Annotated in this window: 41 protein-coding genes, 1 tRNA gene and 1 pseudogene; 24 read left to right on the top strand and 19 right to left on the bottom strand. The window is 65.0% G+C overall.

Going from position 1 to position 41,972, the window contains the following annotated elements:
- The 8 genes and pseudogenes from GSQ79_RS07230 to cyoA all read right to left on the bottom strand — a co-directional run.
- A pseudogene (locus GSQ79_RS07230) lies at positions 1-641 on the bottom strand (ice nucleation-like protein); the annotation flags it as partial.
- Between the two features lie 363 nt (positions 642-1,004).
- Complete coding sequence (locus tag GSQ79_RS07235; RefSeq protein WP_158808055.1) at positions 1,005-1,538, bottom strand: response regulator transcription factor; 534 nt, start codon at positions 1,536-1,538, stop codon at positions 1,005-1,007.
- A complete protein-coding gene (locus GSQ79_RS07240) occupies positions 1,528-2,832 on the bottom strand; it encodes an ATP-binding protein (RefSeq protein WP_246725156.1) in 1,305 nt (434 codons plus the stop codon). Before GSQ79_RS07240 ends, GSQ79_RS07235 begins: the two co-directional genes overlap by 11 nt.
- Positions 2,829-3,572: an SURF1 family protein gene (locus GSQ79_RS07245; protein WP_246725167.1), complete on the bottom strand. Its 744-nt coding sequence runs from the start codon at positions 3,570-3,572 to the stop codon at positions 2,829-2,831. Before GSQ79_RS07245 ends, GSQ79_RS07240 begins: the two co-directional genes overlap by 4 nt.
- 64 nt (positions 3,573-3,636) lie before the next feature.
- Positions 3,637-4,047: a cytochrome o ubiquinol oxidase subunit IV gene (gene cyoD, locus GSQ79_RS07250; RefSeq protein ID WP_158808056.1), complete on the bottom strand. Its 411-nt coding sequence runs from the start codon at positions 4,045-4,047 to the stop codon at positions 3,637-3,639.
- Entirely contained in the window at positions 4,044-4,670 is a 627-nt protein-coding gene (gene cyoC / locus GSQ79_RS07255; protein WP_158808057.1) for a cytochrome o ubiquinol oxidase subunit III, read from the bottom strand. The genes cyoD and cyoC overlap by 4 nt, the downstream gene beginning before the upstream one ends.
- Positions 4,671-4,680: 10 nt before the next feature.
- Positions 4,681-6,684 carry a cytochrome o ubiquinol oxidase subunit I gene (gene cyoB, locus GSQ79_RS07260; RefSeq protein WP_158808058.1) on the bottom strand — a complete coding sequence of 668 codons (2,004 nt, stop codon included), beginning with the start codon at positions 6,682-6,684 and terminating at the stop codon, positions 4,681-4,683.
- 45 nt (positions 6,685-6,729) lie between these two features.
- Positions 6,730-7,914, bottom strand: coding sequence for a ubiquinol oxidase subunit II (cyoA, locus tag GSQ79_RS07265; RefSeq protein WP_246725158.1), 1,185 nt, complete (start codon positions 7,912-7,914; stop codon positions 6,730-6,732).
- 171 nt (positions 7,915-8,085) lie between these two features.
- Between cyoA and GSQ79_RS07270 the strand changes: the two genes are divergently transcribed.
- Together GSQ79_RS07270 and GSQ79_RS07275 are read left to right on the top strand one after the other, a co-directional pair.
- Complete coding sequence (locus GSQ79_RS07270) at positions 8,086-9,450, top strand: MFS transporter (protein ID WP_158808059.1); 1,365 nt, start codon at positions 8,086-8,088, stop codon at positions 9,448-9,450.
- A 165-nt stretch (positions 9,451-9,615) separates the two neighbouring features.
- Complete coding sequence (locus tag GSQ79_RS07275) at positions 9,616-10,902, top strand: alpha-hydroxy acid oxidase (RefSeq protein ID WP_158808060.1); 1,287 nt, start codon at positions 9,616-9,618, stop codon at positions 10,900-10,902.
- Here the strand turns inward: GSQ79_RS07275 and GSQ79_RS07280 are convergent.
- On the bottom strand, positions 10,889-11,728 hold the full coding sequence (locus tag GSQ79_RS07280) for a helix-turn-helix transcriptional regulator (protein WP_158808061.1): 840 nt from the start codon (positions 11,726-11,728) through the stop codon (positions 10,889-10,891). The genes GSQ79_RS07275 and GSQ79_RS07280 overlap by 14 nt on opposite strands.
- A 98-nt stretch (positions 11,729-11,826) precedes the next feature.
- Here GSQ79_RS07280 and GSQ79_RS07285 point away from each other — a divergent pair, with 98 nt between their 5' ends.
- Complete coding sequence (locus GSQ79_RS07285; protein WP_158808062.1) at positions 11,827-12,717, top strand: SDR family oxidoreductase; 891 nt, start codon at positions 11,827-11,829, stop codon at positions 12,715-12,717.
- Positions 12,718-12,883: 166 nt separating this feature from the next.
- On the opposite strand, the gene GSQ79_RS07290 is transcribed toward GSQ79_RS07285, so the two are convergent.
- Positions 12,884-14,197, bottom strand: coding sequence for a cytosine permease (locus GSQ79_RS07290; protein ID WP_158808063.1), 1,314 nt, complete (start codon positions 14,195-14,197; stop codon positions 12,884-12,886).
- Between the two features lie 386 nt (positions 14,198-14,583).
- Between GSQ79_RS07290 and GSQ79_RS07295 the strand changes: the two genes are divergently transcribed.
- The 12 genes from GSQ79_RS07295 (at position 14,584) to GSQ79_RS07345 (ending at position 29,601) form a co-directional block, all read left to right on the top strand.
- Complete coding sequence (locus GSQ79_RS07295; RefSeq protein WP_158808064.1) at positions 14,584-15,591, top strand: alpha/beta fold hydrolase; 1,008 nt, start codon at positions 14,584-14,586, stop codon at positions 15,589-15,591.
- 625 nt (positions 15,592-16,216) lie between these two features.
- Positions 16,217-16,966, top strand: coding sequence for an ABC transporter ATP-binding protein (locus GSQ79_RS07300; protein WP_246725159.1), 750 nt, complete (start codon positions 16,217-16,219; stop codon positions 16,964-16,966).
- Complete coding sequence (locus tag GSQ79_RS07305) at positions 16,963-18,492, top strand: permease (RefSeq protein ID WP_158808065.1); 1,530 nt, start codon at positions 16,963-16,965, stop codon at positions 18,490-18,492. The genes GSQ79_RS07300 and GSQ79_RS07305 overlap by 4 nt, the downstream gene beginning before the upstream one ends.
- A 355-nt stretch (positions 18,493-18,847) precedes the next feature.
- Entirely contained in the window at positions 18,848-20,962 is a 2,115-nt protein-coding gene (locus GSQ79_RS07310; protein WP_158808066.1) for an S-layer family protein, read from the top strand.
- Between the two features lie 264 nt (positions 20,963-21,226).
- The gene (locus GSQ79_RS07315; RefSeq protein WP_158808067.1) at positions 21,227-21,481 is read left to right on the top strand and encodes a hypothetical protein; all 255 of its coding nucleotides are present in this window, start codon (positions 21,227-21,229) and stop codon (positions 21,479-21,481) included.
- A gap of 341 nt (positions 21,482-21,822) precedes the next feature.
- The gene (locus GSQ79_RS30040; protein WP_256378994.1) at positions 21,823-21,945 is read left to right on the top strand and encodes a hypothetical protein; all 123 of its coding nucleotides are present in this window, start codon (positions 21,823-21,825) and stop codon (positions 21,943-21,945) included.
- Between the two features lie 36 nt (positions 21,946-21,981).
- Positions 21,982-23,196: an SWIM zinc finger family protein gene (locus GSQ79_RS07320; RefSeq protein ID WP_246725160.1), complete on the top strand. Its 1,215-nt coding sequence runs from the start codon at positions 21,982-21,984 to the stop codon at positions 23,194-23,196.
- A complete protein-coding gene (locus GSQ79_RS07325) occupies positions 23,189-24,619 on the top strand; it encodes a DUF5691 domain-containing protein (RefSeq protein WP_158808068.1) in 1,431 nt (476 codons plus the stop codon). The genes GSQ79_RS07320 and GSQ79_RS07325 overlap by 8 nt, the downstream gene beginning before the upstream one ends.
- Positions 24,613-25,692, top strand: a complete 1,080-nt coding sequence (locus tag GSQ79_RS07330; protein ID WP_158808132.1) for an AAA family ATPase — start codon at positions 24,613-24,615, stop codon at positions 25,690-25,692. The genes GSQ79_RS07325 and GSQ79_RS07330 overlap by 7 nt, the downstream gene beginning before the upstream one ends.
- A gap of 6 nt (positions 25,693-25,698) precedes the next feature.
- Positions 25,699-28,416 (top strand): DUF5682 family protein, encoded by a 2,718-nt coding sequence (locus tag GSQ79_RS07335; RefSeq protein ID WP_210253033.1) that lies wholly within the window; start codon positions 25,699-25,701, stop codon positions 28,414-28,416.
- 143 nt (positions 28,417-28,559) lie between these two features.
- Positions 28,560-28,877 carry a hypothetical protein gene (locus GSQ79_RS07340; RefSeq protein WP_158808069.1) on the top strand — a complete coding sequence of 106 codons (318 nt, stop codon included), beginning with the start codon at positions 28,560-28,562 and terminating at the stop codon, positions 28,875-28,877.
- 181 nt (positions 28,878-29,058) lie between these two features.
- The gene (locus GSQ79_RS07345; RefSeq protein ID WP_158808070.1) at positions 29,059-29,601 is read left to right on the top strand and encodes a hypothetical protein; all 543 of its coding nucleotides are present in this window, start codon (positions 29,059-29,061) and stop codon (positions 29,599-29,601) included.
- On the opposite strand, the gene GSQ79_RS07350 is transcribed toward GSQ79_RS07345, so the two are convergent.
- Positions 29,598-29,906 (bottom strand): AlpA family transcriptional regulator, encoded by a 309-nt coding sequence (locus tag GSQ79_RS07350; protein WP_158808071.1) that lies wholly within the window; start codon positions 29,904-29,906, stop codon positions 29,598-29,600. The genes GSQ79_RS07345 and GSQ79_RS07350 overlap by 4 nt on opposite strands.
- Before the next feature lie 31 nt (positions 29,907-29,937).
- On the opposite strand from GSQ79_RS07350, the gene GSQ79_RS07355 reads away from it, so the two are divergent.
- Together GSQ79_RS07355 and GSQ79_RS07360 are read left to right on the top strand one after the other, a co-directional pair.
- Positions 29,938-30,894, top strand: coding sequence for a helix-turn-helix domain-containing protein (locus GSQ79_RS07355; RefSeq protein ID WP_158808072.1), 957 nt, complete (start codon positions 29,938-29,940; stop codon positions 30,892-30,894).
- A 451-nt stretch (positions 30,895-31,345) separates the two neighbouring features.
- On the top strand, positions 31,346-31,600 hold the full coding sequence (locus tag GSQ79_RS07360; protein WP_158808073.1) for a hypothetical protein: 255 nt from the start codon (positions 31,346-31,348) through the stop codon (positions 31,598-31,600).
- Between the two features lie 22 nt (positions 31,601-31,622).
- Here the strand turns inward: GSQ79_RS07360 and GSQ79_RS07365 are convergent, their stop codons facing one another.
- Together GSQ79_RS07365 and GSQ79_RS07370 are read right to left on the bottom strand one after the other, a co-directional pair.
- Positions 31,623-31,862, bottom strand: a complete 240-nt coding sequence (locus GSQ79_RS07365) for a hypothetical protein (protein WP_158808074.1) — start codon at positions 31,860-31,862, stop codon at positions 31,623-31,625.
- A 61-nt stretch (positions 31,863-31,923) separates the two neighbouring features.
- A tRNA-Glu gene (locus GSQ79_RS07370) sits at positions 31,924-31,999 on the bottom strand.
- Positions 32,000-32,150: 151 nt separating this feature from the next.
- Here GSQ79_RS07370 and GSQ79_RS07375 point away from each other — a divergent pair.
- Together GSQ79_RS07375 and bfr are read left to right on the top strand one after the other, a co-directional pair.
- Complete coding sequence (locus GSQ79_RS07375; RefSeq protein WP_174243169.1) at positions 32,151-33,551, top strand: cytochrome P450; 1,401 nt, start codon at positions 32,151-32,153, stop codon at positions 33,549-33,551.
- 95 nt (positions 33,552-33,646) lie between these two features.
- Positions 33,647-34,141, top strand: a complete 495-nt coding sequence (gene bfr, locus GSQ79_RS07380; protein ID WP_158808075.1) for a bacterioferritin — start codon at positions 33,647-33,649, stop codon at positions 34,139-34,141.
- A 79-nt stretch (positions 34,142-34,220) separates the two neighbouring features.
- On the opposite strand, the gene GSQ79_RS07385 is transcribed toward bfr, so the two are convergent.
- From GSQ79_RS07385 to cysQ, 4 genes are all read right to left on the bottom strand, one after another.
- Complete coding sequence (locus tag GSQ79_RS07385) at positions 34,221-34,511, bottom strand: bacterioferritin-associated ferredoxin (protein ID WP_158808076.1); 291 nt, start codon at positions 34,509-34,511, stop codon at positions 34,221-34,223.
- Positions 34,512-34,714: 203 nt separating this feature from the next.
- Positions 34,715-35,851: a hypothetical protein gene (locus tag GSQ79_RS07390; RefSeq protein WP_158808077.1), complete on the bottom strand. Its 1,137-nt coding sequence runs from the start codon at positions 35,849-35,851 to the stop codon at positions 34,715-34,717.
- 106 nt (positions 35,852-35,957) lie between these two features.
- Positions 35,958-36,572, bottom strand: a complete 615-nt coding sequence (locus GSQ79_RS07395) for a DUF1134 domain-containing protein (protein WP_246725162.1) — start codon at positions 36,570-36,572, stop codon at positions 35,958-35,960.
- A gap of 98 nt (positions 36,573-36,670) precedes the next feature.
- Positions 36,671-37,537, bottom strand: a complete 867-nt coding sequence (gene cysQ, locus GSQ79_RS07400) for a 3'(2'),5'-bisphosphate nucleotidase CysQ (RefSeq protein ID WP_158808078.1) — start codon at positions 37,535-37,537, stop codon at positions 36,671-36,673.
- Between the two features lie 180 nt (positions 37,538-37,717).
- Between cysQ and GSQ79_RS07405 the strand changes: the two genes are divergently transcribed.
- Together GSQ79_RS07405 and GSQ79_RS07410 are read left to right on the top strand one after the other, a co-directional pair.
- Positions 37,718-38,452 carry an SDR family NAD(P)-dependent oxidoreductase gene (locus tag GSQ79_RS07405; RefSeq protein ID WP_368669927.1) on the top strand — a complete coding sequence of 245 codons (735 nt, stop codon included), beginning with the start codon at positions 37,718-37,720 and terminating at the stop codon, positions 38,450-38,452.
- Positions 38,453-38,488: 36 nt separating this feature from the next.
- Positions 38,489-38,692 carry a hypothetical protein gene (locus GSQ79_RS07410; RefSeq protein ID WP_158808079.1) on the top strand — a complete coding sequence of 68 codons (204 nt, stop codon included), beginning with the start codon at positions 38,489-38,491 and terminating at the stop codon, positions 38,690-38,692.
- On the opposite strand, the gene GSQ79_RS07415 is transcribed toward GSQ79_RS07410, so the two are convergent.
- Positions 38,689-39,267: a TetR/AcrR family transcriptional regulator gene (locus GSQ79_RS07415; RefSeq protein WP_246725163.1), complete on the bottom strand. Its 579-nt coding sequence runs from the start codon at positions 39,265-39,267 to the stop codon at positions 38,689-38,691. The two genes, GSQ79_RS07410 and GSQ79_RS07415, sit on opposite strands and share 4 nt — an antisense overlap.
- A gap of 47 nt (positions 39,268-39,314) precedes the next feature.
- On the opposite strand from GSQ79_RS07415, the gene GSQ79_RS07420 reads away from it, so the two are divergent.
- The 3 genes from GSQ79_RS07420 to GSQ79_RS07430 all read left to right on the top strand — a co-directional run bounded on the left by GSQ79_RS07420 (position 39,315) and on the right by GSQ79_RS07430 (position 40,553).
- Positions 39,315-39,767 (top strand): DUF4188 domain-containing protein, encoded by a 453-nt coding sequence (locus GSQ79_RS07420; protein ID WP_158808081.1) that lies wholly within the window; start codon positions 39,315-39,317, stop codon positions 39,765-39,767.
- Positions 39,768-39,869: 102 nt separating this feature from the next.
- Entirely contained in the window at positions 39,870-40,139 is a 270-nt protein-coding gene (locus GSQ79_RS07425; RefSeq protein ID WP_158808082.1) for a hypothetical protein, read from the top strand.
- A 177-nt stretch (positions 40,140-40,316) separates the two neighbouring features.
- Entirely contained in the window at positions 40,317-40,553 is a 237-nt protein-coding gene (locus tag GSQ79_RS07430; protein WP_158808083.1) for a hypothetical protein, read from the top strand.
- On the opposite strand, the gene GSQ79_RS07435 is transcribed toward GSQ79_RS07430, so the two are convergent.
- A partial coding sequence (locus GSQ79_RS07435; RefSeq protein ID WP_210253034.1) for a S8 family serine peptidase occupies positions 40,537-41,972 on the bottom strand: 1,436 nt, incomplete at its 5' end. The two genes, GSQ79_RS07430 and GSQ79_RS07435, sit on opposite strands and share 17 nt — an antisense overlap.

A 41,972-nucleotide genomic window follows, 5' to 3' on the forward strand; every position in this document is an offset into this window, starting at 1 on the left:
CCCTTCAGCTGCGTCGAGCTGAGGCTCTGCACTTCCGTCGAGGACAGGGTGGACAGGGTGGCGGTGCTGAGGCTGGCGACCTGCGTCGAGGTGAGGCCGGCGACCTGCGTCGTCGTCAGGGCCTGCAGGTTGTCCGAGCTCAGGCCGTTCAGGGCGGCGGCGGAAAGGCTGCCCACCTGCGTCGAGGTCAGAGCCTGAAGGTTTGTCGTGCCGAGATTGCCCAGCATCGTCGCGGTCAGCGCCGACACGATCGCCGCGCTCAGCGCCCCGACCTGTGTCGTGGTCAGGTTGTCCAGGGCGTCCGACGTCAGGCCATTCAGCTGCGCGGCGTTGAGGCTGTTGAGCTGCGTGGATGTAAAGGCGCTGCCGACGCTGCCGCTGTCTTCGGTGTTGCCGGCGGCGGCGAGGGTCGAGAGGGCCGACGCGGTCATGCCGCTGATCGCACTCGCCGTGAAGGCGGCGATCTGCTGCGTATGAAGGACCTGCAGTTCGGCCGTGGTCAATGCAGACAGCTGGGTCGCGCTAAGAGCGGCGACCTGCGTGGAGGTCAGAGCTGCGACATCGTCCGTCCCCAAACCAGCAATCTGGGCCGTGGACATCGCAGCGATCAGGGTAGGCGAAAGCGATGAAATTGACGTCATGTGTCTGGTCTCCGCCTCGGGCAAGGCTGTTCCAAATGAAGCTGAATGAAGCGGGGCATGGCAGCGGGGACTGTCGAGCTGCACAATTGCAGTCCTCGACGAGATGCTGATGCCTGAATCACGGCACTTGACACCGTTGCGCCGTGCTAACCTTCCGGCTCGAAGTAAAGCTTCAAGCGGGCGGGCCAGAGGGGGACAGCTCATCTATCCCTATGCGGCACAATCATAACCCCAAACCTTTGGCCGGGCTTATGGTGGGAACAATCACACAGATGTGTTAAGGAAACATAAGCTTCCGTGCCAACGCGCCGCTAATCGGTTGAAATTTTTGGCTTAAGAAAGCGCCCGCTCCGACGCCCATCATCACCTGACCTGCCGCTTCTCCAGCTTCCGGGCGAGCGTGCGCCGGTGCATCCCGAGCCGGCGTGCGGTTTCGGAGATGTTGAAGCCGGTCTCGGCGAGAACCTCGTGGATATGTTCCCATTCGAGCGTCTTGATCGAGGTCGTCCGCTCGGTCAGCGGCACCGCGGCGTTGCCGGCCGCCTTGCTGAACGCCGCCTCGATGTCGTCGGTGTTGGAAGGCTTGGCCAGATAATGGCTGGCGCCGAGCTTGATGGACTCGACGGCCGTCGCGATGCTGGCGAAGCCGGTCAGCACGACGATGAGCATGAGCGGATCGTGGGCATGAAGCGCTTCGACACAGGCGAGGCCCGACGCCCCGGCGAGTTTCAGATCGACCACGGCAAAGCCCGGCGCCTGCGACTGCAACAGCAGCTGCAGGTCGGCGAAGGTCGCGGCGAACAGCACCCTGTAGCCGCGGCGCTCGAACGACCGCTTCAGCGTCTTGGCAAAGGCGTCGTCGTCGTCGACGATGACCAGCAGCCGTTCATCCGCCATGGCGTGCCTCGATGCGGAGTGCCGCCAGCGGCAGCTCCAGGATGACGACCGCGCCGCCGGTCTGGCGATTGCGCGCGACGACCCGGCCGCCAAGCTTGCGCACGACGTTGACGACGAGAAACAGACCGAGGCCGCCGCCCGGGCGGCCCTTGCTCGATTGATAGGGCTTGCCGATCTGCGCCAGAATGTCGGGGACAAAGCCGGGACCGACGTCGCGGATGGTGAGCACCAGCATGTCGCCGTTCCGCACCACCGAGAATCCGACCCATCGCGGCGACGCCTCGAAGGCATTGTCCAGCAGGTTGAACATGACCTGCCGCAGCGCCGACTCCGAGACGATCGGCAGATCCTCCCCGAACGCATTGTTGTAGCGCAGGTTGGTCGCCGACCGCGCCGAGCGCCAGTCCTCGACGAGATCGTCGAAGAAGGTATGGAGCGTCGTCACGCCCGCCGACTCGCCGCGCGCCTGGCCGGCGGAGAGAAGAATGCCGGTCACGATCGTCTTGCAGCGCTGCACCTCGGCCTGCATCTGCGCAATCTCCTGCCCCAGCTCGGGATCGGCGGTGAGGGCCGGCATGCGCCGCCAGTCGCCGAGGATCACCGAGAGCGTGGCGAGCGGTGTCCCGAGCTCATGCGCGGCGCCCGAGGCGAGAAGGCCCATACGCACGATATGGTCCTCCTCCGCGGCCTGCTGCCGAAAACCGGCGAGACGGGCGTCGCGCTCGCGGAGGTTCCGATTGATGCGCGTGACGAAGACGACGAGCAAGGTCGCGTCGAGGGCGAAGCAGATTGCCGTCCCGTAGATGTGCAGGCTGAACAGCTCGGCGGCATCGTGGGTGACGAGGTCCATCGGCCGGTAGATCGAGGTCAGGCCGGCGAAGCACAGGCCGGTGAGGCCGACCAGCGCCCATGTCGACCAGGCGTTGAGCAGCACGGCGCCGAGCGTCACCTGCAGAAGAAACAGAAAGGTGAAGGGGTTGGTGGCACCGCCGCTGAAGTAAAGCTGTGTCGTCAGGGCGGCGACGTCGAAGGCGAGGGCCGCGAACAGCTCCGCGTTGCTGACCGGCGTCTGTTTCCACAGGCGCGACAGGCTGAAGATGTTGAGGGCGACGAGCGCGGCGAGGACGCCGGCCATCGGCTGCAACGGAATATCGAGCCCGAATGCCAGATGGGCGACGGTCATCATCACCATCTGCCCGAACACCGCGATCCAGCGGAGCTGGATCAGGATCAGCAGGTTCTGGCGCTCGACCACGCCCTGGCTGTCAGGCCGCGCCGTGTCGTCCAGCGTCACGACACCGGCCTCGCGGCCGACGCCGGCGCGACCCCTGCCCCGACGGAGGCGCGGCGAGCCCGGACCTCGTCGCGCACCACCCAGCACGCGACGCCGGCGAGCATCAGCGCCAGCGCGTACCAGGTCAGGGCGTAGACGAGGTGCGAATTCGGGAAGACGATGACGGTGAGGCCGCCGGCCGGCCAGTTCCCCGCGTTCGGGGTCGCGTCGGCATCGATGAAGTATGGCGCGACGTTGCCGAGGCCGCGCGCGGCGGCGATGGCCGCGACGTCGCGGGAATACCAGCGGTTCGCCGCGGGATCGTTGCTGCGGAGGAAGCCGCCCTTCGGCTCGGTGATCCGCAGCAGCCCGACCACCCGCGTCGGGCCCGCGATCTGCCCGGCCGCCCGGGTCGCGGGGTCACGATGGTCCGACGGGACGAAGCCGCGATTGATGAGAACGTCGCCTTCGGCGGTGCGCAGCGGGGTCATCACCCAGAAGCCCGGCCCGAGATCGGTGACCGCCTGGACCAGGGCTTCGCGGTCGTTGAGGAAGCTGCCGCTCACCGCGACATGGCGATACTCGTCAGCCGCGGCGGTGACCGCTTGGCCGGGCCCCGGGGGCGCGGCTGGCGGCGCATGGACCCGCTGGTCGACGCGCGCGATGAGATCGAGCTTCCAGGACAGGCGATGCACCTGCCAGGTTCCGAGCGCCAGGAGAACCGCAACCAAAAACAGGGTTGCGGCCCCAAGTGCCACCAGAGCCGCGGGCGAGCGCCGCGACCTGATCGTATCGTCCGAGTCGTCCGTTTCGGCCTCCCGAGCCCTACGGCATCTCGCGCATGTCGTGCTGCGTCATCGGCATCATGTTGGTGTTGAGGTGGCTCATCACCCAGATCGACCCGGCCAGCGTGATGACCACGATGATCATCGTGAAGATCAGCGCCAGCATCGTCCAGCCGCCCTCCGACTTCGTGTTCATATGGAGGAAGTAGACCATGTGAACCACGATCTGCACGGCGGCGAGGACCATGACGAAGACGGCTGTCAGATGGGTGTCCGAGAACACATGCCCCATCACCAGCCAGAACGGGATCGCGGTGAGGACGACGGAGAGAAGAAACCCCGTCATATAGCCCTTCATCGTGCCATGGCTGGCGGCGTGATCGTTGCCGCCATGCGTGCTGTGATGGGTTTCTTCGCTGGCAGCGCCGTGAGCGGCGGGTGTGGCACTCATTGAAGGACACTCACGAGATAGACGAAGGAAAAGACGCCGATCCAGACGACGTCGAGGAAATGCCAGAACATGCTGAGGCACATCAGCCGGCGCTTGTTGGCCGGGTTGAGGCCGTAGAGCCCGAGCTGCACCATCAGGGTGACGATCCAGATCAGGCCGACCGAGACGTGCAGCCCGTGGGTGCCGACGAGCGTGAAGAAGGACGACAGGAAGGCGCTGCGCTGCGGCGTTGCGCCGTCATGGATGAGATGCGCGAACTCGTTGAGCTCGAGCCCGACGAAGGCCATGCCGAACAGGCCGGTAATCGCCATCCACACGAGCGTCGTGCGCAGCTTCTCCTTCTCCATGGCGAGCATGGCGAAGCCGAAGGTGATCGACGAGAGCAGAAGCATCGCGGTGTTGAGCGCGACCGTCGGCAGTTCGAACAGTTCGGCGGCCGAGGGGCCGGCCGCATAATTGCGGCCGAGCACGCCGAAGGTGGCGAACAGGACCGCAAAGATGAGGCAATCGCTCATCAGATAGATCCAGAAGCCCAGCATGGTGCTGCCTTCCGCGTGGGCGTCCTCGGCGACGTAGAAGGCGAGCGCCTCGCCGTCTGCGGTGGGGGTCGATGGATGCGTCATCTCTACGACCTCACGCGTGTTCTGCGAGGAGCTGCGAACGACGGCCTTCCGTCGCCACCACTTCCTCGGCCGGGATGTAGAAATCGCGGCGGTAGTTGAAGGTATGGCCGATCGCCGTGACCAGGATCGCGAAGAGCGCGAGCGCGGCGAGCCACCAGATGTACCAGATCATCGCGAAGCCGAAGATCGTGGCGAAGGCCGACAGGATCGCCCCGGCGCCGGTGTTCTTCGGCATGTGGATCGGCTTGTAACCTTCCAACGGCCGGACGTAGCCGCGCTTCTTCATGTCGGCCCAGGTGTCGAGATCGTGCACCATCGGCGTGAAGGCGAAGTTGTAGTCCGGCGGCGGCGACGCCGTCGACCATTCCAGCGTGCGGCCATGCCACGGATCGCCGGTGAGATCGGCGAGCGCCTCGCGGTTGCGGAAGCTGACGACGATCTGGATGATGAACGACGCGATCCCGACGGCGATCAGCAGAGCGCCGAAGGCTGCGATGACGAACCAGATCTGCAGCGACGGATCGTCGAAGTGGCTCAACCGGCGCGTCACGCCCATGAAGCCCAGGACGTAGAGCGGCATGAAGGCGAAGTAGAAGCCGACGACCCAGAACCAGAACGACATGTGGCCCCAGAACTCGTTGAGGCGGAAACCAAAGGCCTTCGGGAACCAATAGGAGACACCCGCCATCAGGCCGAACACCACGCCGCCGATGATGACGTTGTGGAAATGGGCGATGAGGAACAGGCCGTTATGCAGCATGAAGTCGGCCGGCGGCACGGCGAGCATGACGCCGGTCATGCCGCCGATGACGAAGGTGATGATGAAGGCGACGGTCCACATCATCGGCAGTTCGTAGCGGATGCGGCCGCGATACATCGTGAACAGCCAGTTGAAGATCTTGGCGCCCGTCGGGATCGAGATGATCATCGTCGTGATGCCGAAGAACGAGTTCACGCTGGCGCCCGAGCCCATCGTGAAGAAGTGGTGGAGCCAAACCAGGTACGACAGGATGGTGATGACCACCGTGGCGTAGACCATCGAGGCGTAGCCGAACAGGCGCTTGCCGGAGAACGTCGAGGTGACTTCCGAGAAGATGCCGAAGGCCGGCAGGATGAGGATGTAGACCTCCGGATGGCCCCAGATCCAGATGAGGTTGATGTACATCATCGGGTTGCCGCCGAGGTCGTTCGAAAAGAAGTGCGTGCCGACGTAACGGTCGAGCGACAGCAGCACCAGAACGGCGGTCAGGATCGGGAAGGCGGCGACGATCAGCACGTTGGTGCAGAGCGAGGTCCAGACGAAGATGGGCATCTTCATCATGGTCATGCCCGGCGCGCGCATCTTCACGATGGTAGCAATCAGGTTGATGCCGGACAATGTCGTGCCGATACCGGCGATCTGCAGCGCCCAGATGTAATAGTCGACGCCGACGCCGGGACTGAAGGTGCCTTCCGACAGCGGGGGATAGGCGAGCCAGCCGGTGCGCGCGAACTCGCCGACGAACAGCGAGAGCATGATGGTGATCGCGCCGCCGACCGTCATCCAGAAGCTGAAGTTGTTGAGGAAGGGGAAGGCAACGTCGCGCGCGCCGATCTGCAGCGGCACGACGAAGTTCATCAGGCCGGTGACGAAGGGCATCGCCATGAAGAAGATCATGATCACGCCGTGGGCGGTGAACACCTGATCATAGTGATGCGGCGGCAGATAACCCTGGTTGTCGCCAAACGAGATGGCTTGCTGCGCGCGCATCAAGAGCGCGTCGGAGAAGCCGCGCACCAGCATGACGATGGCCAGCACGACATACATGATGCCGATCTTCTTGTGGTCGACGCTGGTGAACCAGTCCGTCCACAGATAGGCCCAGGCCTTGTAGTAGGTGATGACGCCGAGAAGCGCGCCGCCGCCGATCGCAACCATGGCGAAGGTGATGAGAAGAATCGGCTCGTGATACGGAATGGCTTCGAGCGTCAAACGACCGAAGACAAGCTTCTGGAGATCCAGATTGGAGAACATTGGGTTCTGCTCGTTCAGTTGTAGCGTAAACGGTTATGCGTTCGATCAGTTGTTCAACTGAGCCGGCGCCGGAGAGTCTTTCTTCATGCCCGGCATCCCTGGCATGGCATCGCCCTGCTTGGTCCCCGGTTCGGTCTTCTGCGCGTTGGCTTCCCCCGCATTCGGGCGCGCCTTCATGCCCTGAGGCTGTTCGTCGCCGTGCGCGGCGCGCCCGGACGCCGGGAAGGTGGCGCCCGGCGACTCGTTGCCTTCGCGGACCTTGTGCTTGTCGCTCTGCAGCCGCTCGAGGTTGGCTTCGCTTTCCTTGCCGCCACCGCCATTAGCATCGATGTGCATCATTTCGGTTGCGCACATTGCCCCAGGTTCCGCGCACATGTTCAGGATCGAGTCGTAGAGGCCCGGGGACACCGACTTGTAGTAATGGACCGGTTCGGCCTCGGTCGGCTTTTCCAGCTCGTGGAAGCCGGCCTGATCGAGCGGCTTGCCGTCCTTCTTGGCCTTGGCGACCCAGGTGTCGAAGTCCTGCTGGGTCAGGCCATGAAACTTGAAGTTCATGTGCGAGAAGCCGGCGCCGCTGTAGTTCGCGGAAAAACCATCATAGTCGCCGGTCTTGTTGATGACGGCGCTGAGCTTGGTTTCCATACCGGCCATCGCGTAGATCTGGCCGGCGAGCGCGGGCACGAAGAACGAGTTCATCACCGTGCCGGAGGTGATCTTGAACTGGATCGGCACGTCGACCGGCGCGGCCAGCTCGTTGACCGTCGCGATGCCGAGGTCGGGATAGAAGAACAGCCACTTCCAGTCGAGCGCCACGACTTCGACGGTCAGCGGCTTGACGCCGGCGGCAACCGGGCGACCGGGTCCGACGCGTTCGATCGCGCGAAACGGGTCGAGCACATGGGTGCTGATCCAGGTCAAGGCGCCGAGCGCGATGATGATCAGCAGCGGCGCCGTCCAGATCAGCACTTCCAGCTGAGTCGAATGATGCCACTCGGGATCGTAGGGCGCGGTCGTATTCGACGCGCGGTAGCGCCAAGCGAAGACCACCGTGGTGATCAAAACCGGGATGACGATGAGCAGCATCAGCGCCGTCGAGGCGAGGATCAGGTCGCGCTGCTGGAGCGCAACATCACCCGAAGGGCTCAGCAACACCGCATTGCAGCCGCCAAGCAGGCCGAAAACCGGTACCATCAGGAGGATGCGGGGAAATCTCACGTGGGGTAAAACCATGTTTTGATGCGAAGCCATGTCTCTACGAAGTGCTCGTCATGTTTGGGATTGGACGTTTTGTCCACCCGAGTCTATTTGACGGTCACTGCGCGTCCGCTCTATTCCATACGGCACGGCTTGTCCGCATCGAAATGCGGGGAGCTGATCTGAATTCATCAAGGGGGATGTGGCATGGCCACGGTTAATCCACAGGCGGCCTCGTCGGCACCGCTCGAGCACGACGCACGGCTGATCTCGGCGGATCATGCCCCCGTATCGTCGGCGGAGATTGCCATCGCCGTGGTCATCGGCCGCACATCGGAAGCTTTTGACTTTTTCGTGTTCGGCATCGCCTCGGTCCTGGTGTTCCCGGCTCTCGTCTTTCCCTTCGCGGATCCGCTCACCGCGACGTTGTATTCGTTCGCGATCTTCGGCCTCGCCTTCGTCGCCCGCCCGATCGGATCGGTGCTGTTCATGGCCGTCGACCGGCGTCACGGCCGCGGCGTCAAGCTGACCATCGCCCTGTTCCTCCTCGGCACCTCGACGGTCGCGATCAGCTTCCTGCCCGCTTACAGCGAGGTCGGATCGGCCTCGATCATCATGCTAATGGTGTGCCGCGTCGGCCAGGGGCTGGCACTCGGCGGCGCCTGGGATGGCCTCGCGTCTCTCCTCGCCCTCAACGCTCCGCAGAATCGGCGCGGCTGGTATGCGATGATCCCGCAGCTCGGCCACCCCTTCGGGTTCATCGTCGCGAGCGGGCTTTTCGCCTTCTTCCTGCTGAACCTGAACTCGGACGACTTTTTGAGCTGGGGCTGGCGCTATCCGTTCTTCGTCGCCTTCACCATCAACGTGGTGGCGCTGTTCGCGCGGCTGCGCATGGTGGCGACGGAAGAATTCGCCGCGCTCTTGGAAACCCGCGACCTGAAGCCGGCCTACGTGTCCGAGATCGTGAAGAAGCAGGGCATCAATCTCCTGCTTGGCGCCTTCGTGCCGCTGGCGAGCTTCGCGCTGTTCCATCTCGTCACGATCTTCCCGCTGTCCTACATCGGCCTGTTCACCGACCGGACGCCGGGCGAATTCCTGCTGGTGCAGCTCGAGGGTGCCGTCATCGGCGCCGTCGCGATCACGCTGTCGGGCCTGATCGCCGACCGCATCGGCCGGCGCAACCTGCTCGGGCTCGGCGCCGGTTCGATCGCGATCTTCAGCCTGTTCACGCCGATGCTGCTCGGCGGCGGTGCGCTTGGCCAGACGACGTTCGTCTTCATCGGCTTCGCCCTGCTCGGCCTGTCCTTCGGGCAGGCGGCCGGCGCCGTGGCTTCGAATTTTTCCAGCCAGAATCGCTACACCGGCTCCGCCCTCACCAACGATCTGGCCTGGCTGGTCGGCGCCGGCTTCGCGCCTCTGGTGGCGCTCGCCTTCTACGACCGCTTCGGCCTCTGGGCCGTCGGCGCCTACCTGCTCTCGGGCGCCATCTGCACCCTCGCGGCGCTGGCGATCAACAAGCGGCTCGAGGCGCAGCACAGCCAGCATAGCGCCGTCGGCGACGACGCGCTGTAAGGCGCCCGCGTCTTACGCTGATCCCACCAACCCCGCCGGGTGTTCGCCCGGCGGGGTTTTTTTGTGGGCCGCGCCAAGGCCGGCCTACGCACCCATCCGCGCTTGCAAAAACAACATTTGTTATGGAAATTGCCGGGCATTGATCCTCTGCCGGACGAGAGTGCCATGCCGAGCGAGCTACCTGTTCCTGCCGACAGCGAGGGCGACGCCTTCAACCGTCGCCGATTGCTGGCCTATCTCGCGGCCAGTCCGCTGTTCGCTCAGGGCGGTGTCATGGCCGGCCTCGCCGCGCGGGCGACGCCAGACGCGCTGGCGCAGAGCTACGACGTGCTCCGCCAGGCGCCGGGCAAGATCGGCGACGTCATCGATCAGCCGAGCCAGGCGCTCAACGTCTTCGACTTCGAGCCCGCGGCGAAAAAAGCGCTGCCGCCGGCGCACTACGGCTATCTCGCCAGCGGCGTCGACAGCGATCTGACGTTGAAGGCCAACCGCGACGGATTCGACCTGATCCGCATCCGCGCCCGCCGCCTGATCGACGTGCGCAAGATCGACACGACGGTCAAAATCTTCGGCGAAACCTGGGCGAGCCCCATCGTTCTCGCGCCGGTCAGCAGCCAGGGCGCCTTCAACCCGGAGGCGGAGGGCGCCGTCGCTCGCGCCGCGAAGGTCAAGGGCCACCAGATGGTCCTCTCGACGGTGGGCAGCACGTCGATCGAGGACGTCAACGCGGCGCGCGGCGCGCCGGTCTGGTACATGCTCTACCCGACCGACGACTGGGCCGTCACCGAAGCGTTGGTGAAGCGCGCCGAAAAGGCCGGGGCGCCGGCGATCGTGCTGACGGTGGACCGCCAGGGCGGACGCAACACGGAAACGCTGTTCCGCGACCGCCGTCAGGACACCCGCACCTGTTCCGACTGCCATACGCCGGGCTTCAAGAACGAGGTCAGCCGCAAGCCGATGTTCGACGACCTCGACGTCTCCAAGGTCACCAACCTCTACGGCACCGGCATGACCTGGGACTACGTGAAGCGGCTGCGCGGCATCGTGAAGGGCAAGCTGGTGCTCAAGGGCATCATGACCCATGAGGACGCCAAGCAGGCGCTGGACTACGGCATCGACGCGCTGATCGTGTCGAACCACGGCGGCCGCGCGGAAGAAAGCCTGCAGTCGACGATCGGCGCCCTGCCCGAAGTGGTCGCCGCGGTGAACGGCCGCGTGCCCGTCCTGGTCGACGGGGGCTTCCGGCGCGGCACCGACGTGCTGAAGGCGCTCGCCAGCGGCGCTACCGCGATCTGCATCGGGCGCCCCTACTGCTGGGGCCTCGCCGCCTTCGGCCAGCCCGGCGTCGAGATGGTGCTGACCATCCTGCAGCGCGAGTTCGAGACGATCATGCGCCAGGCCGGCGCCACCCGGCTCGCCGAGATCACCGGCGCCAGCATCAGCCGGACGTAAGAGGCGGTGCCTTGGCGAGCGCGCGGATTTTTTCGGCGTCGGCCGGCATGACGGCGTTGTAGACGAGCATGCCGAGGTCCGGCCGGCCGTCGACGGCGAAGGCGGAAAACTCGAAGGCGATCGGGCCGAGGACCGGGTGGCGCAGCCGCTTCACGCCTTCGCCGTGCGCGCGCACGTCGTTGTCGCGCCACAGCGCCGCGAACTCGGGGCTCGCCTTGGAGAGTTCGTCCACGAGGTCGCCGACCTCGCCCGCCGCGCCGGCGCGCGCGGCATCCGCCCGGAAGGCGCCGACGACGAAGCGGGCCGTGCCTTGCCAATCCTCATTGGCTTCGCGAACGCGCGGATTGCAGAACATCATGCGCAGGATGTTGCGCTCGCCGGGCGGCAGCGTCGCATAATCGGTCATCACCACGGCAGCGGCGCGGTTCCAGGCGACGACGTCCCAGGTCGCCGTCTTGATGATCGCCGGGCTGACCTCCATCGCATCGAGCAGGCGTTGCAGGCGCGGCGAGACGCCCGTGGCCGGCTGATAGCGAACCTCGGGCGGGCGCCCCAGCCCCAGCATGAAGAGATGCTCGCGCTCCGGCTCGGTCAGCATCAGGCCGCCGGCGATCCGGTTCAGCACGTCCGCCGAGGGGGCGCCGCCCCTGCCCTGCTCGAGCCAAGTATACCAGGTCGGGCTGATGTTGGCGCGTTGCGCCACCTCCTCGCGGCGCAGCCCCGGCGTCCGGCGGCGCGTGACGGGAAAGCCGAGCGCGGCCGGGTCGAGCCGGACGCGGCGGTCCTTCAGATAGGTGCCGAGCAGATTATCGGTGTCGTGCGACATGGCCGATCCTGGTGAAGATTATACCACGATAAGGTCACTACTTTAACAGGATCCTTCCAGCCCCGATACTCGTCTCCACCACCAACCTGGAGACTCCCATGCGCATCTTCCTCACCGGCGCGACCGGTTTCGTCGGCTCGGCCATCGTGCCCGAGCTCATCGAGGCCGGGCATCAGGTTCTCGGCCTGACGCGGTCGGACGCCGGCGCTGCGGCGCTCGTCGCCGCCGGCGCCGCCGTGCATCGCGGCACGCTCGAAGATCCTGCCAGCCTCGCGGCCGGCGCGGCCGAGGCGGACGGCGTGATCCACTGCGCCTTCGACCACGACTTTTCCAATTTCGTCGCCAACTGCGAAAAAGACCGCCGCGCCATCGAGGCGCTCGGCGCGGCGCTTGCTAAATCCGACCGACCGCTGGTCATCACCTCCGGCCTCGGCCTGGGAATTGCCGGGCATGGGCAGCCCGCGACCGAGGACGTGTTCAACGCGAACCACCCCAATCCCCGCGTCGCCTCGGAACTGGCCGGCGCGGCGCTGCTGGCGTCGGGCGTCAACGTCTCGGTGGTGCGCCTGCCTCAGGTGCACGACACGACGAGGCAGGGACTCATCACCATTTTCGTCGCGATCGCCCGCGAGAAAGGCGTCTCGGCCTATCAAGGCGACGGTCTCAACCGCCTGTCCGCCGCGCATGTCTCCGACGTGGCGCGGCTCTACAGGCTGGTGGTGGAAAAGCGCGAGCCGGGCGCGCGTTATCACGCGGTGGCCGAAGAGGGAATCGCGGTCAAGGACATCGCCGCGGTGCTCGGCCGCGGCCTGAACGTGCCGGTGGTATCTTTGACGCCTGAGGAGGCCCCCGGGCACTTCGGCTGGATGTCCGCCTTCGCCGGCATGGATCTTTCGGCATCGAGCGCGCTGACGCGGGCGGCGCTAAACTGGCATCCGACGGGTCCGGGGCTGATCAGCGATCTCGAGGCGATGAATTACGCGGTGTGATGGTTTGCGTTGATCCGTATTGATTGCGGATCTTGACGCCGTCATTGCGAGCGAAGCGAAGCAACCCAGGGCAATCTGCTGCTAGTCGGAGTAGCGGCCCCTGGGTTGCTTCGCCTTCGACTTGCAATGACGGCGAAGGCGCCTCCGGGCCAAGGATCGTTTGGGCTCAATCCAGCGCCGCCACCGGCACCTGCGCCGTGCTGCGCGTGGCCAGTACGCCGTAGGCGGCGCCGGCAACGACCAGGGCGACAAGCGCCTCGCCGTATTGCGGCATCCAGATATGGAAGATCACCGCGACGCCGGAGCCGAGCGCCCAGGCGACGAACGCCGGGGTGCGGTAGGCCATCGACCCGCGCAGGCTGGTGGCCTTGCCGAGCACCAGCTGGTCCATGATGATGATCGCGCCGATCGGCGGGACGAAGATGCCGAGCAGGCTGAGCCAGTACGGGAACAACGTCCAGATGCCGGCCGCCGCCGCGAGGCCCCCGAGGATGCCGAGGATCAGCGTCAGAATGCGCATCCGGCTCTTGAACAGATGGCTGTAGCCGACCGCGCCGTTGTAGAGGCAATGCGCGCAGACCGAACCGAGATTGACGAAGACGAAGAGCACGGCGAGCGTCGACAGGAGCGGCCCGTGGCCGGTCAGCAGCGGCATGAAGTCGCCGCCGTTGTGGATCGGATCGACCGCACTGCCCGCGGCGACGATGACGCCGCCGAACAGGAAGGCGATGGCGTTGGCGATCGGGAAGGCGGTGAAGGAGGCCAGCGCCGCCTCCTTGCCGTTGCGCGACCAGCGGGTGAAATCCGCAGTCATCGTGCCGGCATCGGCGAAGCCGGCGATCACTAGGCTGACCGCGCCGCCGAAGGTCATGTCCTTCGCGGTGCCGGCATAGCTCCAGATGTTGTCGATGCCATGCGTCTCGGCGGCGATGACCAACGAGATGATGCCCATGACGATGAAGAACGGCGCCGCGATGAGGCCGACGATCGACAGCGCGCGGATGCCCAGAAACGTCGTGCCCATGAACAAAAGCGTCGCGATCAGGATGACAAGCGTCGCGTTCCAGCCGAAGGCGGTGTGCATGGTCTGGCCGGTGAGGCCGATCTGGAACGCGTACCAGCCGACCACCAGCGTCGACAACAGCGCGCAGGCGACGACGTAGCCGCTGGTGCCGAACGTCTTCTTGCCCTGCATCGCGAAGTTCAGGCCGGTCGACCCTGCGATGTAGCTCAGGCCGCCGACATAGGCGCAGAGGATGAGGTTGCCGACGATGATCGCCGTGGACCCCGCGATGAAGCCGAGGTTGAGGACGATGATGCCGCCGAACACGGCCTGGGTGAGCACCATCGGGAAGCCGAACCACACGGCGGCGACGGACGCCAGCGAGCGGCGTCGTGCCATCGGAACCGGTTCGTGCTCGAACTCTTCCCCGAGCGCGCCGTCGACCAATTCGCCTTCATGCTCAACAAGACTGCTCATCGCATCCTCCGCAACCGGATTTCTGACCTTTGTTCCTAACGAAGAAGTTGCGGTTTGACTTGTCTCGACGCGCCCTTTGACTTGTCGATTCTGTATATCGTTCTTGGGAATGATTGAATTTGCGGCGTCATGCTTATAATGTGAAAGCAAACTGCATCGATGCCGCGCTGTTTGATGAACAACTAGCCCGCGCCGGCGGCGGTAACGCGGTTGTGATATTTGCCGGACTTTGCATCATGAAGCAAAGGCATTCAGGTCGCGCGCGACACTGGCGCCATGTGGGCGCGACAAACACATCGAGGCTTGGCGATCGCATCCCGCGTGGTCTAAGCGTCGGCGCGGCAGGTCTGAGCTGCCAATGCCACCCATTTGAAGGACAGCCGACCATGGATGATTTCGCGGTATTCGAGGCCAGGAATTTCGCGCTCCAGAGCGGCGGCCAGCTGCCGGTGGCAAAACTCGCCTATGCGACGCAGGGCACGCTGTCGCCGGCCGGCGACAATGTCGTGCTGATCCCGTCCTGGTATTCCGGCACGCACCGCGAATCCGCGCTGTGTCTGGTCGGCGACGGCCGGGCGATCGACCCTGCCAAGCATTTCGTCGTGACGACCAACCTGTTGAGCAACGGCGTCTCGTCGTCGCCGAGCAACACGCCAGCGCCCTTCGAGGCGACGCGCTTCCCGCGCACCACGCTCCACGACAACGTGCGGCTGCAGCACATGATGCTGACGGAGGTGTTGGGCGTCGAACGGATCAAGCTCGTTGCCGGCTGGTCGATGGGCGGCTGCCAGGCCTATCAGTGGGGCGTGCAATATCCCGACATGATGCAGGCGATCGCCCCGCTCAACTGCTCGGCGCGCACCGGCAACTACAACAAGGTGTTTTTGCTGGCGCTGCGTCGCGCGCTGGAGCTCGACCCCGTGTTCAATGATGGCTTCTACACCCGGCCGCCGCTGCGCGGTCTTCACGCCTTCGCCGCGATCTACGCAGGCTGGGGCTTTTCCGAACCGTTCTTCCGCACCGAGGCCTACCGCCAGTTCGGCGCCGACAGCAGCGAAAGCTTCATCGAACGGTTTTGGGAGCCGGCCTTTCAGCATCACGACGCCAACGATCTGCTGGCGCTGCTGCAGACCTGGTTCGAGGGCGACATCAGCGCCAATGCCGTCCACAACGGCGACTATGCAAAAGCGTTGAGCTCGATCAAGGCGCGGGCGATGGTGATGCCCGGCGAACACGACCGCTACTTTCCGCCCGTCGACAGCTTTGCCGAAGTCAGCCACATGCCAAACGCCGTGTGCCGCCCGATCCCGTCGATCTGGGGCCACATGACGGTTTGGAACGACGAGGACCGGCAGTTCATCGATGCCGGCTTGCGCGAGGTTATGGCGGGGTAGGAATTGCATAGCAAGCGACGCTTGCGAGCGCGGTTGGGCGCCCCCTCGGTTGCTTCGCTTCATTTGCAATGACGAACGGGGTCGCGTCCGTCGACGGGTGCGCGCCGGCCGTTTGTCCCCATACGAATGGCAACGATCTGCCGAGCGTCGCGAAGGCGGCGCTCAAACGATACGGTCGCGTCGTCGAAGACATGCGCGCGGCCGTCGCGCGCCGATCACGAGCAGAAGCGGTCGCGAGGGCCGGCCCCGCCGCGAACCGGACGCCAAGGCCGCGATCGGGCCCCCATGTCCGATCGCCCCGATCCCGGACGCGGCCGGCCTTGGTCTCCCGGTGCACGGGGTTTATGATCGTCGTGGCGTCCAGGCTCGCATCGAGCGGGCCCGGAGGCCGAGCGAGGGCCGATGCGCTGTCATCGTCCGGCGACTTCGGCTCCAGTCTGCGTCGCCGCCCGCCGACTTCGGGCCGTTTCCACGTCAGCGACCGGCGACTCGAAACCGCGCGGATGTCGCCGAGCGGCGTCTTGGCCATTGCCGACAAAACCCGGCATCCGGTTCACCTCGCGTCAATCTCGCGCGCGCATGATGGCTGTGGAGCGCCGCGGGTCGGCGGCGGAGCTGTCTTTCGTTGAACGCACTCACCATCCAGGGCCTGACCAAAAGCTTCGGCCGGCCCGCGGTGCGCGGCCTCGATCTGAGCCTGCGCGCCGGCGAGTTCTACGCCTTGCTCGGCCCCAACGGCGCCGGCAAGACAACCTCGCTGCGCATGACGGCGGGCCTGATGCAGCCCGACTCCGGATCGATTTCCATTTTTGGAATCAATGCCTTGGCCAATCCCGTCGAAGCCAAGCGGATCACCGCCTGGGTCTCCGACGAGCCGATGATCTACGACAAGCTGACGCCGGTCGAATACCTCGCCTTCGTCGCCGGGCTCTGGCAGATCGCTCCCGCGGCGGGGCAGCGCAATACCGAAGCGCTGATCGATCTGCTGGGTCTCGCCCCCCACGCCCACGAGCGTTGCGAGGGGTTTTCCAAGGGCATGCGGCAGAAGGTGGCGCTCGCCGGGGCGCTGGTGCACGATCCAAAACTCATCATCCTCGACGAGCCGCTGACCGGGCTCGACGCCGGCTCGTCGCGCCAGGTCAAGAACGTGCTACTGGAGCGGGTTGCGGCCGGCTGCACCGTGCTGATGACGACCCACATCCTCGAGGTGGCGGAGCGGATGGCGCAGCGCATCGGCATCATCGCCGAGGGTCGGCTGATCGCCGAGGGCACGCTCGACGAGCTGCGCGCCCAGGCCGGCCCCGGCCATGACGGACAGACCAGCCTCGAGGACGTGTTCATTCAGATGGTCGCGGACTCGGCGGCCGCCGCTTGAGCGCGCCCGGCACGCTGCTTTGGTTCATCCGCCACGAGGTCCGCCTCGCCTGGCGCGATGCCTTGATGATGCTGCAGGGCGGCCGCCGCCGCCGGGCGTGGTGGGCGGCGCTCGCGGTGGCGATCTTCGTCACCATCATGCATGCCATCGCCTACCGGGTGCTGGCGCCTTCGATGGACCTGCTGCTGCAGCCGGACAAGGCGTTTCTCGTCGCCGTCACCGGGTCGATGGGGCTGGTGTGGCTGCTGCTGCTGTCGCAGGGCATGGAGACGGCGACGCGCGGGTTTTACGCCCGCGCCGATCTCGATCTGATCCTGTCGTCGCCGGCCTCGTCGCGCCGGCTCTTCGCGGTGCGCATCGGCGCCATCGCCGCGACGACCGCCGCGATGGCGCTGCTGCTGGCCGGCTCGGTCATCGACGTCATGGCCTATCTCGGCGGCCCGCGCTTCCTGATGGCCTATGGCGTTCTCGCGGCGATGGGAATTACCGCCGCCGCGACCGCCGTGGTCGCGACCGCCCTGTTGTTTCGCATCGTCGGGGCCAAGCGCACCCGCCTGCTCGCCCAGATCGTCGCGGCGGTGGTCGGGGCCGGGTTCGTCGTGGGCATCCAGGCCGTCGCGATCCTGTCGAACGGCAGCATGTCGCGGCTTGTCGTGTTTCAGTCGCCGGCGTGGATCGCCGCGGCGCCCGATCTCGACAGCGCCGCCTGGTGGCCGCTGCGCGCGGCAATGGGCGACGTCCGCCTGCTTGCCTTCCTGCTCGCGGGCGCCGTGACCCTGCTCGGCCTGACCATGGTATTCGCCGCCGGCGCCTTCGCCCGCAACGCCCTGCTCGTCGCCAGCCTGCCGCAAGGCAAGACCGCCGTGGATCGCAAAACCACATCGTTTCGCCCCCGCTCCCAGGCCGCGACGCTGCGGCGCAAGGAGTGGACGCTGCTGCGCCGCGACCCCTGGCTGGTGTCGCAGAGCCTGATGCAGGTGCTCTACCTGCTGCCGCCGGCGCTGATGCTCTGGCACATCTACGGATCGGACGGCAGCAAGGTGGTGACGCTGGTCCCGGTCCTGGTAATGGCCGCGGGCCAGCTCGCGGGCGGCCTCGCCTGGCTGGCAATCTCGGGCGAAGACGCCCCCGACCTCGTGGCGACCGCACCCGTCAAGCCGCGCGCGATTTTACGCGCGAAGATCGAAGCCGTGCTGCTCGCCGTCGCCCTGCCCCTGGCGCCGCTGGTGCTGGGCCTCGCCTGCGTGTCGCTTTTCGTGGCCGGCATGACGATTTTGGGCGCGGCACTCGCAGCCGCGGGCGCCAGTGTCGTGCAGCTGATCTTCAAGACGCAGGGCAAACGCTCGAATTTCCGCCGCCGCCAGACCGCATCGCGTATCGCCACCTTTGCCGAAGCCTTCGTCTCGATTTCGATCGCCGCAGGCGCCGGTCTCGCCGCCGCCGGCCTGTGGCTTGCCGTGGTGCCGATCGCCGCGGCGGCGGGGATCTTATTGGCGTCGCACGCGATAGCCCGCCCGGGCCGGTAGCATGGGCGGCCGCAAAGGCCGGCGCGTTGTGCCTGTGCTGCGCAGGCCGCACGCCCTTGCAGCCGACCAGCGGCATGCTGGGTTCGGCCGCCGGATACGATTGCCGCCAACGGCCGGGAAACCAACGCGCCCCGACCGCACCTCGGCATAAGACAATAGTTTCCAGATTATCAAAACAACTCGAATAATACTTGCCTGCGATCAATTTGGATACTGCGATCATACTCATCTATTGAATATGCATATAACAGTATAATTATCGTCCTATGCAGTTGTCTGTAAAAAATTAATCTGATTAAAACGCTTCGCGATCTAAATGCCGGCAGACGCTCCGCTAGCTCGTGAAAGTCCCCCAATGGCCAACGAAACTGTTTTTACCTTCACCAGCGTGCCACTCAATACACTCGGCTTGCTTCCGCTTTCCAATTATTCAGGCGCTGTCCTGGTGAACTACAACACCGGAACGGTGACGGGCAGCATCACGGTTGCGCCCATTTTGAACCTTGGTCTGACGACCTATACGAGCTTTACGATTACGCAGGGCCTCGGCGGATCGTTCACGATCACCGGCACCGGACTGACTGCTTCACTCGTCTCGAGTACGATCACCATCCAATACACCGGCGCGGTCCCCACGACCGTCAACACGCAGTACAATGTCCTCGGTGTGGAGACGGGCACAGGCACGGGTGGCGCGATCACGACCGCCGCCGCGCTCGAACCGAGCGTCGTGCCCGAGACCGCCTCGGTGATCGCCGGTGCGACCGTGACGGCCACCGCGGCCAATGGGGCGCTGCAAGGCGATAGCGATCCCAACGGCGGCACGCTCAGCGTCACGTCCGTGACCTCCGGCGGCACGACGGACCCGATCACGGCAGGCGGCAGCGCGACGATCGCCGGGACCGACGGGACGCTGACGCTCAATTCCGACGGCAGCTACAGCTATGTGGCCAGCAACGGTCTCGCCATCGTGTCGGCGGCCGACGGGTCGCCGATCACGGATACGTTTTCCTACGTCGTCAACGCCAGCGGCGGCGCATCCTCCAACTCGTCCGCGGCCTTTACCGTGGGGCTCGGAGCTGCCGGCATCGAGGCGGTAGCGAACCTGTCCGATGCCACCGCACCGGCTCGCTTTCTCAATCTCGGCGCCACGCGCATGAACGTGACGCAGACCACGGCCGGCACCTATTCCGGCGTGATCCGGGACGGGTCGAGCGGCAACGTCGGTGGCATCCTGTCGGTCTCGGGCACGGCCGCCCTCACGTTGACGGGCGTCAGCACCTACACTGGAAAAACAGCCGTCTTCGGCATCCTCAACCTCGGCTCCGGAAGCTCGATCGCGGCCAGCCGCGACGTGAAGATGAATTTCGGCGGAGTCTTCGACATTTCGGGCGATGACCAGCTCAATGGCGTGACGATCGGCAAGCTCAAGGGTCCCGGTGGCACCGTCGAACTCGGAAGCCGGATTCTGATCGTCAATCCGACAACCGCGGGCGAGTTCGACGGTGTCATCACCGATGGCGGTGCCAGCGGCGGCGTCGGCGGCGCGCTGAAAATCGACGGGACGGCGCCGTTGCTGCTGACCGGCGTCAGCACCTATACCGGCAAGACCGCCCTGTTCGGCACCCTGGAGCTTGGCGCCGGAAGCTCGATCGCGGCCAGCAAGAACGTGAAGATGAATGCCGGCGGCGTCTTCGACATCTCGGCCGATACCGGCGGTGCCACGATCAAGAAGCTCAAAGGCCTCGGCGGGACGGTCGAACTCGGTGCCCAGACCCTGACGGTCAACACCCCGACGAACGGCGAGTTCGACGGCACGATCACCGATGGCGGCATCGCCGGCGGCACGGGCGGCGTCTTGAACCTGGCCGGCGTCGCTGGCATGCTGCTCACCGGCAGCAGCAGCTACAGCGGCGGCACCATTCTCAACGGTGGCACCTCGTTGGAACTCGATGCGGCTAATGCTGCGGGCACCGGGGCCATCACCTTCAACGGCGCGGCCACCCTGAAACTCGATGCGCCGGCTTTGACGCCGGTGTCGGGTTCGGTGTCGAATTTCGGCAATGTGATCGCAGGCATGGGCACCGGCGATGCGGTCGATCTCGCCAGCCTGGCGTTTTCGCCCGGCAGCACGGCGACGTACAGCAACGGCGTTCTCACCACGACGGCGGGCGGCAACAGCGTGACCCTGCACCTCACCGGGGTCAACGCGGGAACACAGTTCGCGGCAGCGGCCGACGGGACCGGCGGGACCGTGATCACGCAGACGGCGGTCACACCCGGGGCCTTCGTGTTCACGCAGGCCCCGACCCCGGGTGCCGGCTCGGACGCCTCGAGTGGCGACCTCGCGCCGTCGCCGGCGACGACGATGGCCGATGTGTTGAACACACCGACCAACAGCGCCTCCAGCGCCTTCACCCCGCCGCCGCCGGCGCCCCCGGTCGCACAGTTGGCGGCGTCGCATGCCTGAAGGTCGCCAACCCTGACCCGGTGGGGTCGCACCGCATTGAAAATCGAAAGGGCGTCCTCGGGACGCCCTTTTGCCGTTCCTGTCCCTAGATGGACGGAAGGTTTAGGCATGGACGATTCGCCCCAGCGCATGCAACTTCGGCGCGTGCAGCGTCATGACGTCCACGATGTAAGTGCAGAACAAAAGTTAGGCAGAAAACGGTTGAACGATTGTTGCTTCGCCAAGTTGTGAACAAGACATCACTTAGCGAAGATTGGATTTTCAATGCTCAAACATTTGTCTGTTATCGGCGGTACGGCTGCGTTGCTTTTCGTTGGGATGACATCGGTGCAGGCGCAAGAGCGCAGCCCCGGCGACACCAACGTGCGAGCGCTGGAAGCGCCGGCAGACGTTCGGGGCAAACAGATTAGGGCTCAGAGCCCTGACAGCGCGATGACCAATGGCACCACGAGCCCGAAAGCCGTCGGCGAGCAAGGCGCAGCACCGACCGGACCGGCCGCGAGCAGCGTCGGCAAGTAATACGCCGGACGAAGTCGTAAAACCTAAGGCGCCCAGCTTAGCAGCTGCGGCGCCTTTTTCCGTTCGACGCAAAGGCTGACGGCAGGCCATCGTGCCTTTGGGCGAGGGAATCGGCGAACGTTGCTATCGATCGTCCGCGATGACGTTTGCCGCTTTTACAGCGTTGAAATATCGGTATGATCCTAGCAAGCTCCCGCCGCCGACGGAACAAGGAAGGGCCGTATTGTAGCGGCGCCAAGGGCGGCAACATTGATTGCAAAGGCGCCGTACGCCAAGGACACTGTTACGTTACAACAATCATCTAGGTGAAGGACAGCTGGGTATTCATTCAGGATCCGCCCATGGGATTGACCCGCAGCGCGATCGAAGCGATGGCGCCCGACCAAAGCGCGCTGACGGCCGCGTCGGCGCTTCTGAAGCCGGCAAAATGGCCGGTGCGTGCGCGCTCCGGCGGCCTGATCTAGGGCGAATGCCAGGGCTCCGGCGCGAACCCCTATCGCGTGGTCGCCGATACGCAGGACCAGGGATCCAAATGCACCTGCCCGTCGCGCAAGTTTCCCTGCAAGCACGCGATCGCCTTGATGTGGCTGTTCGTGGAGGACGCCGCCCCCTTCCAGGATGCCGACAGCCCGGCCTGGGTGAGCGACTGGATGGGACGACGGCGCACCGGCGCCGCATCGGCAGCATCCAAAGGCGCGGGTGAAACCAGAAGCCTCGATGCCGCGCGCGAGGTGACGGTCGAAGCGCCGCTCGATCCAACGGCGCAAGCGCGCCGGGAAGCCGCCGCGGCAAAGCGAGCCGAGGAGACGCGCCGCTCCGTTCGCGCCGCCACTGACGACCTCGATGGATGGATCGCCGATCAACTGCGCACGGGGCTTTCCGGATTCTTGAGCGAGCCGGGCGAGCGATGCCGGAGCATCGCAGCCCGCCTCGTCGATGCCAAGGCCGCCACGCTGGCGAGCCGCGTCGACGAAATGCCGTCACGCCTGTTGGCCTTGCCGCCCGAAGAGCGCATCGACGGCGCGATCGCGGAGTTCGGCAAGCTTGCCTTGCTCACACGCGCCTGGCGCGCGGCACCGGATGATCCGGATCTGCGGCGCGACGTCATCGCCGCGGAAAGCCGCGACGAGGTTCTCGCCAATGCCGACGCACCGCGCGTGACCTCGCTGTGGGAGGTGCTCGGCGAGCGGGTTCTGACGCGGCGGGACGGCCTGGTGAGCCAGGCCACATGGCTGATGAACCTCGCGCCCGATGCAAAGCAGCGGTTCGCACTCCTGCTCGACTTCTTCCCGGTCTCGGCCGGACGGCGCGCCGCCGCCTTTGTCTTCGGCGAGCGCTTCACGGCAGAGCTTGCCTTCTATCCAGCCGCGGCTCCACTGCGATCGGTCATCGTCAAGCGCGACGGAAGCACGGATGCGCCAGGTGCCTGGCCGGACGCCGCCGCCGATCCATTCGCTGATCTGGCCGAACAGGCGCTGGCCACCCCCTGGCGGATCGAAACCCCAGTGCTTTTGCCCGAAAGACGCCTTTGCGTCGAGGCCTCGGGCCACGGGTGGTGGCGTGAAATTGACGGCGTCGCCATCCCCCTGCGCGGCGCGCCGCCGACGCTGGCGGTCGGCGCAACCCTCGAATGCGCGGCCGGCGTCTGGGATGGGGCTCGGCTCTCGCTGATCGCCGCGCGCACCAATTGGGGAAGGCTCGGCTTCGATGCATGAGCTCGAAGCCGCGCTGGCGCAGATCCGGGCCGCCTGGATCGCCGGGCGCCCGGCGCTCGACCATTGCCCGGCAGACTGGCGCGGCATCGTCACGGGCAAGCATCCCGAGGTTGCGCTGGCGTCGCTGGCGGGACATGCGACATCGGTTCTCTTTCGCACCGCGCCGAGCACCAGCCTTAAACCGCGGCCACTGTTGCCGGCGCTCGCCCTACCCGTGATGGCGGAGGTGCTACGTCCGCGCTTCCGTCGCATCTTGATAGCGCAGAAGGACGGGTTCTCCGTCGAGCGGCCCCTGATCGATCTGATTGCGGCTCGTGGCTATTGCATGCACCCCGCGGATTGGATGCCATCGCCACGCGATGATTGGGCGCCCGACCTTTATGCGCCGTGGCTGGACTGGGTGCGCGCCGAGACCAAGGTCGAGCCTGCATGCACCGCACTGTCGATCGACACCTACGAGCGCTGGTCGTGGGCCGAACGGCGCGCCGCGCTCGCGCACCTGCGCAACGCCGATCCCGCAGCGGCGCTGACGATCATCGCGGCGAAAGCGGCATCTGAACCGGCGGAGCGGCGTCTGCGTCTGCTGGAAATCCTCGACATCAAGCTCGCCGAGACGGACGCGGCCTTTCTCGAAAAGCTCGCCACCGACCGCTCCGAGCGCGTCCAGGCGATCGCGCGGACCTATCTCGCACGGCTCGGGCGGCCCCTCCACACCGACGATTTGGCGACCGAACTGGGCGGGATGGTGGAGTGGGGCAGGGTCGGCCTGATCCATCGGCGCACACGCCTCGTCATCAAGCCGTTGAAGACACCGGTCCAGAGCGCGCGACGGCACGAGCTGTTCAGGCTGGTGAGCCTGGGCGATCTGGCGCGGGCGCTCGGCGTGTCCGAGACGCGACTGGTCGAAGCGCCGCCGGACGGCGCGGCCGACGGTATCGATGCCTTCGTCCAGATGGTCGCAACGACGGGCTCGGACGCCGCGTGGCGCGCGCTGCTGGACGGCATCCTGGCGAACGCATCCTGTCCCATCGGCTGTCTCCGCGCGCTCGCACCGCGTCTGTCCGCCGCGGAACGGCGGGCGATCCTAGCAAAGATCATAGCACGCGACGACGAAGGGCTTGGCACGACGCTGGCCGTAGCGGGACGGCAATTGGGCCTGGTGCCGTTGTCGGTCCTGCAGGCCGCACCGGCCTATGCATCGCTGAGGAGCCTGCTCGAAAGTGCCGGCAACGGTGCCGACACGCGGCGCCCGCCCGACAATGCCAGGCTTGCCGCTGCGCTCAATCGCATCGGACTTTTGCTCGACGCCCCGGGCGCCGCCGAGATGGCCGCCCGCGTCGCGAGCTGGGGACTGTCTCCCGCGGACCCGAAGTTCGATCTGCTGCACCTGAACGCCGCCCTCGCCACGGAGACGATATCGTAACCGACGCCCTGCGCCTTCCCGCCGAACAGACCTACGCCTCGGAGCTTGACGCGCTGCGGGCGGATCCGGCCCCGCGCCCGCAGGGCTGGAGCATGGCGCCGCGCGCGGTCGCGACGTATCTCCTCGGCGGCAAAGCCCTCGACGGCACGGCCGTCAGCGCCAAGTATATCGGCGATAGACGCTTGATCGAAACCGCCATCGCCACGCTCGCGACCGATCGCGCGCTGCTTCTGCTCGGCGTGCCGGGAACCGCGAAGTCGTGGGTCTCCGAACATCTGGCCGCGGCGATCAGCGGCGATTCTACGGTCGTGATCCAGTGCACCGCCGGCACCGACGAGAACCAGATCCGCTACGGCTGGAACTACGCGCAATTGCTGGCGCATGGGCTGTCGCGTCAGGCCCTGGTGCCGACGCCCCTGCTCCGCGCCATGGAGGGCGGCAAATTGTGCCGGCTGGAAGAGCTGACGCGCATGGGGTCGGACGTCCAGGACACCCTGATCACGGTTCTCTCGGAAAAGATGATGCCGGTCCCCGAATTGAACGAAGCTGTCTACGCCAGACGCGGTTTCAATGTCATCGCGACGGCCAACAATCGCGACAAAGGCGTCAACGAGCTCTCGTCCGCGCTGAAGCGACGGTTCAATGTCGTGGTCCTTCCCCTGCCCGACGATATGGAGCAGGAGATCGCCATCGTCACGCGGCGGGTGGGCGAGATGGCCTTGAGTCTCGACCTGCCGGCGCCGAAGAACGTCGCGCAGGAGGTCGCGCGCGTCGTGGCGATCTTCCGCGAGTTGCGCGGCGGCGCGACGCTCGATGGCCGGATCACCCTGAAAACGCCGTCCGGCACGCTTTCGACGGCCGAAGCCATTGCCGTCATGGTCGGCGGTTTGAGCCAGGCGACGTACTTCAACGACGGCCGGCTTTCGGCCGAAGGCGTCGCGCCCAACATGATCGGCGCCATCGTAAAAGATCCGGTGCAGGACAAGACCGTGCTCGAGGAATATCTCGAAACCGTCCTGAAGAAGCGACCGGACTACGCCGAGTATTACCGCATGCTGGTCGACCTGGTCTGACGCACCGTGGCCGCGGCACTCCAGATCTTCGGCATCCGCCACCATGGTCCCGGGTCCGCGCGTCGGCTCCTGGAAGCGCTCGACGCCTTGCGCCCTTCGACAGTTTTGATCGAAGGCCCCTCCGATGCGTCCGAGCTTCTGCCGATGCTGGCCGACGCGGCGATGGTGCCGCCCGTCGCGCTCCTGACCTATGCGGTCGATGAGCCCGCGCGCGCGATCTTCTGGCCTCTTGCGGCCTACTCGCCGGAATATCAGGCCGCGTGCTGGGCAGCACGCAACGGCGCCGCCGCACGCTTCATCGATCTGCCGGCGAGTTGGCGTCTTGCGTCAGAGGCACCGCCCTCCAAGGCCGCCGACGACGGCGCCAAAGAGCCCGATCCTGCCCGGGACGATCTGCTGGAACGCGATCCAATCGGCGTGCTCGCCGCGGCCGGCGGCTATCAGGACGGCGAGAGCTGGTGGCGCGACGTGATCGAGGAGAATTCCCGGCCCGGCCCGGTGTTCGCGGCGATCGCGGACGCCATGACGGCGCTCCGCGAGGCCGCACCACCCGTCCACGGCCTCGAAGCGGCGCGCGAAGCGCATATGCGGCTCGAAATCGCCAAGGCGGCGAAAGACACCGAGGGCGCCGTCGCCGTCGTCTGCGGCGCGTGGCATGTGCCGGCACTGCAGCAGAAGGCATCGGCCGCGGCCGATCGCGCGCTGCTGAAGGGCGCGCCAAAGCAAAAAATCGCCGCCACATGGGCGCCGTGGACGGCGCCGCGCCTCGCCTTCGCCAGCGGCTATGGCGCAGGTGTCGCAGCCCCGGGTTGGTGCGCGCATTTGTGGGATCGGCCCCGTGCCGCAATCGTCACGAGCTGGTTGGCAAAAATCGCGGCGGCCTTGCGCGACGAGGGCCATCTGGTTTCGACCGCTTCGCTGATCGAAGCCGAGCGGCTTGCCGTTGGTCTCGCGGCGCTACGGGATCGCCCCGCGCCCGGCTTCGAGGAATTGCGCGAAGCGGCGGTCGCGTGCCTGTGTTTCGGCGAAGCCCTCGTCTGGGACACGATCTCACGACGCGTGCTGATCGGGGCCGACGTCGGTTACATCCCCGACGATGTGCCGCTCGCGCCCTTGCTCGAGGATCTGCAGCGGGAACAGAAGCGCCTGCGGCTGAAGCCTGAGGCGCTCGAGCGCGACCTCGCCATCGATCTGCGCAGCGAGAGCGGGCTCGACCGGTCGACCTTGCTGCACCGTCTGGTGCTTCTCGACGTGCCTTGGGGCAGGCTGACCGACGCGGGCCGCAGCCGCGGCACCTTCCGCGAGCGCTGGATGTTGCGCTGGGAGCCGGAATTCGCGGTCCAGCTGGTGGAAAACCTGGTCCATGGCCCGACCATCGCGCAGGCCGCTGCCGGGCGCCTGCGTGGAGCGTTCTTGCAGGCGAGCGACCTCAAGACTTTGGCGGATCTGGTTTTGGCCGCGCTCACCGCGCGTCTGCCCGACGCGGTTGCGAGCGGCATCGGCCGGCTCGAGCGGCGCGCGGCACAGACCAGCGATTGTGCCGAACTGCTCAGGGCGCTCCCGCCGGTGGTCAACACCGTGCGCTACGGCCAGGCGCGGGCGACCGACGCGGCGCAGATGGAGTTTTTGCTGGCACGCATCCTGGTGCAAGGCGCGCTGGCGCTGCCTTATGCCGCGCGGGGGCTGGACGCCGCAAGCGCCAGCGCGATGCGTGATGTCGTCCGCGGCGCCGACACGGCGGTGACGCTCGCGGCGATCGGCGGAGCGGAGCGCGCGGCCTGGCACGATGCTCTGCGCGCCATCATGCGGGATGCGCAGGCCACGCCGCTTCTGGCCGGCGCTGCGGCAAGCCTTCTTTACGAAGCGGAGGCATTTCCGCCGGACGAGGCGACTCTCCTGCTCGGCCGCGCACTTTCGCCAGGCCGGGCGGTGGCGGACGCGGCGGGTTTCTTTGAGGGCTTCTTCGACGGCGGCGGCGCGCGTCTGATCCACGACCAGGGCCTGCGCAATGCCGTGGACCGGTGGATGCTCGGCCTGGAGGCGGATGTGTTCGTCGAGCACTTGCCGCTCTTCCGCCGGGCCTTCTCGACCCTCGATCGCATGCAGCGCAGACGGCTGCTCGACGCGCTGTTCGGTCGTGCTGCCGTCGGCCTGCCCGGGCGCAGCTTGGCGCCGGATGCGGCAACGATCTGGCCGCGCCACTCGCGCGCATCAGCGCACTGTTGTCGGCGAGGCTGGCCGATGACTGAAGACCGCGACCGCCGTTGGCGCCTCGCGCTTGGCGGCGAGGACGAAGCTCTAAGCCAGGCCGACCAACGCCTTTCCGGTGCTTTGACGGCGCTATATGGCGAAGGCAATGCCGACGACAAGAAACGCAGGGGCGGCTTGGGCGCCTCGGCGCCCCATGTCGCACGCTGGATGAGCGACATCCGCGCCTACTTCCCGTCGCCCGTGGTGCAGATCGTCCAGAAGGATGCGTTCGATCGCCTGGGCCTGCAGCGCATGCTGCTGGAGCCGGAATTCCTCGCGGCGGTCGAAGCCGACATCAATCTCGTCGCAAACCTCATCGCCCTTCGCAACGTGATGCCGGAGAAGACGAAGGAGACGGCGCGGCACGTCATCGCGAAAGTGGTGGCCGCGTTGATGGAACGGCTGGAGCGCAAGACCGCGGAGGTGTCGCGCGTGACCGTGCACCTTGTCCAGCTCGGCCGACAGCGACAGTAGCCCTCGTCCAGCGGAACGTAATTGCGGCCGCTCCGATGGTGGCGTCTCCTCAATCGCATTCTTGATCGATGCGTGGAGCCTGGATAAAGGCGCCTCGCGTAGCACGACATCCCCCATCCGGCACACATCGTAGGGTAAACATCATGGCTGCCATGCACGCTCTCAGTTCAACTTATGAAGTTGTCGGCGGCCCTGCGATCGGGACGACCTCGACGGCGCTGTTGCCGGCGCTCAGCATGTTGCGAGCCGCCAAGACGGAAGCCGCTGTAGCCGAGGCGATCGAGATGATTCCTCCGCATCTGCTCCCACCGCTGATCGACCATTTGGCCGCGCGTTGGACGGTGCCCCGCTACACGATCGGCGCGCTGATTCGGACCCTAGGCGATGAGGACATGGTGGCGGCGTTCGGTGCTCATGGCGCAGCCGCATTAGCTGAAAGATTTAACCTCACAAAGTCCTGACAGAAATCGACAACTTAATAATCCGAAGCAGCATAACTTAGGTGACGACGATCCATTTGTTGCTTGAGATTATGTAATACGAAGTGTAATGACATGACAAAAACGCGACAAACCTTCGGTTGACGGGGTCATTATTTGCATGTTTCTTGGCTTCATTAACCACGCGATCGGAGACATGCCCATGAAAAAGACCACGACTTCCTACAACGCCGAACCGTTCACGTTCGCGAACTACCTAGCGCTGAACGTCGCCGCAGACGCAGCCTTTTTACGGGAGGATGGCAATGAGACCGACCGCCTCGGCGAGCTTGAGATCGAATGCCTTGAAGGGCTCGCCGCTCAGTCCGCCACGTCCAGCGCTCACGCGCTCGACCTGATCCGCACGGCGCAGTTTCAGAAACGAGCATGGGATGATGAACCTGCGACAGCACTTGCGATCGAGGCATCATTAGGAGGCGTCATCGCCAACCTTGAACTTTGCCGCTTCGGCGTAGTGGATGAGGTAGCGTTATGGCGCGGCGTGCGGGCAGCCGAGTCGATTGATCACGATGACATGGGGAGGTTGCTGCGAAACGCGCTGGCTTGGCTTGCTCCGAAGGGACGCGGTTATGCAGTCGTGACAGCGTCGGAGCGCGGGTGCCATTTAGAGCTTGATGCGCAGGTGCCTCAAACCACCGCGGCGGCGATGCTCTCGCTGGCGCAGGCGCGCATCGATATCCGCTAAGACCGGGTGGCGGGAGGCTTGGCTGCCCGCTCGGCCTTTTTCTTCCGTAGGGCAAGCTTTGCTTCTTTGGCGCGGCGTTTCTCCGCCACATCGTCGTCATAGGCCTGCATCCAGTCGATCGGTGGCGGGTTCGCGTCCGGACTGAGGCTGTCGATCCACTTGTCCAATTGCTTCACGTCGTACCGGAGCATGCGGGTCCCAAGCTCGATCGGGCGCACGTTGCAGAGTGTGGGGAAGGCAGCCTCGGACAGGCCGCAGTAGGCGGCGGCTTGTGCCTTGTTGAGAAGCCGTGGTGTAACGTTCAAGCCGTCTCCCTCCTCTTACGATGGATTTTACGTGCTTAAGATAAAGACCAAGACAGATCTAAATCTGCTGATCAAGCGCAGATTAGCAGAAAGCCTAACCCTGGAGTTTAAATCTTCACCAGCTTTGTCGAAAGACAATAATGCAAAGAACGAATTTGTAAAAGACGTTACCGCACTTGCCAATTCAGCGGGCGGGCAAATAATATATGGTTTAGTGGAAAAGAATGGTGAAGCTGATCATTTAGATGGCGGCGTAGATTCATCCATCGTTAGCGAGGAATGGATTAGTCAAGTTATCGATACAAATTCGTCCCCAAGAATACAAGGTTTGTCGATCGAAAAAATTAAAATCGATAAAAAAAATCCAAATTTAGTGGCTTATGTTCTTACGGTTCCGCAAGCGACATCTTTTGCGCCTCATCAAAATTCTATAGACAAAAAATACTATAAACGCTTTGAAATGCGGTCTGTACCTATGGCTGACTACGAGATCAGGGACACCCTCCAGCGAGGTCAAGCCCCGAACCTAGTGGCCAAAATATCGTTGGGCAACGCCGACGAAATGTTGCGCCACGAGACTTCGACGCAAATCTTTACGCTGTATGTTGCCATCGAAAACCTATCGATTCAAGCGTCTCTTTACAGCCTATGGGAAATAAATATCGATGCAAGGTTGGAGTTGATAAGCAACGGTTCTTGGAATGTTATAAATACGAAGGTATTTGGAGAATATAGGTTACATGCTTTGCAAAAAAGATTGATGGTTCCTCAGGATTTCCCTCTAGTTCAAGGCTCAAATATGACGTTTAGTCCAGCTGAAATAACAGTGAGGATACCAAATAGATTCTACGGTCATGCTGAGAGTTTTTTGATTGGATATCATGCTTTGTGTCCCGGATTTAGTAATAGCCGGTATAAAACACTGACAATGGCGAATATGAATGTCATCCTTTCCAGCTATTTCGATAACTCCACAAGCAGCCCCTAAGCTCGTTATATCGGACAAAGTTGGTAAATTTCGTTGTCTCCACTCCCTCAGACAGCAGCAGCGATCAACTAACTTCCCGCAGCGCTCGCATAGCGGCCGGCATGTCGGGCGGCTTCGGGCTGCCTACATCAACAAAGTGTGCGCCGCATCCTTCTTTGAACGGATGGCGTTGGCGGCCCCACATAGCGCAATCGCACGATAGATACCCGAGTAGCGTCGCCATATAGATCTCAGAGCCACACTTCGCCGCGAGACGTGCAAGCCAATACTGCCCTTGCCTGGCGCATCGTGAGCAGCCAAACCGAACGACGACATAAGGATACTGAGCGAGCGGTGCTATGTCCCGAAGTAAAGAGAACACGGGGTTCGCGTCGAGTATCGTTTGCGAATCGATCGCTAGTGCTTGCTCGATGCTGATGGCACTATCGTCCGGCAAACTTACGAGGTCTCAATGAAGGGCATCACAGCTGCTCCGATCCCCGCTACACGAACACGCAACCTTTGGGTTGCCGCCATCGCGTTGATGTTAAGCCTTGCGTTGGTCGCTGCGGCCGCCACGCCGAGCAAAGAATGCATGGAAGTCCCCGGCGACTTCAACTCGGACTTTTCCAGTGATTTTGAAACAAGCCGGACGCTGTGTGACCGGGCCTCAGTCCTTCGCTTGTTGCTACGACGAATCGAGCGGGCGATGGCATCGCTGCTGTAGCGAATCTACGAGGTCCAGTCGGCTATGAGGCGTCCTGTCTACCTTCCGCCATGAACCAACGAAATTTTGCTAGAACAGCTTCGCTTATGTCCGCAAATTCGAGCTCCAGCTCGAACACGTTATCATCAGCGACCCGCGTCCCCTTTGGAAAGACAGTGATCTCGTTGTCCTTGAGCCAGTCCTTGAGACGATCTGAATCGTCCCAATCATCTCGGCTTACCCAGACAGTAGGGAAATCCCGGATCGGTGCTGAGTTCGGCATCAGAGTTACCCGGAAGTTACCCGCAGAGATCTGCAGATGTCAGTTAAGTGATTGATTTCATTGGTGCGCCCAAGGGGAATCGAACCCCTGTTTTCGCCGTGAGAGGGCGACGTACTAGACCGCTATACGATGGGCGCGGACCGGCCTTCGGGCCGGTTCGTGATCTATAGTCGGGGCTCCAGACGATGACAAGCCGCCTTCGATCTTTGTTCGACGCCAGTCGACATCCATGGCGACCGCGCTGCTTTGCCCCCACATGAGCCGCGCGAAATCCGCTATGCTCGGGGCATGACCATCGACACCATGTATCGAGCCGCCCCCATCCTGCCCCCGGCACCGACGCCGCGGGCGAGCCAGCTCGGGCCGTTCGACTTTCTCCGCACGCTGCGCCGCAATCCGATCGAGACCTGGACCGAGGCGCATTTCGAGCGGCCGATCCTCTCGGGGCGCGGCCTGCTCGGGATCGGTGCGGTGGTCAGCGAGCCCCGCGCGATCCGCCGCGTGCTGCTCGACAATGCCGCCAACTACCGCAAGGACGCGCTGCAGAAGCGCGTGCTGGCGCCCGGCCTCAGCAACGGCCTGCTCACCGCGGAGGACGACGCATGGCGCATGCAGCGCCGCGCGCTCGCCCCGCTGTTCACGCCGCGGATCGTCACCGGGTTTGCCGGCGCGATGGCGCGCAACGCCGAGGCGCTCGCCAGCCGCTGGAGCCACCTGCGTCCCGGTCGCGTCATCGACGTGCAGCAGCACATGGCACGGGTGACGCTCGACATCTTGGGCGAAACGATTTTCTCCGACGGGCTCGAGCGCGATCCCGACGAGTTCATGGCAGCGATGAGCCATTTCTTCGCGACGATCGGCACGCTCGACCTGTTCGACCTGCTCGATTTTCCGGACTGGGTGCCGCGCCTCGCGCAACTGCGCAGTCGCTCCTCGATCAGCTTCTTCGAGGCCGCGGTCGATGCCATCATCGATCGACGAAAAGCGCTCATCGCCCGCGACGAGCCGGCGCCCGACGATCTGCTGACCCTGCTGCTTCGCGCCCAGGACCCGCAGACCGGCACCGGCCTCAGCGACACCGAGGTCAAGGCCAACATCGTGACCTTCATCGCCGCCGGCCACGAGACCACGGCCAATGCGTTGACCTGGGCCCTGTTTCTTCTCTCGCTGTCGCCGGAGTGGAGCGCGCGCCTTTGTGTCGAGGCGGAGCAGGAGCTCGACGGCCCCGTGACCGGCCTGGCCGAGCGGCTCGTCGAGACCCGCGCGGTCATTGAGGAAGCGATGCGGCTCTATCCGCCGGTGGCGAGCCTCAGCCGCGAGGCCATCGGCCCCGACGATCTGTGCGGCCGGCGCATCCGCAAGGGCGCGCTGGTGGTCATCTCGCCTTACGTGCTGCATCGCCATGCGCTGCTGTGGAACAGGCCCAACCACTTCGATCCCAGCCGTTTTCTTCCGGGCGCGCGGGAGACGATCGACCGTTATGCCTACCTTCCCTTCGGGGCCGGCCCGCGCATCTGTATCGGCGCCGCTTTCTCGATCCAGGAGGCGGTGATCGTGCTGGCGACCCTGATGCGGCGCTTCGACGTGCGGCCGGTCCCGGGCCATATTGTCGAGCCGATCCAGCGCATCACGCTTCGCCCCAGAGGCGGCATGCCGTTGATCCTGCAGCCGCGAAACGGCATGGCATAACCCAGCGTCTTCGGGTTGACCGCTACATTGGATCAGCTCTAAGTGCCGCAATAGACACGGTCAGCAAGCCTGACGACGGAAGAAAGAACAGAAGCATGAAGGGCGAGCCCAAAGTCGTCGAGTACCTGAATCGCGGCCTGCGCAGCGAGCTCACGGCGGTCAGCCAGTATTGGCTGCATTTCCGCATGCTCGACAATTGGGGCTATCTCGACCTTGCAAAGTTCTGGCGCAAAGAATCGATCGAGGAGATGAACCATGCGGATCGCTTCATCGATCGCATTCTGTTCCTCGAAGGATTCCCCAATCTGCAGGAGCTCGATCCTCTCCACATCGGCCAGAACGTGCAGGAGATCATCGAGTGCGATCTCGGCGCGGAACTCGGCGCCCGGGCGCTGTACCTCGAAGCCGCGCAATATGCGGAATCGGTCAACGACCGCGTGACCAAGATCCTCTTCGAGGAACTGGCGAGCGACGAAGAAGGCCACATCGACTTCCTCGAGACGCAGCTCGACCTGATCTCGCAGGTCGGCCTTCAGCTCTATGCGCAGCGCCACATCGGTGGCCTCGGCAAGATCGAGCCGGAAAAGTAGCGCCAAGCCTCGCGGCCCGCACACGTGATCGGTCGGGTGGTCTCACCCGGCTGACTTCTCGTTTTTTAAGCAGATGCGGTCAGCCCGCGGCGGCGACCAGCTCGAGCGCCTCGACCGCCGGGTGATGACGCTCATGGCGCTCGGCGCTCGACATCGGGCAGGCAGCGCCGCACGCCGTCGCGCAGCTTGCATGAACTTCGCCCAGCGCCTGATCGAGAATGGCGCGAATGGTCCGGGCGCAACGCCCGCATTTCGGGCTGCAGCCGAGGCACTGGTAGACCTGCGCGGCGGTCCGCGGACAGGACGGTCCGGGTCCAAGGCACGCCCGCACCGCGCCATCCGATAAAACGTTGCAAGAACAAACGATCATGGAACTACACGTGCCCGCTGCGCTGGCCCAAGAGCCGGCCGCAAAGCGCGCCCGCTACTTTAGAACCATTAAAAACTCCAACCATATCAGCACTTTAGCCTGATCGGTCGCAGTTGGCAACATCCGCGGCGCATGCCGGAGTCGCGGCAGACGCGACGGGCGAAACTGCCCTGCGATCAATATGATGGTGGATCAGGTGCGCTTCAGGTGGGGGTTACAAGGCCCGCATCGGCCGGCGTGGCGGCACGCTCGCGAGCGTCCGGATGGGCGGCCCGCGTCATCTCGGCGACCGCCAGCCCAAGCTCGTGGATGCTGACGCGAAGCGCCGCATCATCCTCGCCGCGCTCGCTGACAAGGACAGCGGTGCCATTGCTCCGGCGCGCGGCGTCGAGAGCGCCGCGCAGGCCGGCGTTTTCGGCCTGCAACGCTTCGAGCTTTTCGAGACCGGCGCGGCCATCGCCCCGTGCGCGCTCGGCCTGCAAACTGTTTTGCAGATGAATGCTTTTTTCCCGCTCCTTCGCCTCCTGGGCGGCGGCTTCGAGCGCCGTCTCCAGCGCGCGGATGCGGATCCGCGCCTTGTCGAGATCGCCTTCAAGCGTCAAGTTGCTCTGCGCCAGGGAGGCCGCCTGCGCCGCCTCGCCCGCCAAGCGCTTGCGGAGATTGTCATGCGCCGTCTGCATCGCGCCCGTCTGGCTGGTGAGGAGATCGCGTTCTTCGACGAGAACCTCGGCGTTTTGTTTCGCGGCGTCGAGCTGCCGCGCCAGGGCCGCACGGGCCCGCTCCGCATCCTCGATCGTCATTTCGAGACCCATGGTTCGCGTGTGCAAGCCGGCAACGGTGGTCCGACGCTCCTCGGCCAGCGCCTCGACGGCGTCGTGGTCGCGGCGCAACAGGTCGAACCTTGCGCGATGACTGTCAACGTCGGCATAGGCATCGTGCAAGGCAATCTGCAGCGCGCCGCGCTGGGCATCGTGCGCCCGCACATCGCGCTCGAGATTAGCGATCACCTTGTCTTGCGCCCGCTCGATCGCTTCAAGCGCCGCGACCTGGTCGGCCAGGGCCGCGCTCTGGACCGCGCGGCGCCCAAGCTCGGCCATATCCTGCGCCTTGCCATCGCGCACCCGTTCCATCGCCTGCTCGAGCTTGCGGCGTTCGACCGCAAATTCGGCGCGAAGATGATCGCGGTCGGCAAGGATTTCCTGCATCGACACAGGAATCTGCGCCTGCAGGCGATGCCGCGTCAGCCGCAGCGCGCGCGCCCAGAGGACCGGCATGAAGACGAGCGCGAGCAGCCCCGCAACCACGCAGCCAAGCCCGAAATAAAGTCCTTGTTCAATCACAACCGAGGCCAGGCGAGGACAGAAGCAGCGTCGACTATGCCACGAGCGGCAAGCCGGAGCCAAGCGCCATTGGCATCCGCGACGCGCCATGCCTCAACGGGAACGCTCAGAAGGGGTTCCAGGTCGAATGGTCGGTGAATTTGAGGTAGCCGACGTTGACACCGAGCCGCGCGCCGAGGCCGGTGCGGATCGGCACCAGAACGATGTCGTTGGCGGCCAGGGCCGTCATGCCGAAGCCGCCGATGAAATAGGCGGATCCGTCGACACCGGCGAAGCGCTGGAAGACCGCGTCCTTCGAGGGCATGTTGTAGACGAGCATCATGGTGCGGTCGCCGTCGCCGCCGGCGTCGAAGCCGATCGTCGGCCCCTGCCAGAACACCCGCCGGTCTCCGGCGTTGCGGGTGTAAAGCTTGCCCTCGCCATAGCGCAGGCCGCCGACGAAGGCGCCACCGGCTTCCTGCCCAAGGATGTAGCCGTTGGGCCGGCCCCAGCGCCGCGTTGCGGCCTCCACGGCTTCGGCCAGGCCCTTCGACAGCGAGCCGAAGAACTTGTGGCCGCTCAGAACGATTTCATCGGAGGTATAGGCAATCGGCCGCTCCTGCGCGGCTGCCTGGCCCACCAGGCCAGCGCCGGCGAAGCCGAAAGCGACAAGAAAGGCGGCGGCCTTGAACCGCGAACCAAACGTGAAGCGGAACCCCATCTGCGTCTCCCGAAAGCTCAAGCGCCGCTTCCGAAAGAGGGCGCGCGGCAAGCTTTACGGGACTGTAGGCAACACGAGGTTAACGGCACCTTAACCACGCTCAGGTCTCGGGTCGGACCTTAGCCACGCATCGCGCGGCGCTGCGGCACCGCGTCGAGATCGCCCCAGGCGACGAAGGGGCCGTTGCGATATTGGTTCTGCGCCTTGCCGTAAAGCAGCGCCGTGCCGACCTCGTCGAGCACGGCGCCACCGGCGGCCCGCAAGACGGCATCGCCAGCCGCGGTATCCCATTCCATGGTCGGCCCGAAGCGCGGATAGACGTCGGCCTCGCCCTCGGCGATCGTGCAGAATTTCAACGACGAGCCGGCGCAGCGGCGCTCGGCGATCGGCAGCCGGGCCAGAAAGACTTCAGTCTCGGCATCGGCGTGGGAGCGGCTGGCCAGCGCCGTCAGACCCTGCTGCGGGTTGGCGCGCACCGCGATGATACGACGCTCCGAGACCGGCGGCAGCGCCGCCCCTGGCTCGACGGTGCAGGCATAGGCACGGGTCCCGGCCATCCACATCTGGCTGATCGCCGGCGCATAGACGGCGCCCGCCCGGGGTACCCCGTCGAGGATCAGCGCGATATTGATGGTGAATTCGCCGTTGCGATGGAGAAACTCACGGGTTCCATCGACCGGATCGACGAGGATGAAAGCCCGGCCGCAGCGCGGTTTTTCGCCGCGTGAGGCGGCCTCTTCCGCGATGACCGGAATCCCGGGGACGCGCACCGCAAGCCCAGCGAGGATGATCGCCTCGGCGCGCTCGTCGGCGTCGCAGACGAAACTGCGGTCCGCCTTCCGGCGGGCATGGGGATCGGTCGCATAGACGCCCATCACGGCGACAGCCGCTTCAAGGGTCAATTCCGCGAAGATTTCTGCAATCGCGTCACAATCAATTATCGGACACGTCGCGAGATTGTCTGTCGCGAGATCGGCTTGAGCCATTGGGTCACCTGATGAACGGACGATTGGCATGCGCCTTCTTCGTCCCTCTTGCAAGATGGGCATCGTTTCGCCCACTTCAATCAGACGATGCGTTTCGTCAAAGCCACAATTTCTTTCAACGGCACAATATTTGACGCCAAAGCTTAAGCAGAGCCGGATTTGTAGAGTCTAGATGAAGTCATGATGCTTAACACGCTGCTCCGGCCGGCCCGCGCCGCCATTGTCGGCGCCTCGGGCGGCGTTGGCGGTGCTTTGGTCGCGTCACTTGCAAAAGCGGGCTTCGAGGCGGTCCACGCCCTGTCCCGCGTGCCGGTCGCCGCCAGCACCGGCGTTCGGCCGGGCCATATCGACCTGCTCGACGAGGCCACGATCGCGGCGGCCGCAACGGCCCTTGGCGAAGGCGCACCACTGCGGCTCATGATTGCCGCTACGGGACTGTTGCACGATGCGAGGACGCAGCCGGAGAAATCGATGCGCAGTCTGGATGCCGCACAGCTGGTACGTGGGTTCGCCGTCAACACGATCGGCCCGGCGTTGCTCGCCAAGCACGTCGTCCCCCTGCTCCCGCGTGCCGGCAGAAGCGTCTTCGCGGTGCTGTCGGCGCGGGTCGGCAGCATCGAGGACAACAGGCTTGGCGGCTGGTACGGCTATCGCGCACAAAAGGCTGCGCTGAACCAGATCGTCCGGACGCTGGCCGTCGAGGTGCGGCGAACCCGGCCCGAGGCCATCATTGTAGCGCTACACCCCGGAACGGTCGCCACGGATCTGAGCGCGCCGTTCCGCGGTGCGGTCAGCGCGGAGCGGCTCTTCACACCCGACGTTTCCGCGCGGCATCTGCTCGACGTGATCGACGGCCTGACACCGGACGACAGCGGCGGATTTTTTGCGTGGGATGGGCAGCGGATTCCGTTCTAAGATATCGTGAGGAGCTCGGGAGGGAGATCCGTCGCTATGGCGGCAGTTAAGTTCACGCTTGACCCGGGCCACCCACCAAAACTCTCGGCGGTCGAGCGCGAGCGGCTCGACGCGCAAACTCAAGACGAGATCGATTGCGCGGCCGAAACCGACTTCGAAAACCCGCCGCTCAGCGACGTTGAGTTGGAGCGCGCCATCTTCACCCGCAGCCGGCATCAAAAAGCTCCTCGCGACCCCTAACCGTTGACCGGCAGAAGCCGCAGCATCCGCTCGACCAGAACCGTCGGCGACTCGGCCCGCGGGTCGAGCTTGCCGTCCAGCGCCAGCATCGCAAGACCGTGGACAACGGACCAGCATGTCAGCGTCCAGTCGGCCGCCTGCGCAGGCTTGGCCAGAGACGCCACGCGCGTCGCCAGCACCGCATAGGCGGACTCGCCGGCCAACGCGAGATCGCCTTTTACGTTCGGCGACGTCGCGCCAAACATCAGCCGGAACAAGGCCGGCCGCGCGCAGGCGAAATCGACGTAAGCAACCCCCTGCGCGATCAAAGCCTCATGCGCGTCCGGCTTGGCGTCGGCCTGCCGCAGAAGATCCGCGAAACGCTGGAACCCGACGGCGGCGACCCCCGCGATCAAGGCCTCCTTGTCCGCGAAATGCCGATAAGGCGCCATCGCCGACACCCCGGCCCGCCGCGCTGCCTCGCGCAGCGACAGCCCGGCTAGGCCGCCCTCCTCCAAAACCTCGAGCGCCGCGACGATGAGGGCATCGCGCAGGTCGCCATGGTGATAGGTTTTTTTCGACGCCGATGTTGACACTGTAATCATTCCCGATATGTTTACAGCGTAATCAGGAGCACATGATCATGCAAGGCAAACCCTCGAAGGTCTCGGTCGACCTCAGCGCCTATCCCGACCTGGTGGTGGTCTATCTCGGCTTCCGTGTCTCGACGTGGCGCGGCCTCATCGCCATGCTCGGCATCGGCAAAGGACTCGCCATGATCCGGCGCGACAAACCGGACGGCCTGCTGGCCGACGAGCCGATCATCTACAGCCTGCGCCATGTCGGCATGCGGCAGTACTGGCGCGACTTCGACAGTCTGGAGACATTCACCCGCTCGGAGCCGCACAAGACCTGGTGGGTGCAGTTTTCCAAGGATCCCAAAGGCTCGGGCTTCTGGCACGAGGCCTACCGAAAAAGCGGTGGCATGGAAGCGATCTATATCGGCATGCCCACGCCGATCGGCTTCGCCTCTTTCGCGGCAGCGCGGCGCCCCGAAGGCCCGTTCCTCAGCTCCCGCGATCGGCTCGCGGCCTGAACGCGTTCCACAGAAAATGCGGATCGTTTTGAACCGGATCGGTGGCGGGAGCGACAGAGAAGGGTCGGACGGTTGGCGTCCGTGGACTCAAGGAGACGGATCATGGCTCGCATCGCTTCCCGCAAACTGGTTCTCGCCGCTTTCGCAACCCTCGCCCTCGGCGCCGGCTTCGCCGCTCCTGCAGCCGAGGCTCATCCCTTCGGCTGGGGTGGCGGCTTCCACCATCACGGCTTCGGTCATCTCGGCATCGGTCTCGGCCTGGGCGCCCTCGCCGCGACCGCCTACGCGGGCAGCGACTGCTACATCGAGCGCCGCGAGTTCGTCGACGGCTACAACAGGATCTACGTCCGTCCCGTCCGCGTCTGCGACTGATCTTTTTGGCATACCTGCCATCGAGCCTCCCGGTCCCGCCGGGAGGTTTTTCGTTTGGATGCTGAAGCGTCGCAGAGATACCGCCTAACAATTTTGCCGGCCCGGTTGAACCGTCTGCGTCGGTTTGCCGACCAACGATGGTCCGGTTGTTCCGCCGGCGCTTCGTGGAGTTCAGACATGCGTCGCTTCTCGTATCTCGTTCTCGTCACCGCCGCTTCGCTCGGCGCAATCGCCACCGTGGCGGAGGCCTTCCCCGCCGGCAATACGACGCTCCGTCAGGACTGGGCCCGCGTCTTCAGCCGCTTCTCGCCGAACTTCGGCATCGTCGAGCCCGGCGAATGCATTCTCGTGCGTCAGGAGATCGTCGACGGGTCCAACCGGGTGCACCTTCGGCTCGTCAGGGTCTGCGATTGACGGGCGCTGCGAGGCGATCACGCGCGCTGACAGCCGCGTCGGCATCGATCAACCCGGCGCCCGCGGCCGATGCGAGGTCCGGCAGGTGGCGGGCGGTGTCGCACAAGAGCTTGCGGATCGTGTCTGGGGACACCGTGTTCCCCTCTATCAGCAACGCGGCAACGCCACTTGCCTCCGCGGTGGCGATCGAGGTCCCGGACGTCATCTGCATCCCGCCACCGAGACCGGGGGCCAGGATGTCCACGCCAGGGGCCGCGAGGGCGACGTAAGCGCCACGGTTGGCCATCGCAAACAGCGTGTTGCTGGCATCCGTCGCCGTCACGGCGATAACGCCCGGCTCCGCCGCGGGATACAGCGGCTTCGATCCCGGTCCCGCATTGCCCGCTGCCGCAATCGCAACGATGCCGCGCGCCCGCGCCGCGCTCAACGCGTCGCGTAGAAGCGGATCCTCGGGCCCGGCGAAACTCATATTGACGATCTGAGCCCCATGCAGGGCGGCAAAATCGAGGCCGCGCAGGATATCGTAACCGGTGCCGCCGGTACCGCCGCCGGACAGGCTGGAGAATGCCCGAACCGCGATGACGTGCGCGTCCGGCGCGATCCCGACGAGCATCTGATGCGCGACGATGACGCCGGCCATCGCCGTGCCGTGAGCCTGCGCGGCAAAGCGGCCGCCGACCGCATCGAAACGATCCGCAACCATTCCGCTGATCTCGGGATGTGTTTCATCGAGCCCGGTGTCGATGATCGCGATCAGCACGTGGGCGCCGGTGGCGACACGGTGCGCCGCGACGAGCTTTAAGGTTTCGACGGCATATTGCACCGGCCTATCCGGTGAAGTGGTCGACGAGATGGCGTCCATGCGCGACGCGTCCTTGATCGGCGCCTGGCTATCGTCCTGCAAAGCGAAGAGGAAATTCGGCTGCGCGGCGGCGACGAAGGACGGGCTGCTCCGCAGCGCCCGGATCGCCTGGGACACGCTGGTCCCCTCCCGCAGCCGATATCGCGACACGCTGGCATCGAGCAACGCGACCCGGGTCCGGGCGAGCGGCGTAAGACCGTAATCCACTTCCAGGCGCCGCACCTGCTCCGGAGAAACCGGCGCTTTGAGGGTCAGAAGAACTTCATCGGGGACGTAGCGCCGTTCGTCGCTTGCCGGAACGCCGAAGCCGGGCCTTGCGGGTGGTCGCAGAGCGGGCACGGGCGGCGGCGTGTGTCGCGGCGGAATGACCGCGGTCCGCACGATGGGCTTGCGCTTGAGCCGCCGCGCGGGAGCCGGGCCGACGTCTCGGTCATAGACCTGCTGGGGCGGCGGTCGCGCGACGCCGCCGAGGATTGCGCCACCGAGCCCCAGGCCAAGGCCCGAACCGCCGCCAAATCCGCCGCCGCGGCCCCCCCCGCCCGTCGGCACCCGCGCAA

Origin of the sequence: Beijerinckia sp. L45, from assembly GCF_009765775.1 — a bacterium.
In the GTDB taxonomy this organism is placed as follows: Bacteria; Pseudomonadota; Alphaproteobacteria; order Rhizobiales; family Beijerinckiaceae; genus RH-AL1.

What these genes read in the sequence shown, in the direction of transcription:
- GSQ79_RS07235 (WP_158808055.1), bottom strand. Translation starts at nt 1,538, where the DNA reads ATGGCGGATGAACGGCTGCTGGTCATCGTCGACGACGACGACGCCTTT.
- cyoD (WP_158808056.1), bottom strand. Translation starts at nt 4,047, where the DNA reads ATGAGTGCCACACCCGCCGCTCACGGCGCTGCCAGCGAAGAAACCCAT.
- cyoC (WP_158808057.1), bottom strand. Translation starts at nt 4,670, where the DNA reads ATGACGCATCCATCGACCCCCACCGCAGACGGCGAGGCGCTCGCCTTC.
- cyoB (WP_158808058.1), bottom strand. Translation starts at nt 6,684, where the DNA reads ATGTTCTCCAATCTGGATCTCCAGAAGCTTGTCTTCGGTCGTTTGACG.
- cyoA (WP_246725158.1), bottom strand. Translation starts at nt 7,914, where the DNA reads ATGGTTTTACCCCACGTGAGATTTCCCCGCATCCTCCTGATGGTACCG.
- GSQ79_RS07270 (WP_158808059.1), top strand. Translation starts at nt 8,086, where the DNA reads ATGGCCACGGTTAATCCACAGGCGGCCTCGTCGGCACCGCTCGAGCAC.
- GSQ79_RS07275 (WP_158808060.1), top strand. Translation starts at nt 9,616, where the DNA reads ATGCCGAGCGAGCTACCTGTTCCTGCCGACAGCGAGGGCGACGCCTTC.
- GSQ79_RS07280 (WP_158808061.1), bottom strand. Translation starts at nt 11,728, where the DNA reads ATGTCGCACGACACCGATAATCTGCTCGGCACCTATCTGAAGGACCGC.
- GSQ79_RS07285 (WP_158808062.1), top strand. Translation starts at nt 11,827, where the DNA reads ATGCGCATCTTCCTCACCGGCGCGACCGGTTTCGTCGGCTCGGCCATC.
- GSQ79_RS07290 (WP_158808063.1), bottom strand. Translation starts at nt 14,197, where the DNA reads ATGAGCAGTCTTGTTGAGCATGAAGGCGAATTGGTCGACGGCGCGCTC.
- GSQ79_RS07295 (WP_158808064.1), top strand. Translation starts at nt 14,584, where the DNA reads ATGGATGATTTCGCGGTATTCGAGGCCAGGAATTTCGCGCTCCAGAGC.
- GSQ79_RS07310 (WP_158808066.1), top strand. Translation starts at nt 18,848, where the DNA reads ATGGCCAACGAAACTGTTTTTACCTTCACCAGCGTGCCACTCAATACA.
- GSQ79_RS07315 (WP_158808067.1), top strand. Translation starts at nt 21,227, where the DNA reads ATGCTCAAACATTTGTCTGTTATCGGCGGTACGGCTGCGTTGCTTTTC.
- GSQ79_RS30040 (WP_256378994.1), top strand. Translation starts at nt 21,823, where the DNA reads ATGGGATTGACCCGCAGCGCGATCGAAGCGATGGCGCCCGACCAAAGC.
- GSQ79_RS07325 (WP_158808068.1), top strand. Translation starts at nt 23,189, where the DNA reads ATGCATGAGCTCGAAGCCGCGCTGGCGCAGATCCGGGCCGCCTGGATC.
- GSQ79_RS07340 (WP_158808069.1), top strand. Translation starts at nt 28,560, where the DNA reads ATGGCTGCCATGCACGCTCTCAGTTCAACTTATGAAGTTGTCGGCGGC.
- GSQ79_RS07345 (WP_158808070.1), top strand. Translation starts at nt 29,059, where the DNA reads ATGAAAAAGACCACGACTTCCTACAACGCCGAACCGTTCACGTTCGCG.
- GSQ79_RS07360 (WP_158808073.1), top strand. Translation starts at nt 31,346, where the DNA reads ATGAAGGGCATCACAGCTGCTCCGATCCCCGCTACACGAACACGCAAC.
- GSQ79_RS07365 (WP_158808074.1), bottom strand. Translation starts at nt 31,862, where the DNA reads ATGCCGAACTCAGCACCGATCCGGGATTTCCCTACTGTCTGGGTAAGC.
- GSQ79_RS07375 (WP_174243169.1), top strand. Translation starts at nt 32,151, where the DNA reads ATGACCATCGACACCATGTATCGAGCCGCCCCCATCCTGCCCCCGGCA.
- bfr (WP_158808075.1), top strand. Translation starts at nt 33,647, where the DNA reads ATGAAGGGCGAGCCCAAAGTCGTCGAGTACCTGAATCGCGGCCTGCGC.
- GSQ79_RS07385 (WP_158808076.1), bottom strand. Translation starts at nt 34,511, where the DNA reads ATGATCGTTTGTTCTTGCAACGTTTTATCGGATGGCGCGGTGCGGGCG.
- cysQ (WP_158808078.1), bottom strand. Translation starts at nt 37,537, where the DNA reads ATGGCTCAAGCCGATCTCGCGACAGACAATCTCGCGACGTGTCCGATA.
- GSQ79_RS07405 (WP_368669927.1), top strand. Translation starts at nt 37,718, where the DNA reads ATGATGCTTAACACGCTGCTCCGGCCGGCCCGCGCCGCCATTGTCGGC.
- GSQ79_RS07410 (WP_158808079.1), top strand. Translation starts at nt 38,489, where the DNA reads ATGGCGGCAGTTAAGTTCACGCTTGACCCGGGCCACCCACCAAAACTC.
- GSQ79_RS07420 (WP_158808081.1), top strand. Translation starts at nt 39,315, where the DNA reads ATGCAAGGCAAACCCTCGAAGGTCTCGGTCGACCTCAGCGCCTATCCC.
- GSQ79_RS07425 (WP_158808082.1), top strand. Translation starts at nt 39,870, where the DNA reads ATGGCTCGCATCGCTTCCCGCAAACTGGTTCTCGCCGCTTTCGCAACC.
- GSQ79_RS07430 (WP_158808083.1), top strand. Translation starts at nt 40,317, where the DNA reads ATGCGTCGCTTCTCGTATCTCGTTCTCGTCACCGCCGCTTCGCTCGGC.